The sequence below is a fragment of the Chryseobacterium proteolyticum genome, assembly GCF_046591535.1.
GTDB lineage: Bacteria > Bacteroidota > Bacteroidia > Flavobacteriales > Weeksellaceae > Chryseobacterium > Chryseobacterium proteolyticum.
In genome coordinates this window covers 115,344-173,014 of the sequence record NZ_JBJLWK010000003.1, presented here as the reverse complement: position 1 = coordinate 173,014, position 57,671 = coordinate 115,344, and the positions used below count along the sequence as shown (strand labels likewise).

Below are 57,671 nucleotides of genomic sequence, written 5' to 3'. Positions count from 1 at the left end.
ATCATGGTGGTAATGTACTCGGCCTATTGTGCTTTCCTGGGGAAACCAAGGCAAATAATGTTCAAATAATATATGAATAAAGAAAAACAAATAAGCGGGGTTGCAATAAAACAGGTTTTCCTGTTGGCTATAATTTTGGTATTGACAGGGCTGATTTGTTTTAATCTTGCGCTATTTATTCCATCCGTATTAGGGGCCATTACAATTTATGTCGTTTGCAGAAAATATAATTTTTACCTCCAGGAAGTAAAAAAGTGGAAACCCTGGCTAGCTTCATTTGTACTGATGCTGGCAAGCCTCATTATTCTGATTTTACCCATTTATTTTATTGCAGATCTTTTAATAGATAAGCTTGGGAACGCACAGGCTTATATGGCGAAATTTAATGTGTTTCTTGAGAAAATACATACTTATATTGATAAGAAATTTGGATTTGATATCCTGAGCAAGGAGAATATGGATAAAGTAAAAGGCTCTGTTGGAAAGGTTTCTACCATTGCCTTAAGCGGAACATTTAATACGCTTACGGTAATCATGTCCATGTATTTTATTCTTTATTTCCTTCTGGAAAAGCCCAGATTATTTGAAAAGATACTTACTTCATCGGCTCCTTTAAAAAGAGCTAATGTCTCTTTGATAGGAGAGAAAATGAGAAAACTCATCATAGCTAATGCAATAGGAATTCCTGTTGTGGCTATAGGTCAGGGGGTGGTTGCATTGATTGGTTATTTCGTGTTCGGAGCACCAAGCCCTGTTCTTCTTTTTGCATTAACTGCTGCGGGATCTATGATTCCTGTTGTAGGGGCTGCAATTGTGTATATTCCTGTTTGTATTTATATGATAGCTGTGGGAGATACAGGACCGGGCCTTGGATTGGCTGCGTACTGTCTTGTTGTGGTAGGCCTAACAGATAATTTACTTCGTTTTACTTTATTGAAAAAACTGGAAGATATCCATCCGCTGAACACCGTATTCGGAATTATTATGGGGATGAATCTTTTTGGCTTTATGGGTCTTATTTTTGGGCCTATCCTGATTTCTCTTACCCTTCTACTTATTCAGGTATACAGGAATGAATTTTCAGATAACGAAACACATCCCGACCTGCAATTACCGGATAAAGATGATGATGTGGACAATGTGGACTTAATACTTTAATATTATAATTGTGGAAGGAATAAATTCGGAAATACTAAAGGAAATTTGTATTGTAAAAATGCCTTTTGGAAAATATGAAGGGACAATACTTGCAGATTTACCGGTAAGTTACCTGGAGTGGTTTAACAGGCAGGGGATGCCCAAAGGAAAATTGGGAATGCAGCTCTCAACCATTTATGAAATAAAACTGAATGGGCTGATGGATTTGCTCACTCCGATCAGGCAATTATACGGATCGCCTAAAAATAAGACCTATAAATTTTAAACTATACGTATGGATTCTAAAAAACTGGTGGAAACATTAAAGTTGGAGCCACATCCGGAAGGAGGATATTATAAAGAAACATATAGGAGTGAACAAACATTAACCTTAAAAGAGGGGAGTGTAAGAAACGTAAGTACAGCTATTTATTATATGTTGGAAAATGAAAATAAGTCTGCATTTCACCGGATCAAGTCTGATGAGTTGTGGTTTTTCCACCAGGGTGAGCCTTTGGAAATTGTTTTTATTAAAGATGGGGAATTCCATACCATATTATTGGGGAATTCTTTAGAAAATGGGGAAGTCCCACAAGTAAGAATAGAAGCAGGTTTGTGGTTTGCAGCAAAAATATCAAGTGGTACAGGCTATTCATTAGTAAGCTGTACAGTTGCTCCGGGATTTGATTTTTTAGATTTTGAACTAGCAGAAAGAAGTGTATTACTTCAACAATATCCTGATTTAAAAGAAGTTATTGAAGAGTTTACACATTAATGATCGTGTAGGCAAATTCTCATTAACTATTTAGTTGGTTTGATAAATTACAGGAATTAGAAAGAGAACACAACCAATAAAAAAAGCAAAAGTTAATAAATGAATCCTGTAATCATTTATTCTTAAGAAAAGAAACTGATTGACTATTCTTAGAGCCCAAAATCCTGAATTCACGAATAGAAAATATTTACCAAAGTTTGTTTCTAAGATATCTTTATTAAAATAAAGACATATTAACCCTGTGGCAAAGAAAACAAAAATCATCTGGATATTTAAGATTTGCATTATTCCTTTGTTAATCTGAGAAAGTTTTGACAAATCCTTTTTCCAATTAAAAAACGTCCAGAAAAATAAATGAAACCCACCAAGTAATAAAGAATAAATTCCACAAATAATGATGATTGTTTCCATTGTTGTTCTCGATTAGTTTTTCAAACCTGCAATCTCATCTCTTAGTTTAGCCGCTTTTATGAAATCAAGATTTTTTGCTGCAGCTTCCATTTCCTTCTGCTTTTGCTCAATTATTTTCTCAATATCTCCGCTTGCATAATTTGCTTTGGTTTCAGCAACTTTCTGTAAAATTTCCTTGTGGGTATATTTTTCATCCGGGAAGTCCTTGCTTCGTCCTACTAGATTTTCAGAGATTTTTTTTATTTAAAGCAGTCGGAACCAGGCCATTTTCTTCGTTGTGCTTCATCTGCTTTGATCGGCGATATTCTGTTTCATCTAAAGTAGCCTGCATAGATTTCGTGATTTTATCGGCATACATAATTGCTTTACCATTGACATTCCTTGCGGCTCTTCCGACCGTCTGGATCATTGATCTTCTGCTTCTTAGCATTCCTTCTTTATCTGCATCCAATATGGCTACGAGTGAAACTTCAGGTAAATCCAGGCCTTCCCTTAAAAGGTTAACACCAATTAAAACATCGAAAACTCCCAATCGAAGGTCCTGCATAATCTGGATACGCTCCAATGTTTCAACGTCTGAGTGGATATATCGTGTTCTGATGCCAAATTTTGTAAAATACTTGGTCAGCTCTTCAGCCATTTTTTTGGTTAATGTAGTCACCAGTACTCTTTCGTCTGCTGCAGCGCGCTTATGAATTTCTTCCATCAGGTCATCGATCTGGTTAAGCGAAGGTCTCACTTCAATAACAGGATCTAAAAGCCCGGTAGGACGGATAATTTGTTCAATATAAGCTCCTCCCGTTTTTTCAAGTTCGTAATCTGCAGGCGTAGCAGACACATAGATCACCTGATTCTGCATGCTTTCAAATTCTTCGAATTTCAAGGGCCTGTTATCCATTGCTGCCGGCAGTCTGAAGCCATATTCTACCAGGGCTTCTTTTCTGCTTCTGTCTCCGCCATACATCGCGTGAACCTGAGGAACAGTAACGTGACTTTCATCAATGACCATCAGAAAATCCTTTGGAAAATAATCAATCAGGCAGAAAGGCCGGGAGCCGGGTAATCTACCATCCAGGTATCTTGAATAGTTTTCTATTCCTGAGCAGTAGCCAAGTTCTTTAATCATTTCAAGATCAAGTTCTGTTCTTTCCTGTAGCCTTTTTGCCTCCAGAGGTTTTTCAATTGAATTGAAGAAGTCTACCTGTTTGACCATATCATCCTGAATGTTTCTTATTGCTCCGTTTAAGGTCTCCTTTGAAGTTACAAATAGGTTGGCCGGATAAATCTGAATTTGCTCGAAATTGGAAGTTACATTTCCGGTAACAGGATCAAAACTTTGGATTTTTTCAATCTCGTCTCCAAAAAACTGGATTCTTATCGCATCATCGGCATAAGCAGGAAAAACATCTATTACATCTCCTTTTACCCTAAAGGTCCCTCTTTGGAATTCATTCAGGGTTCTTGCGTAAAGAGCACTTACCAAAGAATGAAGAAGAGCTGTTCGGGTCACTTTTTCACCGATTCCGATAGAGATCAGTGATTTATGAAATTCAGTTGGATTCCCGATACCGTAAATGCACGAAACTGAAGCTACAATGAGAACGTCTCTTCTTCCGGATAATAAGCTTGCCGTTGCGGAAAGACGTAGTTTTTCTACTTCCTCATTAATGCTGAGGTCCTTTTCTATATAAGTTCCGGTAGTGGCAATATAAGCTTCGGGCTGATAATAGTCGTAATAACTCACAAAATATTCTACCGCATTTTCAGGAAAAAACTCTTTAAATTCCATGAATAGCTGAGCTGCTAAAGTTTTATTATGAGCTAAAACTAAAGTAGGCCGCTGAACATTATTCACGACATTAGCAATGGTAAATGTTTTTCCGGATCCTGTAACCCCTAATAAGGTTTGATATTTCTCGCCGATTTCAATGCCTTCGGTAAGCTTTTCAATGGCCTGAGGCTGATCGCCGGTAGGTTTATATTCTGAATGAAGATTAAAATTCATACATCAAATTTATAAAAAAAAAAGAGTCCTTTTCAGGACTCTCATAATTATTATCATTTTTTCTTATTTTCAAATATCATAGCTAATGGCAGCTTAAAAACCGTTGGTGCGGGTTTGCCATCTGCCAGTGCGGGTTTCCAGTTGATATTTTCTGTAGAGGCTTTAATGGCTCTCACGCTCTCGTCATTAAAAAGTTTGTTTTTTCCATCTGCCACTACTTTTTCTACTGTCCCTTCGGCATTTATTGAAATGAATACATTAGATTGGAGCCGGCCTTCATCTCCTTTAAATACACTACCGTTAAAATTTTTTGCCACCTTGTTTCGGAATTCATTAATTCCCTGAGGGAATTCTGCCTGGATAAAAGAAGTGCTCGCCGGAGGCGGAGGTGGTGGGATGTTCTGATCTCCACTCATATTTGCTTTCTTAGATCCATTTTTTTCTACTCGAGGAGGAGATGGAGGAGGAGGTGCGCTATTTTTATTGATTTTTGCCTTTTTTACATTCGCCTTTTTTGTGGGGCGGATGGTGTCTGTAATACTTTGGTGATCTTTCCTATTCTGCTTAGAAGATATTTCATGTAAAGTACTGAAGGATTTTACTGCATATTCTTCCATGGGTGTACCGTTACCTGAAACGTAATTGCTGGCATAGGTCTTTTGGACAAATAAGGCAAAGGCTGTTATGAGTATAGGGATGGTAATGGCTTTTTTTAAGCCTGCGAATTTGGTTTTTTTAGTGTTCATCATAATAAATCGTTTTTTGGTGTTGTTGAAATTAAATGAGTGTGTGAAATCAAATTTTTGAGAATCAATTATTTCATCGAGTATCAGATTTTGATAATCTTTGATATTGAAATTGTTTTTCAATACGTGGTCATCAGCTAAGAATTCATGATTGGTGATCATTGCTCTTCTGTAGAAAAAGAGGGCAGGATTAAACCATGTTATTACTTTTAAAATTTCGATCAGGAATAGATCCCAGCTATGCTTTTGATCCAGATGGCTTTTTTCATGCAAGAATATCCTTGGATCAATTTGGTTGTTAATAAGATAATTTTTCCCCAGGTAAATAGTTTTTCCAAAGGTGAATGGGGAGAGGTTATTCTCAGAGATGATTATTTTATATCCTTCCTGATATCTTACTTTTCCTTTTATATTCCGGATTTTTAAAATTGAGAGCAATGCCTTTACTAAAAGCATTAAAGTAATAGCTCCATATATAATCCAAAGAATATTGGTCCATTCAAAAGCTTTTTCCTTAGCCGGAAGGCTTAATATCTGTTGAGTGGTTTCTTCAAAAATTAGTTGTGGACTTTCTGTTGTAACGGGACCTTTTGCTGTGATTGAGATAAAAGGAACCGTATAGGCAAATGCGAGGGAAAAAAGCAGAAAGAACCTGTTAAAGTGGTGCGTTTTTTCTTTTTCCAATAACAAATGGTACACTCCAATAAAAAGTGAAGAACACAAAACAATTTTAAAAAAAAATGTAAAGCATCTTTATTCTTTTATTTTCTGATCAATTATTTCGCGCAGTTCAATCAATTGCTTCTGGGTTAGTTTTGTGTTGGATGTAAAAAATGAAGCAAACTGAGTCACGGAGCTGTTGAAAAAGCGGTCAATCATGGAAGTCATTTCTTCCCTGAAATATTCTCCTTTAGCTACTTTTGGGTAGTATTCACGGGAATTTCCATATAATGTGTATCCTATCAGATCTTTATTCTGCATTCTTTTAAGCAATGTAGCTACTGTAGTGGATGCAGGTTTGGGTTCCGGGTAAAGATCCAGAATATCTTTCATGAATACTTTCTGTTTATCCCAGATGATCTCCATGAGAACTTTTTCCGAATCTGTTAATTTTATTTCTTTCATATTCTACAATTTGAAATGTTGTTCTACAAATGTAGAATAAAATTTTAAATCAACAAATTTTATGGCACTATTTTTCCATTGTTTTTTTTTAACCAATAATCACAATGCTATGAAATTCAATAAGTTTTATGTACCAATCATTAGTCTTTTTTTTAGTTTTATCTTCATGTAAGAAAAATAACGTCAATGCTCAAAAGGTCAGCAGTGATGGAAGTGTGGAAACAGAAAAGCCTAATTCAGACTATAAACCTGCCTTTGCAGGACAAACCAGAATTAAGGCTGTAAAGACATCTACACCCTACAATGTTGAGGTTTTAAATAAAGATCTGGGCAGACCTTGGGGAATTATTAATTTACCAGACGGGAGATTTTTGATCACTGAAAAATCCGGGTTTATGAATGTTGTTTCTAAAGATGGGAAGCAGATTTCTAAGATATCAGGATTTCCTAAAGTCGATGCAAAAGGACAGGGAGGAATGCTGGATGTTGCACTGGATCCAGATTTTAAAAATAACAGTATTATTTACTTTAGTTTTTCTGAACCCTTTGGGAAGGGTAACCTGACCTCTGTAGCAAAAGGTAAACTTTCGGGAGATTTAAAAATGATATCAGATGTAAAAGTCATTTTCCGTGCTGAACCATCATATGACGGAGAGAAACATTACGGAAGCCGATTGGCCTTTGATAAAGATGGGAATTTGTTTGTAAGTACCGGAGAAAGATCAGATAAAGAAACCAGGGTATATGCCCAGAAAACGGATAATTATTTAGGTAAAATCCTTAAAATAACAAAAGAAGGAAAACCAGCTCCGGGAAATCCATTCATCGGAAAGGCCGGATTTAAACCTGAGATTTATGCCTATGGTATAAGAAATCCGCAAGGCTTGGCAATAGATCCCAACGGGTCCTTATGGGATGTGGAAATGGGGCCAAGGGGAGGTGATGAAATCAACTTAATTCAAGCGGGTAAAAATTATGGATGGGGTGACGTAACCTATGGTATTGAATACTCCGGAGCGAAAGTGGGAGAGGGAATTACTCAGGGAGAGGGTACGGAGCAACCTGTTTATTACTGGGATCCGGTAATCTCTCCAAGTGGTGTTACTTTTTATACAGGAAATATAGATGAGTGGAAAGGTAATTTGTTTATTGGCTGCTTAAGTGGTGAACACATCAACCGGATTGTGATGAAAGATAATAAAGTGGTTGGAGAAGAACGTTTGCTTGCTGATCAGAAAGAAAGATTCAGGGATGTGTTGGATGGAATAGACGGAAACATCTATGCTGTTACCGACAGTGGGAAATTGTATAAAATTTCTAAGAAATAAAAAAAAAGGCTCCGGATTTATCGGAGCCTTTTTTATTTAAAATCTGAAATTAAATCTTGCAAAAGCCTGTCTTCCGGAAAAGCCCATCTGAACAGGATCGAAAATACCACCGGATTCTGTATTTCCTGCAGAAACAGCCTCTCTTTGTAAAGTTGGATATCTGTTGAATAAATTCTTACTTCCAATAGTTAAACTAATATTTTTTGAAAAATCATACCCGAAAGATAGATCAGTGGTTACTTTAGCGTTGTAGGTCTGATAATCATCAGGGCCATTGTAGCCAATTAACGTGAGTTTATCAAATCTAACCAACTGTATATTAGCATTGAACTTGTTAATTTTATAGTTAACATTTAAATTAATTTTAGTCTTCGGAGCTGAAGCGAGGATAAAAGCACGTTCACGCGCACTTAAATATATATCTTCTTTTCCTTTTAATTTTTCTGAAACGTTTACAGATGTGATCTCCATTTCGTTGTAGTTTCCTGCTAAAGTTGTGGTTAATCTTCCGTTTCCAAGTGTTTCATTGTAGCTTAATATAACATCTACACCCTTTGTTCTTGTGTCTATGGCATTGGAAAAAAATTGTGCCTGATCAATATAAGGATAATCTGCCTGAACATCAGGTGGAAGGTCTGTTCTGGCAAAGTTACCTGTCAATACAATTCGGTTTTTTACATTAATGTAGTACCCATCAACAGTTGCAGTAAACTTTCCCGTGTTGAATGTAAACCCTACACTCCCGTTAAGAGATGTTTCTTGTTTTAATTGAGATATCCCGGATTTTACAGCTAAATCACTGTCATTTGATGCTAATTGGATCGTTACAAGATTACCTCCCTGAAAATTCGTGAATTGAAGCGCATAATATTTTTGAGCTAACGAAGGAGCTCTGAACCCTGTTGAAACTGAACCTCGAAGTGCAAATTGAGGAGTTATCGCATATCTTGTTGCAAATTTCCCATTAATGGTACTTCCAAAATCACTGTAGTTTTCAAATCTACCTGCTGCACTAACCATCCATTTTTTGGTAATGTCAAGCTCGGTATCGATATAGGCTGCAAAATTATTTCTACTTTTATTAACTTCCTGAGAATATCCGGGAAAGCCCTGGGAGCCTCCAGGTCTGATGTTGCCTGTTAAAGGATTTATTACTAAAAGACTAGGATCTGTATTTGAAGTTACAATGTTCCCGTTGACATCATACATTGCATAAGATGCTTCTTGCCCCCTTATAACATTAAATTTTTCGTACCTAAACTCAGATCCGAAAGCGATATTTAGTCCTTCTAACACTCCAAATTGTTTCGTTGCATTAAATCCTGTTGTATTTTGAAGTAACGAGTGCCCTCCTGCGTTAAAACTTGTAGGAGATTTTATACCTAATGTAGCATTAATTGTATTGTCTATCTGGTACGTAAATCTATTATTGCCAAAGGCATTATAAACATCGGCATCCCAACCTGCAACTTTAAACTTTAAACCATTATCAAATGTAAAATCTGTGATGCTTGTATCCTGAATAGGGTTAAATCCATTTGGATAAACCTGCGGGATGTTTCCATCTGCATCTGCTTTTCTGGTCCATGCATTAGCATCTGTATTTCTATGGGAAAACCCGGGATGAGAATAAAATTTTATATTATCTGATAATGGAACTTCAATATTTCCAAAGAAATATACATTTTGTGATTTTGCATCTCCAAAACGTTGTCTTGGGGCATCATAAACCGTAGGATTAGCATTTCTGATTGCATATTCTTTATTGATGAATTCTGCGGTAAAATTTGCAAATCCTCCTTGTGATCCTATTTTTGTTCCATAATTTCCGTTAAAATCAAAAGTAAGCCCGTCAATTTTATGATCTGATACAACATCTTTATCTCCGGGACTTTTAAAAAGGTTCATCCCGTAAAATGCATTTCCTTCAAAACCTTTATCTCGGTCATTTAGGATGACGTTGATAACGCCTGCAATAGCATCGGAACCGTATTGAGCGGAAGCTCCATCGCGAAGGACTTCAATCCTTTTAATAGCTCCGATCGGAATGGTGTTCATGTCATATCCGGTGTTTCCTCTTCCCTTAGTTCCGAAAAGGTTGATCAGTGAAGACTGATGGTATCTTTTGCCGTTTAATAAAAGTAAAGTCTGGTCTGGTCCCAATCCTCTGAGAGTGGCTGGATCGACAGCATCTGCACCATCTGACCCCGATTGTTTATTGGAATTAAATGAAGGTGCCGAAAACTGCAGGAGCTGGTTCACTTCAACTTGCCCTGTAGATTGACTTACCTGTTTGATGTCAATAACATCGATGGGAACAGGAGTGTCTATTACTGTTCTTTTTTTGTTTCGGCTCCCCGTAATAGCTACTTCTTCAATTTTTGCTTCTTTAGAAATGGTGTCATTGATTTGCTGCGAATATAAAGCCGCAGTGCTGCCCAGAAATAAAGCGCTTAGATATTTAATTTTCATATATATTGAGTTTCTGAGATTGGTAATTCAATCAAAAGTATTGATTTTTGTTTTTAAATCATCAGAAAAAATCACTATTATTGAAAAGTGTTATGAAAAATGGATGCGATGCATAATTATATGAAAATTTTTAATCAAATAGTAAAAATTAGCTAAAATCGTAAAATACATAAATGATATGTTGTGTATTTTTCCTTATTGCGATTTTTTTTAACAATTTATTCTCGTATGTGGATATAAAATAAAAAACCGGAATTACTCCGGTTTTAATTTTTATGCTTTTTCTAATTGAACAGTAAAATGTCTTAAAAGATCTGGCTCCCATGTTATCTTATATCCTTTTGCGATTTCATCACGGCGTTCATAAACGTTTTTGATCGCTGCAGCAATATAATCCATATGATTATTCGTATAGGTTCTCCTAGGAATTGCTAATCGAACCAGCTCCAATTTCGGATAACGGTTTTGTCTTGTCTCCGGATCTCTGTCTGCTAGCAAGGTGCCGATTTCAACCGTTCGGATGCCAGCTTCTTTGTAGATTTCAAGACCTAAAGTCTGTGCCGGATATTCTTCCCTTGATACTTTTGGAAGGAAATGTAAAGAATCAATAAAACGGCATGTCCTCCGATAGGCTTTTGCACAGGAATTCCGTATTCAATCAGCTTATTTCCAAGATATTCAACCTGGGAGATCCTGCTTTCCAGATAAGCAAATTCCGTAGCTTCATCCAGTCCAACGGCTAATGCTGCCATATCTCTTCCGGCCATACCTCCGTAGGTTATGAAGCCTTCATAGATAATTGTAAAATTGGAAGCCTTTCTGAAAACCTCCTCGTTATTCAATGCGATGAAACCACCGATGTTTACCAATCCATCTTTTTTGGAGCTCATGGTCATTCCATCACCATATGAGAAGATCTCTTTGCAGATTTCTTTAATGCTTCTGTTTTCCTGGCTTTTTTCTCTTTTTTTAATGAAATAAGCGTTTTCAGCAAATCTTGCAGAGTCGAAAAAAACAGGAATTCCGTATTGATTGGAAAGTTCTCTTACTGCTTTCATATTTTCCAGAGAAACCGGCTGACCTCCTGAAGAATTACAGGTGATGGTAATTAAACAAAAAGGGATTTTTTCTTTTGGATAGCTTTTGTAAATCTCTTCCAGCTTTTCAAGATTAATATTTCCCTTAAACGGATGTAGATCATTAATATCAAATGCTTCATCAATTGTGCAGTCTACTGCATGTGCTTTGCGAAACTCAATATGTCCTTTTGTAGTATCGAAATGGGAATTTCCGGGAACTACATCTCCTTCTTTTACCAGAACAGAAAACAGCACGTTTTCCGCTGCTCTTCCCTGGTGAGTGGGCAAAAGATATTGGAATCCGGTTATATTTTTTACAGTATTGTGAAGTTGGTCGAAAGAACGGGAACCGGCATAGCTTTCGTCACCGGTCATTAATGCTCCCCACTGTCTGTCCGACATGGCTCCGGTTCCGGAATCGGTTAGTAAATCGATAAAAACCTGTGATGATTTTAAGTTGAATAAGTTGTAATTGGCTTCTTTAAGCCACTGCTCTCTTTCTTCTCTTGTTGATTGACGGATTTCTTCAATCATTTTAATGCGGAAAGGTTCCGCGTACGGTAAATTCATGAGTTAAGTATTTTATTGTTTTGTAAAGAAAATTTGTTTGAAAATAATTTCAATTCATCAGTATATATTTAAAGGAGCAGGAGAATGCTACTCAGGAGCTTTAAATATATTTTCATCGGAGTGGAAACCGGCTACACCACCACTCACTGCAAATTTCATTGCAGAAGCAGCAGACATTCCCACTACAGGTTTGATGTTTTTTTCTTCCGTAACAATTACCCATCCGGAAATAGCATAGGAGTGAGGAAGATAAACAGCAACATAATTATGTTTATCCACATCTGCCATTTCTTTCTGGGTTAAAAAACCAATTCTCCAGATCTCAGGATGCTCATTGGTTTTTACCCATACAGGATCATTAAATTTTTTCTTGTCACCAACAAATGATGACATTACATCTTTAGTTGGCGTATAAATATGTTTTACCCCGGGTGTTCTTTCCAACAGGCTGTCCATTGTGTCGAAAAAAAAATCTTCCCACAACGAATTTATTACCCAGGTAGCCCAAAAGTGCGGTGATTAAAATAGTTGATACAAAAACCAAACCCGGTATTTCTTTTGCCACAGATGGAATTATATTATCAATAGACGTGACCACATACCATATGACAAATATCGTTAGCCCGATAGGTCCGATAATAACAAGTCCCTGAAAGAAATTTTTCAGGAAAAAATTGGCGATATTTTCGAAAGTCAGTTTTTTCAACGTATTCAGTTACTAATTTTGTTTAGCCATGTATGCTTTCCTTATTGCCGTATGACTTAATAATTTTAGCTTCATATTCCAGCCACTCCTCCCAGCGTTTGTTTACTTTTTCGGGATCTCCAAGCTGTCTTGCAAAACTAATGAAAGTTGTATAATGGTTAGCCTCCGAAATCATTAAGTCCCTGTAAAAATTTTTAAGCTCTTCATCTTTGATATTTTCTGTAAGGACTTTAAATCTCTCGCAGCTTCTTGCTTCTATCATAGCGGCAAATAACATTTTATCAACGATAAGATCTTCTCTGCTGCCCTGGATAATGAACTTCATCAATTCATTTACATAATCATCTTTCCTGGCTCTTCCGAACTTGTATCCCCTGCTTTTGATGATCTCATGAACCTGATTGAAATGATCCAGTTCTTCCTGTGCAATAGCAAGAAGTTCTGTTACAATTTCAGGGTGTTCCGGAAGCATCGTAATCAATCCGATAGCGTTTGTAGCGGCTTTTTGTTCGCACCAGGCATGATCGGTTAAAATTTCTTCAATGTTTCCTTCCGCAATATTTGCCCACCTTGGATCCGTGGGAAGTTTCAACTTAAACATGTTTTAAAATTTCTGTAAATTTAAAGTAAATTACAATAACAAATCTTGTTTTATTCCAGTTATTTAAGAAGCGGTCTTTCTTCGTAAAAATTCTAAAATATTCCAGCCTAAACGATCTACTTTTATTAAAAATCCTGCAATCGATGTTGCGAGGATAATATTCGTGATATAGATTAAAATCATTAATATCCACCACGGTACATCTTGCTTGAAATGAACGACTAAAAAATAAACAAGAGAAGAACTTATTCCCTGTGCAAAATAAAAGAATATTGCATTCTTTCCGATATAAGTAATAAAATTTTCTTTTGTGATCTTTAATCTGTTATAAAAAACAAATAACGTAACCAGTGAAAACAGGGTCCATATGATATAGGGAGTTTTAGGAGGGAACTTATTTTTATTGATCTTGTAAAATATTTCGCTTCCATAATACCAGAACATCCAGATTAGCAGAATTCCAACCGCTGCATAAAGTGCGGGGATAATGCAGGAAGGGATTTTCTTTCCCCTCATTCTATTGGCAATTAAGAAAACCGCAAGATAAAAAGCAACATATCCCACCTGGCCTGTTGGATAAAACCATGGAAATAAATTAAATATTAGTGTCAAAGCAATACACAGTCCTATAAACCAATTAATATGTTTAGGGAAGAATCTTAAAATCAATACACCGAAAACAGCTAATATAAAGTATACTTTTAAATACCAGAAGCTTCCCATTACTACGGGAAATGTATCGGCATTGGTGTATTGATGGAGGTACCAGTTTCCTAAATTTTGCCATTGAGGTTCCGTAGATATATTTGTTGTCGCGTATTTTGAGCCGAATGTAGAGTAAAAGTTTTGCAACCATTCTATAGAAAAAAAGCTTAACCCGAAAACTTTAAAAAAGTAATCCAGGAAAAACAGGAATGTTACAAAAATCATGTAGGTGATCTGTAGTTTGAGCAGGCGGTAGAAAGTTTTCTCAATATTGGCTCCGGATGTAATTCCACTTAATGCATAAAACAAAGCTACATCAAATACTAAAGAAAAGACCCTGACTTCCGCCGGGATATAAAACTGTCCCGACCAGAATGCTGTGTGGATGAATATAATGGAAAGCGTTGCTAATCCTTTTGCAAAATCAATGTAGAGATCCCTGTTCATTATGGTAATTGATAAAGCTCAAAAATAGATAAAGTTTGGAAATAATTTTAAAAATAAAAAAGAGGTAAAGCGAACTTTACCTCCTTTCCTAAATATGTTAATAATGAATGTTTAAAGTTTTCTAAACTCTTCTGCAGAAATTTCTCCGGTTTGGATTTTTCTTAACTCGTCCATATATTGGCTCATATAAGCGTCAATTTCAGGATTTCTTGAATTTTTCCCCATTTTATAGGTTCCGTTAAGGACTCCTTGATAGTAATAAAAGAAGTTATAGTCGAAATCAGCCGCAGATAAACTGTACTGTCCAAGCAGGAAGCCTAAACGAACAGCAGATCTTCTTTGAGGAGGAGTTCCGTGATGGTTATAACTTGAGGTCTGATAATCTCCGATGCTTTGTGCAAATTCATAGGCTGCTGCAATTTCAGAGAATTGAGTTTTGTTATACCCGTTCGGTCTTCTTAAATAATACCCTGCAAAACCATCGGCTTCAAGCTCATTAGGTCTTGCTGTAGATTCATTTACAGAAGGCAGGTTAAAAGCATATTGTAGTTGGTGGCCATATTCATGTGCCAGGATCATAGCATTCACGATATCTCCGCCTTTATTTTTTGCATCAGCGTAGATCGCATAACCATAATAGATTTTTCCTGTAGAGTAGGAAATAGCATTATAGGTGGAGTTGAAATTGGAAGGATCGTTTACAAATCGCAATGTTGGGTTACTTCTTCCCCACATACTGGCAATTTTTGTCATTTGCCCGTTCATGAAGTTGGTGTCGGCGCTCGTTTGTAAGCCGGTTAAAAGGACTGCTGTAGAACTCCAGTTTTGATCAACATAAGAGCAGCTTCTCTGAAGGTCTCCGGGTTGTTCAATTTTAGCATTTTCGGTGGATGAATTTGGTAAGACATTGTCTTCCATTTTGTCGTCGTTACATGCTGATAAAGATAATACAGCAATAGCTCCTGCTAAAAAGCAGAATTTAAAGTTTCTTTTCATAAAATATTTTTTTGGTGAAAACGAAGGTATAAATTATTTTTTAGATAATTAATATATAAATAGTTAAAATTATTCCTTCGTTGGTGAAAAAGCATTTGTGTTGAAAAATATTGTTTTGATTGTAAGCAGTTTATAAAATAATTTGTATATTTGCACCTCGAAATAACTAAAAATTTATAAACAATGTTTGCAATTGTAGAAATAGCAGGGCTTCAATACAAAGTTGAGCAAGACCAGAAGTTGTTTGTACACCGTTTAAAAGGAGATAAAGGAGGAAAAGTTTCTTTCGATAAAGTTCTTCTTACTGTAAACGGTACAATCACTGTAGGCGCCCCAGCTGTAAGCGGGATCACTGTAGAAGCAGAGATCTTAGACCATGTTAAAGCTGATAAAGTAATCGTTTTCAAAAAGAAAAGAAGAAAAGGTTATGAAGTGAAAAACGGTCACAGACAATCTTTAACTCAAATTCAAATTACAGGAATCACTGGATTTGAAGGTGGTTCAAAGAAAGCAGCTAAAAAAGAAACAGTAAAGGCTGAAGTTCTTTCAGACAACGCAACTGTTAACTTTGGTGAAGATCATGAGTTGAACTATCACTTAAAGAAACACAACTTGTCTCAGTCTAAAGAAAACAGAGAAACTTTAATTACTTTAGGAAAAGCTGTTAAAGTTGAATTAGAGAAAAAAGTTCTTACTCACGAAGAAGTAGATGCTGCTATCGTTAAGAACATTGATCAATTTAAAGCTCTTAATAAATAATAATAATCTACAAATAAAATGGCACACAAGAAAGGAGTCGGTAGTTCCAAAAACGGTAGAGAATCTCACTCTAAAAGATTAGGTGTAAAGATTTTCGGTGGACAAGAAGCTATTGCCGGTAATATTATTATCAGACAGAGAGGTACTCAACACCACCCAGGTGAAAACGTGGGAATGGGTAAAGACCATACTTTGTTTGCATTAGTAGACGGTAAAGTAGTTTTCAGAAAGAAAGCAAATAACAGATCTTTTGTATCTGTAGAACCAAACGCTTAATCTAAGCGTTCTATAAAATAAAAGCCTCAACATTGTTGAGGCTTTTTTATGTTTAAATGGTCTGGAATTTTTTCAATATCCTAATTTTGTCTTGAAAATCCGGGAAAGCCTACATAAAAGGATCTGAAAAAAATGATGTTGCTGATCTTGAGCTGTAATGATCTCCTCTAGTGTTTCTGGCTGTTCTAAACCGGCTTAGCTGTAGTAGCCTATATTGCCTTTAATCTATTTTGATAACGGAATAATGCTCGATATTCTTGTATGTTTTTACTGCTTATCAGATGGAAATTATTTGTCTTTCTAAAGTATTTTTAAAAGCCTACCTGAAATCCTGCTTTTACGCCAAATGTAGAAATGTCAGGCCTGTTGAGGTAGTTGCCTCTCCAGTTGAAATCTACCCTGAAGATCCTCAGGTTTCCAAATCCAATATTTTCAATTCCGAAACCGTATTCATAATAAATATGATCGCTAGGAGCAGAATACTTGAAGCCTTCAACGTTAATCTTTTTAGATGCATCGCTCAGTGTTCCGTATGCACTTCTGATAAATGCTATTTCTCTTAATTTGAGTTTCTTGATTAGTGGAATATAGGAAAGGATTTTACCATTGAAATGATGTTCCAGATGCAACGTCGTATATGTATCTGCAACGAACTCATAATAATTAAGTTGTGCAAATGTATTTCCTACCAAACTATAAGATTGGTTTCCGGGAATTATATTTTGTAAGGCTAGAGGAACTGTATTGAAGTTTTTTCCTGCTTCAAAATTGATTAATGTTTTTCCCCAGCTTCCGATTAATACCGGTTTGTAAAATAAGAATTGTAGTTTATTATAATTAAAATCAGCATTAAACAGGCCTTCCAATCCTCTTGTGTACTTTAAAACAATAGTAGGAGCCAAGGTTCCATGTTCGTGTCTGTCAACTCCGGTTTGTGAAAATTTAGCACTAGGTCTTGCTATTAAGCTAAGGGTTACATGGGAGTCATTAACGGTTTTTCTTAATTCTCCGTTTCTGTAATACATAAGGTTGAAGCCGTCAGGATTTGCTGATTTGATGCTTTGCATAGTTCCATCTACCCGTATTTGAAAGTTCTTCCATGGCTCAATAGAAGCAAATACATTAGTTTGATTCAGGGAGCTTAAAGAGGCATTGTCTCCCCTCGCGAAAACTGTGGACGAGGCAAATGTACGAGACATGATTCCGTCATCAGTTGTTAGCTGAACACCGAGCTGCATAACATCTCTTCTGGTGCCTGCTCCGATCATAAACCGGTTGACTTTATTAAACATGTATTTTGCTTCAACACCATATTTGAACTGCTGATCTTTAAATCCATATGCTGTATAAAACTGGATTCTCCAGGGATCATTCATGGAAAAATAACTTCTCGCTCCCAGTCTTATTCTGTCTCCCTCTACTTCGTTTACTCCATAAACTGAAAAAATAGGACCCAAATCTATTCCTTTTGTTATGTTATAGTAACCCGATCCAAGGGTTTCATATAACTTTACAATCCGGTTGAATTTCGGGACCTTCTGAAGCTTATCAAGCATATCATAGACTCCCTGTTCAGATTTGGATAGCGTATCAGGTCTCGCTTTAGCCCAGTAAGCGTCATCCTTATCAACAAACTTATTGTCATACTCTTCCTCCTTTCGGGTGAAAACCGATGGAGCAAGTGGCTTGTTAAACTCATATTCCGAATAGTCTACAGTTCTTTTAGCGATGATACTTTTAGATGTTTTCTTTTTTTGAGAAAGGGGTCAGCTCTACTACGGTTACAAATTTTCTAGGCAGGAAAGTATTTTCGTCGGGGTTGTCGTATTCCAGCTCTGTGGAAATCCCATTGACGAAATTTACATTCATTTTTTGTGTTGATTTTAACGTCGCTCCTAAAACTGCATAAGTGTCGGTATCAATATAAAGATAGCCCTGAAATGCTAAAATTTCTGTTCTTTTAGGCTGATACCTGATTTTATAAGCATTCTCACCATGTATAGCAATCGTATCAATCAGATTGTAGTCATAGGTGCTAAAACCATCAGTTCCTACAGGACTTGGAAAACCAATATCAAAATAATTCAGGGTATTGTCATAGATATTGATGTCCCTGTAGAGATTTTTCGCCGTTAAAGTTACAATTTGATTATCCTGAAAACCAGATGTTTTTTGAGCTATTAAAAGCTTTTTGGTTTTCTTGCCGGGCTTATTTTCTCCGTAATTTTCATAAATTGATTCATTCAGGAAGATGGGCAGAGCCATTTTTCCACTTGCCGTTGAGTCGGCATAATCAAAGATGAAATCCAGCTTGTTGAAGATCTTTCTCTTCATAAAGGCGCTGTCCAGATTATTAGCGTCAAACTGTATTTTTTCGTATTCCTTATAAGTGTAGGTATCGAATTTACTTAAACCATTATTTCTTTTTCTTTTCCATACTTCCTGCATAATGGCATAAGCGGGATTTTCCTTCTTGTTTTTATATTTCGTTTTCTCGTTATGGATCACAACTTCTTCAATGTTTTCCACCTTTTCTTTGGAAAGCTTTACGAAGATATTATTGGCATTATCTGGGGTAACGTCTATACTTTGTAAGGCATAGCTTTTTCTTAAGAATTTTAATTTGTAAATAATACTGTCTGATTGAACGCTGAAGGCTCCCGTAGTTGTTGTTAAAAAAGGTTGATTACTATCATTGATAAATACATCCACCCCGGTAACTTCTTTATTGGTTTTGGCATCAACAATTTTGCCACTTGCAGCATTTTGTGCGCACACAATACCGGAAAATAAAAGAAAAAGGTAGAGATAGTGGTATTTAGAGTTATTAATTAACATTAGGTATTTCTTCAAGCATTTAGCATAAACAAAAAGTATGCTGTTTATTTAAAACGGATAAGATTTAAAAAAAATTTCGTGTGTATTTATAAAAATGCAAATGTAACAAAAATAACAGGACTAATCCGATTAATTATGAGCTATGATTTTAAAAGACAATAGGATAGAACAGAATTTATTCCGAATGAAAAAAAAAAAGACCTACATTTCTGTAAGTCTTTTTGCTCCTCCTGCTGGGCTCGAACCAGCGACCCTCTGATTAACAGTCAGATGCTCTAACCAACTGAGCTAAGGAGGAATTTTCCTTTGTTTTAAGTGGTGCAAATATAATATGAATATTTATATCAAGCAAGTTTTACGTTCAATTATCAATAATTTTAAAGTAAATAGGTTGAAATTCAATAAGAAATATTTTGATTTTTTTAATTCGATTCTCAATATTTTCAAATAAATCATAGAAATAAAATTGGGGATTTTGTGGAAAGGCATTGCCGGGGTGGTGGAGATTTATATTCCGGGATTATTTTAATTTGCCTGTGATGATCGTTGGCTTTTGTAAGAAAAATTAATCAGACAGTTTTTTCTCTAATAATCTGTATGGAGTAATAGTGTTGTCATCAAAAAAACGCTCCTTGTATTTAATTTTTAACTTATCAAGCAATCGCAGCATATTGAAGCCTGTGGAATAAAAATAGCGGATAGAATTACTGTTGTACATCCAGGGTTTATCTTCTAATTTAAATGTTTTCAAAGCTAAAGGATCATACTGTTTATCAATATTCATAAGTTCCTCGTTGGTTGGTATCGTTTTAAAAACAAGGTATAGTTGATATTCAATATATCTTGCGCTTCCTTCCATTTTTTCCAGAAATTCTTCCTGATGAGTAAGGTCAAGTTTTTCAATCTGGGAGAATCTTGATAGTCTCCGAGTTCTTTGCATTTTATAGATCTTAAAGAGAGCCTTTGTCTTTTGTATGTTTTTACTGGCCAAGCATTCTAATAAAATTTGATTTTCTTTGTCTATGCTTTCTTTGAACCATGAATAATTATCATAATAAGATTGCAGTCGCTTTATGCTGATAGTTATTGAATCATTAGCATATCGGATGAACTCCGGATGGCGAAACTGAAAGCCATGAAAATACTCATGTAAGATGATTGTCGCCCAGGTTTGGGTATTGGGAACATCTTCAATATACTTACGGGTTGTATCATAATCACTACAAAGAATGACGGGATAGTGATACCATAGTTTGCTGCTGTCCATGCTTTCATAAGCTGTAAACATATGGAATACAAGTGTGTCAAGACGTTCTGTTTCTTCAATCAAAATATTCCCCCTTCTATAAGTTTTTATTGGATTTTTTTTTTAATGTTTCTGAAATGGGTCTGCCTGTTATGAAGGTTTTTGTAGGGGTAAAATAAGCAATATCAGCAGTGTATTCAGGAGATCCGAATGTTGGCCATACTTTATTCAAAAGCTTTTTTAAGGCATGGAGATATTGTATACGCTCTATATCGAGATTATTATTTTGTGCTTGAAGATTTAGAGAAGAAATAATCACGCAACAAAAGATAAGCTTTCCGAATAATATTCTTTTCATGCTGATTTTATTGCTAATATAATGAATATTTAATGACAAGATAATTAATAGGGGGGGGTAACCTATACAACAAGACCTACATTTCTGTAAGCCTTGTTTTTTTATTTCTTTAAATCTTTAAGGATTTCCTGTACCGCTCTTTCCAGTTGCGGATCATTATCTTGCTGTCGGTCTATGAATGTGTTTTTAATATAGATGTCCGGTTTTACACCTGTTTTTTCCAGGTTCTGGCCATCCAGAGTATACGTTCCCCATGCAGGAAGCCTATAATAAGAGCCATCTACAAGACTTTTTCCGGAAGTGAAGATAATCCATCGATAGGTGTCCTGGCCAATGATTTTTCCTAATTTCAGAGCCTTGAAACCGGCAGCGGTCATTTCGGCATCACTCAGCGAAGCTTCGTTGATCAAAAGAACAATAGGCTTTCCGGAAGGTGCGAAATTGGGCTGTGTGGTCATTTTTCCTTCCCGGTATTTCCATTGTAAATAAGGTTTTTGAGAAAGGAAATTTAATACTTTATCATGAACGTTTCCGCCCGTATTATAGCGTAAATCGAGAATAACAGCTTCTTTTTGAATTTCCTGCTCCACCATATCCAGAAGGAAGCGGTCCAGTTCATCAGTAGTCATATTTTTCATATATGAATAGGCAATGCGGCTGTTGCTCATCTGATTTACGCGTTGCCGATTATTGAATATCCATTCGTCATACAAAAGTGCTTTTAATTCTGTATTTGAAATCGGATGTACCTTGGTGGTGATGTCCTTGCCATTGCGTGTGAAAGTAAGAATAACTTCTTCCTGCTTTTTAGGACTTGTAAAATAAGATTCACGATTTTCGTGTACGTCAATATTTTTTCCATTTACAGCAATCAATTGATCTCCTGGTTTAATGTCAACCCCGGAACGGAAAGCGGGTGATTTTCTTACAATACCTTCGACACTATAAGGCTGGTCCTTTTTAAAGATAATCCCTGTTTCATTGGTAAAATAATTCAGATATCTAGTTTCTTCCTTTCCTGTTGAAGAAAATCCCGTATGTGAAGAATTGAGTTCTCCCAACAGGTCATTCAATAAAATTCGCAGATCATTTCTGTTATTGATATACGGAAGATATTTAGAATACTGCTCCTTTTTTGCTTTCCAGTTGATGCCATGGAATTTTTCATCATAGAAATTTTCTTCAACCCCAGTCCATGTTTCATCATACATCTGGGTAAATTCAGAAGCGAGATTTTTGTTAAAAGTATACTGGATATTTATCTTTTCTGGCTTTAATGTTGCTATGGCCATTTTATAAATGTTACCCTCTATTAATGTAAAAAAAGACTTGTCATTTTTGATGATATAGCTGGCTTCTTTATCGAAAACCTTTTCTGATTTAGCGGTTTCAAAATCCGTGAAAACCTTTTTGAAAAGTTGTTTCTTTCCATTATCCTGATTGGAATTAAAGAATAAAATTTCCTTTTTGTCGTCCATGAAAACGGTAGGATCTTCCTGGTATCCATACCTGTCTGTAACCAGCTCAATCCTTTCCAAAGTGTTTTCAGGATTAATTTTCAATTCTTTTACAACAATTTCTTTTTCTTCCTTTTTTTCTTTGTCTTCTTCTTTTTTATCCTTGTTTTCCTTTGTCGTTTCAGGTTTCTTTACCTCCTCAGTAAATAGCTTATCGAATCTTTCAGATTTGTAAGGCTCATCAAACCAATCCAGCGCCATTCTGTAAATATTAGATTTCTGCATACCTAGCGGATAAGAAGGGTTCGTTCGGTCACTTGTAAAATAAATATACTTACCATTGGGTGACCAAAAAGGATCTTCCTCTGAAACGCCGGTGTTGGTAAGATTTATGATTTTGCCTTTTCCGATATGATAAACAAAGATGTCCAGTTCAAAATTTCTTTTTGCAGAGAACAGTACATATTCGTTATTGGGAGAAAAAGAAGGTTTTGAATTTTGAAAAGCCCAGATTTCATCTTTTACGATAGTTGTAGAGTGTAAACTCTTTAAGTCCATTAATCTTACTTCATCACGACCACTTAAATACACTGCTTTTGAAAGGTCGTTATTCAGGGTTATATTGCGGTTGTTACGCAAATCAGTAGTTAATTGTTTTACCTGGCCTTTTCCGTCTGCAGCAATACTAAACCAGTTTTGATATCCCTGGTAAGTCTGGTTAAAAAGTAATGTGCGATTGTCCTTCAGCCATTTTACTTCCATTACACGTTCCTTTCCGTCAGATATCTGTTGTGTAAACTTTCCTTCAATATCAGAAACAAAAAGAACACCACGGCTCACAAAAGCTATTTTCTTACCATCTGATGAAATATCATAATAAGAAATATTATTTTCTATATTAAAATTTTGTTCTTTCTCCAGTGTTTTATTTGTGTTAAGGCTTATATTAAGAGCTTTTATATCTTTTGTAGCTACGTCATAGGTGTAAAGCTGATAATCTTTTTCAAATATTACTTTGGATCCGTTAGCTGAAACAAATGGCTTTTTAATAGAGGTTTCAAATTGTGTTAAAGGTGCCTTTTTGCCATTTTTAAGTTCATAAAGATTATATTCATTGTTATTTTCATCAGAAATAAAATAAATAGTCCCATTTTTATCTACGCTCGGATTAAAATCTTTTCCTGCATAGTTCGTATATTGTTTAAAGGAATTGTTCTTGGGATTATAACCTAAAATATCAGGATTGTTTTCTCCTTTATAGTGTTTGCGATGTACCTGATTGGCGCTTTCTGATGAACTTGTGAAAAGATATTCACCCGCAGGAGTTTCTGCCAGGCCGTTTGTATTATTAAAGTAATTGTTGAAAAGCTTTTGTGGTGTTTTGTCTTCAATAGTAGTTTTAAAACTTCCAAAGTTATTATTCCTGTTTGAGGTAAAATAAATAGTTTTACTGTCCCATCCCCAGTTTTCTATTTCATCTTTTCCTGTGTGAAATGTTAACTGTTTAATGCTTCCTCCTTCAGCAGGCATCACATACACGTCATAATTTCCGTATTGATTGGAACTGAATGCAAGCCATTTTCCGTCTGGAGAAATGCGTGGATTAATTTCCTCTCCCTCCAGGGCTGTGATTCTGGAAGCGTTTCCGCCATTGGAGTCCACTTTCCAGATGTCTCCATCATAAGCAAAATAAGCGGTTTTCCCATCCGGGCTTAATGAAGGACTTGATAAAAAATAAGATTTTTCCTGTGCTGAAACTTGAATGCTAGCAAAGGCTGCTAATAACGAAATAAAGATTCTTTTCATGAGATAATTAGATATTCCTTGGGATATGTTGTCATACTTTGCGCTGCAAAATATTTCCTCTTATAATTATTTAATAAGTTGCAAATATCTAATTTTTTAAGAATATCAGGATCTTTTGCATTATTAATTTGTGATATGCAAAAAAAAAAAGACTTACAGAAATGTAAGTCTTTTTGCTCCTCCTGCTGGGCTCGAACCAGCGACCCTCTGATTAACAGTCAGATGCTCTAACCAACTGAGCTAAGGAGGAATGTCCTTTGTTTTTAAGTGGTGCAAATATAGGACGAATATTTATACCAGGCAAATTTTTCTTTTGAAAATTTAAAAAATATTATAATTTTCCTGTGAATATTTTAAAGATATCGCTTCCGAAAATCAGTAACATTAAGCCTAACAGAAAGATAACACCAATCATTTGTGCATTTTCCAATACTTTTTGAGGAACTGGTTTTCCGAAAATAATTTCATACAATGTAAATAAAACGTGTCCCCCATCTAATCCTGGAATAGGAATAAGATTCAGGAAAGCCAGCCAGATCGAAAACATTGCTGTAAAGCTCCAGAATGCAGGCCAGTTAATCGCAAAGCTACCATCTGCTGCCTTATTTACGGGCATAGATTTTACAATTGCAATAGGTCCACCTACATTTTTGTATCCTTGAATTTTAGAGTTGAACATAATTTTGAACTGCTTTACCTGCATGGTTAAAGCTTCAATGGTTCTTTCAAAACCTCTTGGAATAGATTCTCCGAAAGAGTATTTTTTGTCAGTAACTACACTTGCAAGACTTTTTTGGTCAACAGCAATTCCTAATTTACCATTTTTATCTACTGGTGCGGAGATAGTTTGCTTTTCAGTACCACGATTAACCTCAATGCTTACTGTTTTTCCTTTATTTTCAGCTAATGTCGAACTTACCTCGTCGAAGAAAGGAGTTGGTTTCCCATTGATGGCTACAATTCTATCGCCTTTCGCCAACCCTGATGCTTTTGAAGAAGGAGTCGCTAAAGAATCAATGATCATCGGAATTCTGGGAGTGATATAAAGCTTTGCTTCTCTTTGTCTGATAACATCAGCTACACCATCTTCATTCACTTTGAATGTAATTTCCTTACCCCCTCTAAGAACAGTAACATGATCACTAAAAAGTATATTAATAGCTGAATTTTCCAATCTTTCTGCTGGTTTTCCATCGATAGAGACAATTTTATCACCATTTTGGAATCCCATTTTTTTACCGGCATCTGTTACGCCGATACCATTGTCAAATTTTGTAAGATCTGTATACATTTCTCCATTAAAAAGAGAAAGACAGCTATAAATTAACCACGCAAGGAAAAAGTTTACCGTAACTCCTCCCAACATAATGATAAGTCTCTGCCAAGCCGGTTTTGCACGGAATTCCCATGGTTGTGCCGGTTGTTTTAATTGTTCGGTATCCATGCTTTCATCCACCATTCCGGCAATTTTCACGTAGCCTCCAAAAGGAAGCCATCCGATACCGTATTCCGTTTCACCGATTTTTTTCTTTGCGATAGAAAACCAAGGATCGAAAAATAAATAAAACTTTTCTACTTTGGTTTTGAACCATTTGGCGGGCAAAAAATGCCCCAGTTCATGAAGAACGACTAAGATAGAAATGCTTAATATGAATTGAAAAATTTTAATTGCTAATTCCATTAATAAATTTTAGATTTTAATTTGCAAAGGTAACAATTATCAAAACTATGCCAAATAAAAAAGCTCCTCATATAGAGAAGCTTTGTCATATATTAAGACTGTTTTTACAAATTAAGGGAAACCCCCAGGCTGCCATTGTTTCCAACTTCTGCAAATACCCCGATTCTCTCAGTGAAAAAGTAACGGGCACCAATATGGGCGCCGATTCCAAAATCTTTTCCGAGAACCCCAAGATCAACTCCGGGATAAATGTCCAGCTTTTCAGGGAGCTGTAATGCTTCTTTTAAATGAAAATTAAGCCTTCCAAAGATGAAGACCTTGTTGTCGTTGTCATTATTTTTATATCCGCTAAAGTAGCCGTTCAGCCCGGCACCAACTGATATAAGTTTATTGAGCCCGTAATCATAAGTCCCTGTAATTCCTGTTCCATATCCCCATGCACTGAATCCCAATTGCACTTTCTGATCACCCTTTCCTGTCCAAGCCTGGGCATTTACGGCAACTCCAAAGAAGAAGACCGCTAAAATAAAAACCAATTTCTTCATAAATATTACACTTTAGTTCTATTAATTAAGAATAATCAGCTACAAAAATAGAACCGAAACCGATTAAAAATCCTATTTTTATACAAGATTTTGAACGACTTTTATGAAAATTAAAGGATTAAATTTAGATATTATCTGGAAAGATAAGGAAAGTAACTTTCGTTTAATAGAAGAGGAATTAAATAATCAGGATGCTGATATTTTTCTTTTACCCGAAATGTTCTCAACAGGTTTTTGTATGGATGCTTCTGAGGTTTCAGACCGTAATGAGGAAGCTTTAAGTTTCTTACACAAGATGTCAAAAGAGAAAGGATCCGCTTTTTGTGGAAGTGCTCCTGTAGAACAAGATGGGAAATTTTACAACAGGATGTATTTCGTAAAGCCTGATTCGTCAGTTGTTTTTTATGATAAAAGACATTTGTTCTCTTTCTCTGGAGAGGATAAGGTGTATACCCCAGGAAAAGAAAGAGTTATTGTTGAATATAAAGGATTCCGCATTTTGCTTCAGGTTTGCTACGATCTTCGTTTTCCTGTTTTTGCAAGAAATAATGATGATTATGATGCAATCTTCTATGTAGCCAATTGGCCGGAGAAGCGAGTGGGAGCCTGGGAGCACTTGCTGAAAGCCAGGGCTATTGAAAATTTATCATACGTTTTTGGATTGAACAGGATAGGAACAGATGGAAATAATTTATTCTATCAGGAAAGCTCACATTGTTTTTTTGCTGATGGAAGAGACATTGCCCAAAAAGAAAAGAATATTGTGTCTGCAGAATTGAATATGAATGAGCTTTTGGATTTCAGAAAGCATTTCCAGTTTTTGAATGACCGGGATCAATTTTCAATTCAGATGTAATTATCGAAATAAAAAAGCTGTGAAATTTCACAGCTTTATTCATATTGTTTCAGCAATTGTGTTAAAGTATTGACGTCATGTACGCCACTTTCTTTCCACAAAAGTTCTCCGTGTTTAAATATAGCCAAAGTAGGGACACCACGAACTCCATATTGTGAAGCAATAGCCGGATACTGGTCTACGTCTACTTTAATAATTCTTGCTCCTTCACCTACATTTTCTTTAACTGTTGTGAGTACTGACGACTGAACCTTACACGGTTGACACCAGGTCGCAAAAAAGTCAATTAAAACAGGTCTTTCGGAATTAATTAATTCTTTAAATTTTTCTGACATGATTTTTGGTGTTTTTATTATTTGGAGCTATCAGCCTCTTTCTGGATTGCCTTTACATTTTTCCAGCTTGTCCCATCATAGGCTTCCACTCCGTTTTTCTTTAAAATCTCTACCGCCTGGTCCGCCTGGATTCCTTTGTTGCAAAAAACCACTACTTTTTTGCCTTTTAAGGACTCAATATTATTTTGAATCTCGGCAAGCGGGATGTTGATTGCATCTTTTGCTGTTCCTTCCTTATATTGCTCAGGGATTCTAACGTCTATCAAAGTAACATCACTACTGTTTACTATTTGTTTAATATCAGCTGGGGCATTATTCTTCGATATGCTTGAAGTTTTACATGCACTTAACGTTACAGATACAGCAAAAATAAATCCGCAAACCTTATTTCTCATTCGTTAATTTACAATGTTTTCGACTGGCAGACAAAATCCGATGTGGGTAGTTTTTCCGTTTTTTTTAATTCCGTTAAAACCGCCTTCGATTTCAGTGAAATTTCTGATCCCGTGTGAGTTAAGAATGCTTGCGGCAATCATGCTTCTATATCCTCCTGCGCAATGAAGGAAGAAATGTTCCGAGTCATCAATTGAACTGATCCAGTCGCTGATAGAGTCTAACGGTTTATTAAATGCGTTATCAATATGTTCAGCTGCATACTCAGTCAGTTTTCTGACATCAATAACCGTAGACTGATCATTGAATTCTTCTACAAATTCTGAAGGAGAAATCCTTTTAATCTCATCAGTTTCTTTATTGGCATTCTGCCATGACTGAAAACCTCCATTCAAATACCCTAAAACGTTATCAAATCCAACTCTGCTTAACCGGGTAATCACTTCTTCTTCGGTTCCTTCATCTGAAACCAATAACAATGGATGTTTTACGTCTACGATCAATGTTCCTACCCAAGGAGCAAAATCTCCTTTCAGTCCGATATTAATAGAATTAGGAATAAAGCCTTTATGGAAATCGGCAGCGCTTCTGGTATCTAAAATAAGTGCTCCGGAATCTTCAGCGATGATCTCAAAATCTTCTACAGAAATTGGATTAAGACCTTTATCCATTACGGTGTCTATGCTTTCATAGCCTCCTTTATTTAAAGCTACATTCATTCCAAAATATTTCGGTGGGGCAGTAAGGCCGTCCAAAACTTCTTTTATAAAAGATTCTTTATCGGGTTGGTTTAAAGCGTAGTTGGTTCGTTTTTGGTTCCCAAGGGTGTCAACTGTTTCTTTCTGCATGTTTTTTCCACAAGCAGAACCTGCTCCATGTGCAGGATAAACAGTGATGGTATCTGCTAAAGGTATAATCTTGCTATGAAGACTCTCATATAATATTCCCGCAAGGTCCTCCTGCGTGAGATTAGTTGCTTTCTGAGCGAGATCCGGACGGCCAACATCTCCTAAAAATAAAGTATCACCCGTGAAAATTGCTGTTTCAACACCATTTTCATCTATTAAAAGATAGGTGGTGCTTTCCATGGTATGGCCCGGAGTATGCAGAACCTTTATTTTTACTTTTCCAATTTCAAAGATTTGATAATCTTCAGCAATTGTTGCTTCAAATTCCGGCTTAGCAGTAGGTCCGTAAATAATAGGAGCACCTGTCTTTTTACTTAAATCCAGGTGTCCGGAAACAAAATCGGCATGGAAATGTGTTTCAAAAATATATTTTAAAGTTACATGGTCTTTCTCAAGACGATCCAGATATGGTTTTACCTCTCTTAGAGGATCTATAATTGCAGCTTCGTTTTCTGAGACAATATAATAGGCTCCCTGAGCTAGACAGCCCGTATATATTTGTTCAACTTTCATTTGCTTAGTTTTAAATTAAATTTCAGTTAAAGATACAAAGTATTAGATGAATTGTAAACGAAATGTTAAATCTGAATGATAGTTTCTTTCAATTTAAATGGTTTTGCCGGGTTTTAGGAATCGAAAGTTATTTATTTTCAACAAGAAAGGGCAGATTATTAAAATACTAAATTGGTAGACTGTTTTTTGTCATGCTTAAAAAACAAAAATAATTGCGTACAGGAAATGGGTCTGTTTAAAAGAAATACGAAATAATTAATCAGAGAACTTCGCAAGAATACAAGTTTGTTGACTTAATATTTTGTAAAAAATTTTATATTTATAAGTTAAAAAAAAATCAAATGGCAGATAAAAAACAATTTATTGATGAATTAAGTGCTAGATATACTCCGAAAGGAGATCATATTATATTAGGAAAAGGTATGTTTGATGGGGAGGTAGTTACCGAAGTGAATGTAACCATTCCTTTAAAAACAATCAACAGGCATGGTCTTATTGCGGGAGCCACCGGAACAGGAAAAACAAAAACTCTTCAGGTATTTGCGGAACAGTTATCACATGCTGGGATTCCGTCTTTAGTTTTAGATATTAAAGGAGATTTCTCAGGAATTGCAGAAGCAGGTGAAATGAATCCCATTATAGAAGAAAGATATGCAAAAACCCAGCTTCCATATAATCCACAAGCCTTTCCGGTTGAATTAATGAGTATTTCCGGTGGTAAGGGTGTGAAATTGAGAGCTACCGTCACAGAATTCGGTCCGGTTTTATTGAGCAAGATTTTACAGTTGAATGATACCCAGCAGAGTATTATGTCAATTGTTTTTAAATATTGTGATGATAAAGGGCTTCCTTTAATCGACCTAAATGACCTGAAAAAAGTCCTGCAATATGTGACGGATAATGCAGAAGGCAAAGCAGAATTATCTTCCAATTACGGATCAATAGCATCTGCTTCTTTAGGGACTATTCTAAGATCGATAGTCGCTTTAGAACAACAGGGAGCAGCTGATTTTTTCGGTGAGCTTAGCTTTGATGTTCAGGATTTACTTGAGACAAGGGATGGAAAAGGAGTTGTAAATATCTTAAGGGTTGCCGATATACAAAATAAACCACAGCTGTTTTCAACATTTATGCTTTCTCTCTTTGCGGAAATTTATATGACATTTCCTGAAGAAGGAGATAGCGGAAAACCTAAATTAGTTTTATTTATTGATGAAGCGCATTTGATTTTTAATGAGGCCTCTAAGGCATTGCTTTCACAAATTGAAACAATGGTTAAATTAATCCGTTCAAAAGGGGTGGGTATTTATTTTATTACACAGATTCCCGGAGATGTTCCTGAGAATGTTCTTTCTCAGTTAGGATTAAAAATTCAACATGCTTTGAGAGGATTTACTGCAAAAGATAAAAAAGAGATTTCAAAAGCAGTGGAAAACTATCCTACAACAGAATTTTATAATGCTTCTAATCTGATTCAGAATCTTGGAATTGGAGAAGCTTTTGTAACGGCGTTGGATGAAAAAGGAATTCCTACTCCTTTGGTTCAGACTTACCTGATTTCTCCGGAATCGAGAATGGATGTCTTGAATGATGCTGAGGTTTCGGAATTAACAGGAAATTCTGCTTTGGTTGCTAAATATGAAGAAGCGATAGATAAAGAATCGGCTTATGAGATATTAACGGCAAGAATGGAGCAGGCGGCACAGAATCCGGCTCCTACACAAAGAGCAAAGCCAGTAAAGGAAGAGCCAGGGATGTTTGAACAGGTATTACAGAGCAAAGCAGGAAGAACTTTTACCAGCACATTGATGCGTGAAGGAGCAAAAGCAGTTTTGGGAATGTTCGGTCTGGGAGGGAGAAGGAGATAATAAAAACATTAGTGCAATTCTTATCTAATAACCATGAAAAATGTATCATATTTTTATTGTATCGGATTAGCTTCGGTTAATCTCATAATGGATACCATTCATAACCACTTTGGAATATTTGATATAATTTTTGTTATTTTAGCGGGATTGCCTTTACTGCTCAATAAAAAACGGATGTATGAATTGTTTGGAGGCACTATGGGCCTTATCAGTTTATATATTATTTTTGCCATTTTTGTGTCCATGGTTAAAGACGGTCAAAATGCGATGATGCAGCCTCTTTGGACGTATGGCATGGGTTATGTACTTAGTTTTTTAACGCTAATTTTCGGACTTTTAATGACAAAAATTATTAAAATCCGCAACAGAAGAAATATTATAACATAAGGTTAAATGTATTCAATTATAGATATAGAAAGTAATGGTGCAGGTTATAGACATGAATGCATTATAGATATTGCCATTTATCGGTATGACGGGCAGAAAATTGTTGACCAGTTCATTTCTTTGGTGAATCCGGAAAGTGATATTACTCCATTTGTACAAAAGCTGACAGGGATTACTCCTAAAATGGTTAAAACGGCTCCAAAATTTCATGAAATTGCAAAAAGGGTCATTGAAATTACCCAAAATACTACTTTAGTTGGGCATAATATTGATTTTGATTACAGGATGCTACGGCAATCTTTTAAAAGCCTTGGTTATGATTTTAAAATCAATACTTTAGATACTATTCCGTTAGCTAAAAAGCTCATTCCTGATGAAGCAAGCTACTCGCTGGGTAAACTCGTAAAATCTCTTGGAATTCCTTTAACCAATCATCACAGGGCAGACGGAGACGCGAGGGCTACTTTGGAGTTGTTCAGGCTGCTGGTTTCAAAGGATACTGAGAATGAGATTATACAAAAACATCACGATGAATCCAATGCCAAGACTTATATCAACAAAATCAAGCTGTTAACGCAGGATTTACCTAATGAAAGAGGGTTTGTGTATTTTCAGAATGCAGCTGGAAAAATCATTCTTTCAGAGTATGTTCAGGATATCAATAAGTTTTCAAAAAAAGTATTTAATTCGAAATCCAAAAAATGGGAAACGATACAGAATGAGGTAGAACAGATTAGTTTCGAACTTACTGGAAATGATATTATTGCCAGATTGATACTCAATTCAAAAAATATCAAGAGGAGAGAAATTTTACCTTTTGGCCTTTATCACAGAAACGATAAATATATTGTTGAGAAAAATAAACTGAACAAAGAAGATAAACCTATTCTGAAGTTCAGGTCTTTTACACAAGGATCAAAAGCAATCCAGTTTATTGGCGGCCAGAGAGAATATGATGATATCAGTATTTTTAAAAGAAAGATTGATTTTAAAAACCGTAATGAGCTATGGCTTGGCTCGGGAAGGAAATTGGGTGAGAAATTATTTTTAATTATTGAAAATGGTAAAGTTGTTTCATACGGTTTTTATGAACTGTTTACACAGATTCAGACTCTGAGCAGGCTCTCCAAGCTGAAAATCGACCTGCCTTTACCTGCTTCTGACCTGATTAATGATTTACAGTTAGCACTGCTTCGCGGTGATTTTGAGACACTCCCGTTGCCTAAATGATAAAAAGGAAGGTGGAGGCTTTTCAAATCAATTTGGATAGAATAAAAAAATAAATAGTATTTTTGCAAAAATAAAAATAAGCAATGCAATATTTTAAGCAAATTAAAACTGGAAAAAAGGGAGCTATAAAGTTCTCTAAGGTTTGGAATATTTAAAAGAGTTGTCTTGCATAAAAAATAGTTAATGTGGCGGACTCTTGAGGAAAGAATCTGCTTTTTTTTATGTTAAAATGAAATTATGAATTCAAAAGAATTATTAAAGATTGCCAATGAGTTTGGCACCCCGGTGTATGTTTATGATGCTGAATCTATCAAAACTCAATATGAAAAACTTACATCTTCTTTTTTAAAACACACAAAGTTCTTTTATGCCGCAAAGGCATTGACTAACATCAACATTCTAAAGTATGTCAAGAACCTGGGTGCTTCTTTGGATTGTGTTTCTATTAACGAAGTAAAGCTTGGTTTAAAGGCAGGATTTACTAAAGAAAAAATATTGTTTACCCCAAATTGTGTGGATCTTGCTGAAATTGAAGAAGCAATGCAATATGGAGTGCACATTAATATTGATAATATCTCTATTCTTGAGCAATTTGGAAATAAATACGGAGATACTTATCCGATTCTCGTAAGAATCAATCCTCATATTTTTGCCGGAGGAAATTATAAAATATCCACAGGTCATATCGATAGCAAGTTCGGTATTTCTATTCACCAGGTTCGTCATATCGAAAGGGTAATGAAGAGTACCAACCTTAATGTTGAAGGTCTTCACATGCATACAGGAAGTGAGATCAAAGATCCCGATGTTTTTTTACAGGCATTGGATATTATGTTAGAGCTTTCTGAGCATTTTCCTAATCTGAAATACCTTGATATGGGAAGCGGTTTCAAAATTCCTTATCAGGAAAGTGAGATGGAGACAGACGTGAAAACACTGGGTAAAAAAGTTGAGAAAGTAATTGCCGATTTTTCTAAAAATACAGGTAAAAAATTTGAATTATGGTTTGAGCCCGGAAAATTCCTTGTTGGGAAAAGTGGATATCTTTTGGTAAAAGCTAATGTTATCAAGCAAACTACAGCAACGGTTTTTGTAGGGGTTAATTCAGGATTCAATCACCTGATCCGTCCTATGTTTTATGATTCTTACCATACTATTGAGAATTTATCGAACCAAAAAGGTCCTGAAAGGATTTATACTGTGGTCGGAAATATCTGTGAAACGGACACATTTGCCTGGGATAGAAAATTAAATGAAGTAAAAGAAGGAGATATTCTGGCCTTCCATACTGCAGGAGCCTATGGTTTTGAAATGAGTTCGAACTTCAACTCCAGACTGAAGCCAGCAGAAGTACTTTTCTTAGATGGAAAGGCTCATCTTATTCGTAAGAGAGACGAGTTTGAAGATCTTTTGAGAAATCAGATTGAAGTAATTTAAATTAAAATATGATAAGCTCCGCAAGAAATTGCGGAGCTTTTTTTTTAGATGTTAATTAAGGTAAATTAACAGACTATACCGATGGGGTTCCTAAAATAAATCATTAAATTTGATAGGGATATAGATTTTCAAACCCGAAAAATCTCAATCATCTATTTCCCTTTTTCTTTATTTCCAAAAATAATAAGTACCAAAAAATATTAATTATGGCAAAAAATATAGCAGAACAAATTGTTGAAATGCTTGAGAACGCAAATGTGAAAAGAATTTATGCAGTAACAGGTGATAGTCTTAATCATTTAAATATAGCGGTTAAAAAGAGCAGCATTGAATGGATTCATGTGAGACATGAAGAAGTTGGAGCATATGCCGCCGCCGCAGAAGCGGAACTTGATGGTTTTGCCGTTTGTGCCGGAAGCTGTGGCCCCGGACATGTACATCTTATTAATGGCGTTTACGAGGCGCACCGGTCCCATGTACCTATGTTGGTAATTGCATCTACGATTCCGAGTGAGGAAATGGGGATGGATTATTTTCAGGAAACGAATACGATAAAGTTATTTGACGATTGCAGCTATTACAATCAGATGATTACCAGACCTGAACAGGTTCAAAGAACAGTGCAGACCGCGATTCAGCATGCTATTTCCAAAAAAGGAGTTGCCGTAATTGGCCTTCCGGGAGATGTTTCTGAACTGGATGCAGAAGAGGCGACAACTTCCGCTCAGATATTTAGAACGAATCCGGTTATTCGTCCATCGGACGAGGAATTGAATAACCTGGCAAAACTTATTAACGAAAGCGAAAAGGTGACCATCTATTGTGGGATTGGAGCTGAAAAGGCGAATGCTGAAGTTATAGGATTATCACAATATTTAAAAGCTCCTGTAGGCTATTCTTTCAGAGGAAAAATGGCGATTCAGCCTAATAATCCCAATGAAGTAGGACTCACGGGTCTGCTTGGTTTTCCTTCTGCTTATCATGCCATGCATGATGCGGACCTGGTTCTTCTTTTGGGAACAGATTTCCCTTATGAGAAGTTTATGCCTGTAAAAAATAAGATTGTCCAAGTCGATGAAAGCCCTGAAAGATTAGGACGAAGAGCTAAACTGGAATTGGGTCTTGCAGGAGATGTAAAAGAGACTATTAAAGCATTAATGCCCCTTTTAAAAGAAAAAACAGATGTTCATTTTCTGAATCAGCAACTTGAGTTTTATGAAAAAGTAAAAGAAAATCAACTTACTTATGTAAAAGATTCAGGAAAAGAAGATGCCATACAACCGGAATACGTTGCGCATACTTTAGACAGGATTGCGAAAAATGATGCAATTTTTACGGTGGATACCGGGATGTGCTGTGTTTGGGGAGCAAGATTTATAACGGGTACAGGAGAGCGTAAAATGCTGGGCTCTTTTAACCATGGATCCATGGCAAATGCGATGCCGATGGCTATCGGAGCATCATTGGCATACCCGGGCAGACAGGTGATTGCCATGTGTGGAGATGGCGGACTGTCGATGTTACTGGGAGATATGGCTACAATTTTCCAATATAAGCTTCCGGTTAAGCTGATCGTTTTTAACAACAGGGCTTTGGGCATGGTAAAGCTGGAAATGGAAGTAGGAGGAATGCCGGATAACGAAACGGATATGATCAATCCTGATTTTGCAATGGTTGCGCAGGCAATGGGCTATCCTGGAAAAAATGTTCATAAACCGGAAGAGGTTGAGAGTGCTATTGAAGAATGTCTGAACTATAACGGACCTTATCTTTTAAATATCTTTACGAATCCTAATGCCCTGGCATTGCCGCCAAAAATAGATTTTGATCAGGTGGTAGGGATGACCAAGTCTATGGCTCAGCTGATGTTGGGTGGTAAAATGGAAGAAGTTCTTGAAACCGTAAAGAGTAATTATAAGCACATTAAAGGATTATTGTAATGGATAATTCTTTAAAGAAACTGTATGTTGTTGCTTGGATATTTGGACTTGTATTTTATTTTTTAGACTATGTGATCAGATCTGCTCCGGCAGTAATGATTCCACAGCTGATCAATAATTTCAATACAACGGAATTGAAGCTGATCAGCATGGTAGGCACCTATTACTATACTTATTCCACCTGTAGTCTGATTGCCGGAATCGCTCTAGATAAATTCGGAGGAAAAAAATCCCTTTTTACCGGAGCGTTGATATTAGGGATAGGATGTTTATTGTTCCTGTTGTCTTCTCAAATTGCCGGAATTTCAGGAAGATTAATGCAGGGAGCAGGTTGTGCTTTTGCCTTTCCTGGATGTGTTTATCTTGCAAGTAAGGGGTTTTCGTCAAAATCCTTGGCAACGGCAATCGGAGTTACCCAATGCGTAGGAATGTTGGGTGGAACTGCCGGACAGTTTGTGGTAGGGCCCTGGGTGGAAGAAGGAGTGAATATTGATAGCTTTTGGTTATGGTCGGGAATTATAACAGTGATTACAGCATTAGGATTATTCTTTGTTATTCCTAAAGAAAAAAGATCTGAACAATCATCGGGAGTGTCAAAGCCGGTAGGTTATTTAGAACCGTATAAAATCGTATTTACAAATCCCCAATCCTGGTTATGTGGAGCGATTTCAGGATTGCTATTTGCACCGACAACCATATTTGCCATGACCTGGGCAGTAGCATTTTTCCAAAAAGATAAAGGGTTTATTTTTCATGAAGCCGCTATCACAAGTGCTATGGTTGCCTTTGGATGGGTTTTTGGATGTCCTCTTTTGGGATTTATAACCGATAGGCTAGGAAAAAGAAAGCCTGTACTTGTTGGCGGAGCCGCTTTGATGATCTTAAGTTTGCTTCAATTAATTTACTTACCGGACCTGTACTCGGCAAAAGTGAGTATGTTTATTTTTGGATTAGGTTCAGGAGCGGCAATGATTCCTTATTCTGTCATTAAAGAGGCTAATCCTGATTATGTTAAAGGAAGTGCTACGGGAGCTATTAATTTTATTACGTTTGGAGTAACTACCTTATTAAGTCCCCTATTTAGCCGATGGTTTGGGAAGAATTTAGGTATAGCACCGGGAGAAGAACATTTTCATAATTCTGTGTTGTTTTGGATAGGTGGAATTGTTCTGGCAATTTTTATTTCAGTATTGCTTAAAGAAACCGGAAGTAAGGCTAAAGAAGATCTTGTGATGCAATAATAAAACGTTTGTGTTAATTTTATTTAGATTTATAAATCTGGCCATATGAAGGATTTGGTTTTATTTTTATCGCTTTTAATATCTGTTTTTTTATTTGGGCAACAGGATGTTGAAGATCGGGATGATTCTTTTATTACGGAAACCAATAAAAATATTTTAAAAATTGATATTAAGGAACCCTTATTACAGATTGCAATTAAAAACTGTATAGACTTTAAACCGGCAGCCTATGAAGGAGGGGCATCAGTTTACAAAGAAACGCTGCGAAAGTATATGTACAATTATCTTAATTCTGACTTTTATGTACTGAACGGGGATTTCAATTTTACCATAACCATCAATGAAACTGGCAAGGTTGTAGGGATAGATGGTTCTCCAAAGGTTGCGAACAGCGAAATATTTTTTGATGATATGAAATATATTGTAAGGAGAATCAAAAAGAACTGGATACCTGCTACCTGTAATAATAGACCAATAACTTCTCAGATAAAGATAAAAATGAATTTATCATCTATGGCTACAGATTTATAGTCCCTTTATAAAGGTTATTTTTGTGCAGAATCATTGTGTATCTATTGTTTAAGGACAATTGAAATATTTATATAATCCAATTGATTGGCTGTATCTTGAAGCCCTTCTTTTTAGAAAAGATAATCCTGCCATTCTGTCACAATATTTTGTATCTTTGCAAATTGATTATAAAAGTTTAGCATTCTAAAGTTGAAGGGAGTGCTTTAACTTTGTGATTTAAAACTTAAATTGATTATTGTGCAGGAAAAATATATAGACGAAACGAAACAGGGAGAAGCTTTTGCTATTGCTGAAAAAGTTGGGAATTCTAAAAAATTATTTTTAGAAAGCTACGGCTGTCAGATGAATTTCTCTGATTCTGAAATTGTTGCTTCTATCCTTAATGAACAGGGATATAATACCACCCTTAAAGTAGAAGAAGCAGACCTCATTCTTTTAAATACTTGTTCTATACGTGAGAAGGCTGAACAGACCGTAAGGATGCGTCTTTCTCAGTTTAAAAACCTCAAGAAAGAACGACCAAATATGACGGTGGGTGTTCTTGGATGCATGGCGGAGAGATTAAAAACTAAGTTTCTCGAAGAAGAACAGCTTGTTGATCTTGTTGTGGGGCCTGATGCCTACAGGGATCTGCCTAATTTATTAAAGGAAACAGAAGATGGCAGGGACGCGATCAATGTTATTTTGTCCAAAGAAGAAACCTATGCAGATATAAATCCTGTCCGTCTGGGTGGAAATGGAGTAACCGCGTTTGTAACTATTACAAGGGGGTGTGATAATATGTGTACCTTCTGTGTTGTTCCTTTTACAAGAGGAAGAGAAAGAAGCCGTGATCCACATTCAATTCTTGAAGAATGTAAAGATCTTTGGAATAGCGGATATAAAGAAATTACCCTTTTGGGGCAGAATGTAGATTCTTACCTTTGGTATGGAGGGGGCCCGAAAAAAGATTTTGCAAAAGCTTCTGAAATGCAGAAAGCTACGGCCGTTGATTTTGCTCAGCTGCTTGGTTTAGTTGCTCAAGCGGTTCCGGAAATGAGAATAAGATTCTCTACTTCCAACCCTCAGGATATGAGTCTTGATGTATTCAGGGTCATGGCTAAGCATGAGAACATTTGTAAATATGTGCATCTTCCGGTACAAAGTGGAAGTAATAATATGCTGGCTGCAATGAACAGACAGCACACCAGAGAAGAATATCTGGAGCTTATCAGAAAAGCTAAGGAAATTGTTCCTGATATCTCTTTTTCCCAGGATATGATCATTGGTTTTTGTAATGAAACTGAAGAGGATCACCAGGATACCCTAAGCCTGATGAGAGAGGTAGAGTATGACTATGGATATATGTTTGCTTACTCTGAAAGGCCTGGTACTCCGGCCCATAAAAAGATGGAAGATAATATTCCTGCAGATGTTAAACAGAGACGTTTAGCGGAGGTTATCGCTTTACAGGGAGAGCTTTCTAAAAAACGGATGAAATCCTATGTAGGAAGAGTGCATCAGATTCTCATTGAAGGAGTTTCCAAAAAGAATAAAAATCAATGGAAGGGAAGAAATTCCCAGAATGCTGTTTGTGTATTCGATATGCTGGAAGGTCAAAAGATAGGTGACATTGTGGATATTTTTGTATTTGACAATACACAAGGCACGCTTTTAGGGGAAACAGTTAAAAACTAATCTACTTTTTACAGGAGTAAATTATAAACTATAAATTATTATCAATAACCATAAAATAGACAATGGAAAAGCTTCATAAATATTGCCTGAGTGTTTTATTGGTAATAATCTGCAGTAATATTTCAGCACAAAACACAACCTGTTCTGCTGAAAATACCACCATTCATAGGCTTTATGATGTCTATCATAAGTTTTTAAATTCTCAGGATTGTGAAGGATCTCATCTTTCCGAGAGAAAGCATAAAATTCACTACACCGCTATCAGCCAAAAGCAAAACGCCGGAGATCTAAGTTCAAATAGAGATCATAATCCGGGTTTTAATGAGCATGGAGGTAGAGGTGAAGCTGGAAAATATGATGAGATTCTAAGGAATTTTGAGAAAAAAGCGGCCGGATATGCATCTGCTAAAGCTTTCAACTTTAAAAGTAAAGTTTCCAAAATCAGAAACAAAGATTATTTGGATATAATAAGTTAAAATTAAAATTTAAACTTTTTTTATTTAAACAAATTAATGATGCTTACTAAAACAAAATTGAAGGTAGGCGAAATTTAAGAACAATAATCTAATTTACTATGAGTAACGACTTACAAAATATAAAAAACCGTTTTGGAATAATTGGTAATTTTCCTGCATTAAACCGTGCCTTGGAAAAATCTATTCAGGTGGCACCAACAGACATTTCCGTTCTGGTCATTGGGGAAAGTGGTGTAGGAAAAGAATTTATCCCTAAGATTATTCATTCAGAATCCAGAAGAAAACATCAGCCTTACATCGTTGTCAATTGCGGTGCTATTCCGGAAGGAACCATTGATTCCGAATTATTTGGACATGAAAAAGGAGCATTTACCGGAGCTACAGCAACTAGAAAAGGTTATTTTGAAGTGGCAGATGGCGGAACAATATTCCTGGATGAGGTGGGTGAACTTCCTTTGCAAACACAAGTCCGCCTTTTAAGGGTTTTAGAAAGTGGAGAATTTATGAAGGTTGGATCTTCTCAGGTACAAAAGACCAATGTGAGGATTGTTGCTGCAACCAATGTAAATATGATGAAGGCGATCCAGGACGGACGGTTCCGTGAAGATTTATTTTATCGTTTGAATACCGTGCAGATCGATATGCCGCCTTTGAGAGATAGAAAAGGAGATATTCATCTGCTTTTCAGAAAGTTTGCAATCGATTTTGCTGAGAAGTACAGAATGCCTGAGTTGGTTTTAGAGCCAAGTGCAGTTCATTATATAGAAAATTATAGCTTTCCCGGGAATGTACGTCAGTTAAGAAACTTAGTTGAGCAGATGACCGTGGTGGAAAGAGAAAGAAATATAAGCGTTGAAAAACTGGCGGAGTACATACCGACCGAAAGCCATTTGCCAATGGTTGTTAATACGCCTAACGCTCAGAAGCAGAGTGACTTCGGAAACGAAAGAGAGATTATGTATAAAATCCTGTTTGATATGAGGAATGATATCAATGATCTGAGATCTCTGACTTCTGAATTAATAAAAAACAGAGGAGCAGGCGATCTAAGTTCTCAGGAAAAAACTTTGATCAACAGACTTTACACTTCGGATTCACAGCAAAATACTAATGCTAATTCCCTACTTTATTTTGAAGATAATCATCCTGTAGTCCAGACTCCAACTATTATTTCGACTCCCGATGATAGTTATGAAGATATTCAGGATATAGAGATTGAAGAAAATAAGCCGGAATCGCTTTCGCTTCAAAATAATGAAAAAGATTTGATTATTAAAGCATTAGAGAAGCATAAGGGACGTAGGAATAAAGCAGCTGATGAGTTGGGCATTTCACAAAGAACACTATACAGAAAGATAAAACAATATAATCTAGAAGACTAAGTATGATGAATAATAAGGCAAAGCCTGTCGAATTTAAACTAAACGAATACCTGAGCAAAGGCCTGGAACTTTTAAAGAAAGATTTTGGGAATTTTATAGTAGCTTACATTTTGTGTATGATAATGTCAATTATACCTTTTTGTGGACTACTGGCAATGGGTAATTTTTACAAATATTGCCGTAAAGTCAATAAAGGAGAACAAGCAAGTGTAGGTGAAATTTTTAATTTCGATGATTTTTTACCTTATTTTATCGTACAGCTGATCATTATAGGTGGAGTTTTCGCTCTTTATATTCCAATGTTTATTTTTATTCCTTTTACTTCTGTAGTGGATGGAGATGCTGTTCCGCCCGCATTCGGATTATTTATGGTCCTTTATATATTCCTCATTGTAATTGCTGTTTTTATTGTAGCTTTACTTGGGTTTTATATTCCGGGGCTCATATCTCTTAAAAAGGTTAATGATATAAAAACAGCATGGATCATGTCGAGGATTATGACTAGGAATAATCTCTTGACTATCTTTTTATTTGCGATTATTGTTTGGTTTCTGTCCCAGATAGGAATACTTCTTTGTGGTATTGGTATTTTTATCACAATGCCTTATTTTTATACAACCCATTACTTTGCGTTTGAGGATGCAATCCAGCAGATAGAATATGATGAAATAAAAGAAATCGGAACGAAAAATGAATTTTAACATTAAGAATATCAGTATAATGCGCCTGAAAATTGTTGGGTTTTTGTTACTTTGCTTAAGTACCCTAAACTCGTGTTATAGTTTTACCGGATCGTCTTTAAAAGACGAGAAAACGATTCAGATTAATGAATTTCCCAATAATGCGGCTTTAGTAAATCCTACTTTATCTCAGCAGTTTTCTACCGATATTCAAAATCGTTTTCTACAAAGAACGACACTAAAAGGAACAAAAGAGAATGCGGACATCTTAGTGGAAGGAGAAATTACAGACTATTCTATTACTCCTACTACTATTAGCTCCAATACTCAGACAACGGCTACGGGAGGAGTTATACAAGAATCTCAAAATAAGCTAACGATCACTGTAAAAGTGCATTATGAGAATAAACTTCATCCTGACCTGAGTTTTGACCGTACATATTCAGATGAAGCTGTATTCAACAGCAGCTTGTCTCAAAGTGCGATAGAAACCTCGCAGGTTAAAATTGTAAACGAAAGAATCATTAATAAGATATTTAACGATATTGTAGCTAACTGGTAAGATGAATAGCAGAGTTTTAGAATTATTAAAGAACCCCAAAAATATTCAATCGGAAGATCTTCATCTTTTGAAAGAAGAAATTAATTCTTTTCCCTACATTCAGAATATAAGAGCTTTACATTTATATGGTATCCATCTTTATGATCAGGAAAACTATCAGAAGGAATTGTCTACAACTGCAGCTTATACCACTGATAAGAAGATCCTTTATCAGCTTATAAATGGTAAAATTCAGGAAAAAACGAAACCTGCAGCTCCTGAAAATAAAGTGGTAACGGATAAAGAGAATGCTTCAAGGTATTTCCCTAAAAGCAAAAGCTTCCCAATCAAAAGCTTCCCAATCAAAAGGGAAGAGCTACCTGAGAAGATACAGACTAAAGAAGAAGCAACTAACAAGCTACCGACACCGCTTCCGGAAATTAAACATATTTATGTAAACGGTGAGAGAAACAGAATTTTGTTTGAAGGAGAGGAAAACTTCCTTGATGATAACAATATCGAAACAATTGACTTAGAATCTACGCTGGAATCAGGAACGATAGTTACACAAAAGCAAATACTCCCTGAAAATTTACCTTTAGAAAAAGAAATTACTGAGCAATTAGCAGCTAAAGAAGATAAAGTAGAAGAGTCCCCAGAAATAAATGCAGAGGAAATAGAGACGGCGACTTCTTCTGAAGATGAAATTATTGAAGTTCGGGATACAGAAGAGACAGAGGTTACTCCGGATGAAAATCAGGATTTTACTGAACCTGAGTCACAAACTTACACCCCGGAAGAAATAATCAATGAGGATCAGATTACATCTCCTGTTGAAAAAGAAGGAGTAACCGATGATTCGGAATTGAGTTTCCATGGTACTGATTCCTTTATGCCAGAAGTGAAGATTGAATCTGGCAGCAACGATGAGCTTGCTGTTGCTGAAGTTGCGCAACAGGGATTCAATAAGCACGAAGAAGAAATGAGAAGGCTTATTGAAGAGGTAGAAAAGAAAATGAAGGCAACTAAGGCTGTCACTGAGGAAAAACGAGATCCGGAACCAGAAATTCTGAGTCGTGATATTAATTTTTCAGAAACGCAGAGTTTTCATCCTGAAGTTGAAAAAGGAATTGAAGCGGAAGAGATACAGAAAGCTGAACGGATGCACGAAGTGACTAATCCTTCAGAAGAGATCAAAGCTGAAGCTCACCAGGAAGAATCAGAACCTCGAATTGCCACAGAAGTGAAATCAGAATGGAAGCCTATGAGTTTCGAATCCCATACTCCAGATTCACTTATCAATAAACCGGCACCTGTTTCTCAACCAAAAGAAGAAATTGTATCGGCAGAACTTCCTGAAGAAGAACAAGCACCAAAAGAAGAGACAACGCACCAGATTGTTAAAGAGGATATAGAAGAGCAGGAACCCGTTCAGGAAGAATCAGAAATATCTCAGGCAGCTTCTGTAGAAGAAAATAAAGAAGAAGCCCCTGTGATGAATGTTTCTTTCTTCAGCTCAGATATTTCAAGCTGGACGATGGCTACTAAGAATGATGAAGAAAAGGATAACAATACGGAAGATCTTGCATCTGAGAAACCTCATGTGGAAGAGGCCACTGCGGATCCTGCTGACAGCAATGTTCCGGGATTTATCAATACATGGCAGAGTTGGTTAAAGATAGACCGTACTGAGAAAGATCCTGAAAAGGATAAAGCTGAGCTTAAAAATAAAGTGATTGAATCATTCATTGAGAATAATCCTAAAATAAGCCAGTTAAAAGATGAGAGCAACTTCGTTGTAAAAGAAAAAAAACGATGATATCTCACATTTAATGACGGAAACACTTGCACGATTATATATTGAACAAAAACTATATACAAAGGCAATAAAAGCTTTTGAAATATTAGCAGGTAAACATCCTGAAAAGAAATCGTATTTTGAAGATAAAATACAGGAAGTAAAAGATATAAGAGGGAAAAATTAAAATTTAAAAATGGATAAGAGAGTAATAGTACAGATTGTTAGATTTCTTGTTTTAGGATTCTTGCTTTCATTTTTATTTTATCCTCCAAAAGAGTTTTATAAAGGGCTGAAAATGTCTTATGCATCGGTTTTTTTCCCTTTTGCTTACGCCATTTATAAAACAGTTCGTTCGAATAAAAATACAGAAGGCTGAATTCTCATATTCAGCCTTCTGTATTTTTTATACTTTATCAATAGTCTGTTTACTGCGTTTTAATTTTCGCCAGGCCTTACGTCCCATAACAATTACCATAATTACTAAAATAACAGCCAGTATAGCCGCAATAACAGGAACGGCCATGGCCAGAACGGACATAATTCCTGCACCTGCTGTTTCAGTGGTCCCTACAATAGAATTGCCTAAGCCTCCTGTGGTGGCTGTGGAGGCAGCCCTGATTCCTGCAAATCCGGAACTGATTGTTGCGGCAGTTCCGCCTCCGGCAATAATAGCCAATGCCCATTGCGGAAATGTTCCAAAATCGGCAAACTGGCTTGCGAAAAGGATGGATCCTGCAATAGTTGCCAATGGAACAGACAGTGTATCCAGCAGATGATCAATAAATGGAATATAATAGGCTAAAATTTCCGCGATCGTAGCAATGCCTGTTGTAATAAGCGTTGGGAGCCCGGCAAGCCATTCAAATTGATCATTCATAGGGATCCAGTGTAAGTAGGATGCCAGGCTTACGGCAAACAGAGGAAGGAATACCCTGAAGCCTGTTGCTGCGGACAGGCCAATGCCAATGAATGCACTTAATACATAAGGGAGATAGGGAATATTGTCTAACATATTAATTTTCAAATTGGTTGTGTTCCCTAAAGTTACAAAAACTATTGTAAGCTTATCTGAAAATTACAGAAAATATGAGGAGTTTACTGTTTTTTCTGAGCCTGGCATAGTTTGATGAACTGGGCTTCTACATCCTGGAACTTTTGCGGAAGTTCAGGGGAGATCCAAAAAAGCATGGCCATCGTCTTTTCTCCAAAAGATTCTTTAAAAAGATCTTTATGTAAGCGATAGCATTCTCTCAATAATCTTTTGATGCGGTTTCTGTGAACTGCTTTTTTAAAATACCTTTTAGATACGGAAACCCCGAATTTAGAAACTTCAACAGGTAAATTAGGTTTGTCCTTAAGTAAAATAATTCTCAGATTCCCATTGGTTCTCCATTTACCTTTTTCGAAAAGCAAGGTGATGTCATTGGTCTTTTTGAGTTTTTCCTCCTTTGGGTATCTGAAATTCTGCATTAGCCTTTTTTTTACTAAATGATTAATAACTTCTGCCGCTGCATACAATCCAAAAATGGCAGGTATATAGCTGATAGTCCCATAAAAAGACCTTTTGTAATTTGTTCCATCTGTCATTTTCAAACTTTCCTCATTTTGAAGTTCATTAGAGAAAACACAACGGATGCCTTTATTTATTTTTTCCTTTTTAAGCCTTTTTCTAACCTGCTTGGCCAGATAACAGTTGTGGGTTTTGCTGATGTCTCTCACCATTACTTTGCTTGGATCTGTTTTTCCACCCGCTCCCATAGAGCTTACGATCTTAATTTTTCTTCTTCTTGCAGCAATTAACAATGTAAGCTTTGGAGTTACGCTATCAATACAATCGAGAATATAATCAAATTTATTTTCATCAAGGATCTGATCCATTCTTTCAGGATTTAAAAACTCATTGATAGTTATTAAATTAAGTTTTGGGTTAATATCTAAGAGTCTTTCAGCAACGATTTCAACCTTGTGCTTTCCGATAGTAGAATGTAATGCCGGTAATTGTCTGTTAATGTTTGTGATATCTACCGTATCGCCATCTACAATCGTCATATTTCCGACCCCGGATCTTGCTAAAAATTCAGCGGCAAACGAGCCTACTCCACCTAATCCTACTACAAGAACAGTCGCTTTATTCAACTTTTCGAGTCCTTCTTCCTTAATAAGAAGCTCTGTTCTTTCCAACCAATACTTATCCATTTTTTATCGTCTCTAAATTTTCTAAAATTTGTTTGTTTAAGTTTTCCCGAGAAATACCTTTTATTTCCGAAACTTTGCTGTACAATAATTCAATATTAAAATCATCGTTATCGGTTTCTAAAAAGATTTTATCTAAAGCAGTAATTTTCAAAATATTTTGCAAAGATAAATTATACAAAACAGCTTTTCCAAAACTCAAATAGAAATTATTCTTTAGCAGATCTTCAGCGATGCTTTGTTTTTTATTAAAACCATGAATAATCATAGGCTGTTCTGCCTTTTTTTTTTAATGAAATGACTTCGTAGAATTTTCGGACACAATGAATAACCATCGGCTTTTTTAATTCATTCGCCAATTTGATCTGTCTTAAAAATACGCTTTCCTGGATTTTCATATCAACCGGAACAAAGCTGTCAAGGCCACATTCTCCTATAGTAAGGCAATTGTTATGAATAACGGAATCCAGCCAGTTGAACTGCTCTTCAATCTTGTCCGGATCAATATCTTTTGGATGAATACCCGCAGAATAAAATGTACTGGGTATAGTATCTCCGATATCCAGATTATAGATACCGTCGCAGACATTTTTTTTTATGATGGTGAAAATCAAAAAATTCCATCATCAAAAATACTATAATTTGGAATTAATTTAAAATTCTTAAACAAACGTTTATAAATATGTTAAAAATTTCTTAACTTTACTCAAAAGCGACACTTTATGAAAAAAAAAATTTACCGAAAAACAGATCCATATTTTGGATATTGCGGAGGAGCTTATTGCGAAAAAAGGGTATGAAGGAACATCGGTAAGAGACATTTGCTCTAAAGCAAACATTAATGTAGCCATGATCTCTTATTATTTTGGGTCCAAGGAAAAAATGATGTCTTACCTCTATCAGTACAGAGTGCTAAAGACCAGAGAAAATTTTTCGGAATTTGCTGATACCATTAAAGACGGTAAACCAGAGATGCAGATGAAAGAAATTATAAAATATATTGTATCACAATTATTTAAATATAATTATTTTCATGGCTTTGTTACTCAGGAGCTTCGACATACGGATAACCTGAAAGTTGAATTGCTGGATTTTTATCAGCTTTTTGTAAAAAAACTGGATGAGGTGATCAAAAAAGGAGTTGCGTCCGGAGTTTTTACATTTACTCCGAAGCCAGAAGATATCCTTACAACGATTCTGGGATCCACATTATTTGTCATTAGAAATAAGAATTTCTATGAACTATATGTACCGAGTAAAAATGAGGAAGCTTATGCTAAAGAAGCGGAGAAAAAAATCAGAATGAACCTTTTATTGAGTGTTTTTGCAATATTAGGATACGCTGCAGACTAAAATTACGTTAAATAATCATAAAAAAAAAATCTATTGATAAAAAAGTTATATTTTTGCAAATTAATAGATTGGAATAATCCAATAACGGTTGAATTTTTTATGAAAAAATATATTTTAGGTCTTTTTGCCATAGCTGTAATTTCATCATGCGCGAGTCAGCAGGAAAAAGCATTGAAAAGTGCTGATAAAGCCTTCATCTTAAAAGCAGCTAATGAAAATTTTGCTAAAAAGAAATGGAAAAATGCTTTGGCTCTTTATGACAGGCTTGCTAACCTAGTTGCAGGGACTGATGACTTTCCGAATGTTGGATTTAATACGGCTTATGCAAACTACTATGATAAGAACTATAAGTTGGCAGGACACCAGTTCAAAAACTTTGCAGTAAGTTTTCCAAAAGACCCGAGAGCTGAGGAAGCAGCGTATATGTCTGCACTATGTTACTATGAAGGATCTATGGATTACAACCTGGATCAGTCGAGTACCGAGTTGGCAGTCAATGAATTACAAGACTTTCTTAACAACTATCCAAATTCTGAAAGATCTAAAAATATCAACCAGCTTATTGATGAGCTGACTTATAAACTGGAATTTAAATCCTACGAAAACGCAAGACAATACTATAAAATGGGTGATTATAAATCAGCCACTGTTGCCTTGGAAAACGTGTTGGAAGATTTTCCAAGTACAAAGCTTCGTCCGAAAATCTATGATTATATGATGAAGTCCCGTTATTTGCTTGCACAAAATTCAGTATACGGACTTAAAGAAGAACGTATTGAAAGCGCAATAGCATTTACAAGGCAGGTAGAAAAAGAGCTTCCGAACACAGAATATTCTAAAACAGCAATAGATCTTAGAGAGAAGCTGGATAAAGAAAAGCAAAACTTTGCAGTTGTTAAGAAGCAGACAGAAGCCAGATTGGCAACATTAACAGCAAGGCAAAAGAAAGAAGCTGAGAAGCTGGAAGCACGAACAAAGACCGATCAGCAGATCAAAGATCAGGTCGCTACAGAAAAGAAAGCATTACAGATTCAGAGGGATAGTGCTGCGTTACAAACACCTCCTCCGGCTGCCACTTTCAAAATCAAAAGATAATTCGTAAATTTGCCACCTTATAAATAAATAATTTTCTCAAAATGAGTGTAAAAGATACAAAAGCAGAAGTAAATACAATTACTTACGATAAAGACAAGATTGAAGATAAAGTAGGTTCAATCTATGAAGCTATTGTTATCATGGGAAAGAGAGCAGAGCAGATTAATGCAGAAATTCGTACTGAATTGCATAACAAATTAGATGAATTTGCTGTTCACAATTCTACATTGGAAGAGGTTTTCGAAAACAGAGAGCAGATTGAGATCTCCAAACATTACGAAAAACTTCCAAAACCAACTTCTATTGCAATTGAAGAATGGTTGAACGAAGACGTGTACTTCAGAAAAACTGAAGAAAGAAAATAAAAATCATTTGTATTTTTTATAAATGAAGGTCATAAGGGAATAATTTCTTTATGACCTTTGTCGTTTGTAAACCTGTTGTGGGAAAAAATAAGTAATTTAGTGTTTTAAAAAATTAAAACTAAATGAGTGTTTCCGGAAAAAAGATTCTTATTGCCGTTTCTGGAGGAATTGCTGCTTACAAAATTCACTTTTTGATAAGAGACTTTATAAAAAATGGTGCGGAAGTGCAGGTTATTATGACACCTGATGCCGAACATTTTGTTACCAAACTAAGCCTTTCTACATTATCCAGGAAGCCTGTATTTACTGATTTTTATAATGAAAATGGGAGCTGGAACAGCCATGTTGAATTGGGATTGTGGGCGGATGTAATGATCGTTGCTCCCTGCACTGCAAATACGTTGGCCAAAATGACCCATGGGATGTGTGATAATCTGGTGCTGGCTACATATATGTCTGCGAAATGCCCAGTTTTTATTGCCCCTGCAATGGATCTTGATATGTACGACCACCCAACTACAAAACAAAACTTGGAACTGGCTGAGGATTTCGGACACTTTGTTATTCCGGCAGAAAGCGGAGAGCTTGCAAGTGGTCTAGTGGGCCAGGGAAGAATGGCGGAACCTGACACTATTTTCAAAACCGTTGATAACTTTTTTGCTGCAGCCGGTGACAACACAATTTTCAAAGGAAAAACAGTTTTGATCACGGCAGGTCCTACCTATGAAGCTATTGATCCTGTCCGGTTTATAGGAAATCATTCTTCCGGTAAAATGGGGTTTTCATTGGCTGAAGAAGCCGCGAAGAGAGGTGCTAAAGTGATTCTTGTATCCGGTCCAAGTTCTCAGGTTATCCACTCTCCTAATATAGAGCTGCATAAAGTGGTTTCCGCGAAAGAAATGCTTGATAAAGTATTTGAATTTTATGAAAATGCAGACATTGCAATAGCAAGTGCTGCTGTAGCGGATTATGCCCCGAAAGAGGTCGCCAGGGAGAAAATCAAAAAGAACGATGAAAATCTTACAATAGAATTGGTGAAAAATCCGGATATCCTTAAAACGATGGGAGAGAAGAAAACTCGTCAGTTTTTGGTTGGGTTTGCTCTGGAAACTCAGAATGAAGAGGAAAATGCTAAAGGAAAACTGGAGAAGAAGAATCTTGACATGATTGTGCTCAATTCACTTCGTGATCCGGGGGCAGGGTTTAAAAATGACACCAATAAAATAAGGATATTTACCAAAACAGAGAGGAAAGAATTTGATTTGAAATCAAAAGAGGATGTAGCTAAAGATATTCTGAATTTCGTTGAGGATCAACTTTTAAAATAATTTTAATAAATTTCCGTTCTCAATTTTTAATAGATAATGAAAAAACTAATAGGTTTATTTTTACTGCTCTTCATATATAACGTCAGCTTTTCTCAGGAATTACTGTCTACCGTGCAGGTAAATTCCCAACAGTTGGGAGGAAGTAATCAGCAGGCGTTTAAAACGTTGGAAAAAAGTCTTAAAGATTTTATTAATAATACCAGCTGGACGGGAAAAAAGCTTCAGAATTTTGAAAAAATAAAATCCAATTTTGCGATTGTATTAACTTCCAAAGATGGAAACAAATATGGGGGAAATATTGTTGTTCAGGCAGTTCGTCCCGTTTACAATTCGAATTATGAATCTCCGCTCATCAACTTGCAGGATACCAATTTCGAATTTGAATATGTTGAAAATGAAAACCTGATATTCAACGAAAGGCAATTCTCGGGTAAAAATCTTATTGACGTCATCAGCTTCTATGTATACCTTGTTTTAGGTTATGATGCCGATAGCTTTCAATCAATGGGAGGGACACAGTGGTTTGCAAAAGCACAACAAATCGCGCAGAATGCACAAAACAGAGGATACAAAGGCTGGGCACAGATCGGAAGTGAGGGGCCAAGAACCAGAGGTGTTCTGATCAGTCAGCTAACAGGTCCTAACTTAAGTCAGTTGCGCTCCATATACTATACTTATCACAGAGCCGGATTAGATAACTTATACAACCAGGATCAGACACAGCCTAAGAAAATTATATACGATGCACTGATGCAATTGAAAACGTATGAAAATAGTTTCCAGCAGAATTATGCATTGAATCTTTTCCTTGAAGTAAAGAATGATGAAATTTTTAATATTTTCAACTCTAACAACAACGGAGGAATAGTTTTAAATGATCTTAAGCAGATGATGATCGTTTTTGCACCTAAGTTTAATGATAAATGGAATAAGTGGAAATAAATTTTAAGAACATAAATATCTTGAATTCTTAATTCTAAAATTTATATTTGCAGTACTAATCTGCTGGAAATTTATGCTTTCGAAAATCTTTATTAAAAACTTTGCTTTAATCGATACTCTTGAAGTTTCTTTGCACAACGGATTGCAGGTGATTACCGGTGAAACGGGTGCTGGGAAATCGATCATACTGGGTGCTTTGAGGCTTATTTTAGGAGAAAGAGCAGATCTGAAATCTATTTCTAAAACAGAAGAAAAAAGTATTGTAGAAACCGAATTTTCTCTGGATAACCAGTTTAAAAAATTCTTTATAGAGAACGATCTGGATTATGAGCATCAGACCATTATCAGAAGAGAAATCCTGCCATCCGGAAAGTCTAGGGCTTTCATTAATGATGTTCCTGTGACTTTGGATGTTTTAAAAGAACTTTCTTCCCAGCTGATTGATATTCATTCCCAATTTGAAACTTCCAATCTATTTACCTCGGAATATCAGTTTAAAATCATAGACGGACTTTCTGAAAACAAACAGCTGATTTCAGATTATCAATACGAGTTTTTAGAATTTCAAAGCTTAAAAGCGCAACTTAAAAAACTGCAAATTCAGCTTTCTGAAAACAACAAAGAAAGTGATTACAAATTATTTTTACTGAATGAGCTGGAAGATCTGAAACTGGATGATATTGATTATGAAGAATTACAAAGCCAGCTTTCGATTCAGGAAAATGCGGAAATGATTTCTGATAATCTTGTTCAGATTTTATCAAGATTTCATCAGGAAGAAATAGGGATTTTATCCTTTTTTAATGAAGCTAAAAATAAGCTTTCAAAAATTGCGGATATTTCGCATAGCTTTTCTGAACTCGATAGAAGGCTTGATGAATCATTCGTGGAAATTAAAGATATCATCTCGGAGCTTGAAAATGAATCTGAAAAAATTGAAATCAATCCTGAAAATCTGGCATTGCTTTCTGAACTTAACAATAAGCTGAATGCATTGCTTTTAAAGCACAATGTGGCAGATGTCAGCGAATTGAAAGAAATCAGGGATCAGCTTGCGGGTGAACAAAAAGGAGCATCCGAACTGGAAGGTCTGATCAGTGAAATTAAGGAAGATATCTTAAAGAAAGAAAAATCGCTTCTATCCCTTTCTGAAAAACTTTCCAAGAACAGGAAAAAAAGTATTCCTGTATTTATCAAAAAAGCAGAAGAGCTTTTAAAGAAATTAGGACTTGAAAAGGCAAAAGTAGATATAGAGCTAGAGACAGTGCCGGATTTTAATGCTTTTGGTAAAGAAAATATCCAGCTTTTATTTCAGGCTAATTCAGGATTTCCTTTACGTCCTATTCAGACGGCTATTTCCGGAGGGGAAAGATCAAGGGTAATGCTTGCTGTAAAAAAGATTATTGCGGAAAGTGATGATCTTCCTACGCTTATCCTAGACGAGATTGACACCGGAGTTTCTGGAAAAGTTGCTGAAGAGATAGGAAATCTGATGCGGGAAATGTCAAAAGACATGCAGCTCATTGTGATTTCTCATTTGGCACAAGTAGCGGCCAAAGGAAATAATAATTACAAAGTGGTAAAGCAGGATGTTGCAGGAAAGACACAATCTACGATTATCCCGTTAAATGAAGATGAAAAGTTAAATGAAATTGCCCAATTGCTTTCTGGAAGCAAAATCACCGAAGCGGCTTTAGCACAGGCCAAAGAGCTTATAGGCTGAGTTTTGTAACATTTTTTACATTATATTTACTAATGTAAAAAAAAGGTTATGTTTTTAAAATTCCTCAGGTTAGAAATCAAGAGTTTTTTTCGTGGTACTTCCGTTGGGATTAACATGGCAATGAAGGTCCTTCGTTTTATGGGGATTCTTTATTTTATGGCATGTTTAGCAGGTGGAGCATTTGCAGCTTTCTTTTATGTACAGGAAGAGCTTCATCAGGATCCCTTAAAAATAGTTTCAAGATTTTTAATTATAGGATGGATTATCGACCTTGCTGCCAAATACATCTGGCAGGAAATGCCTACTCAGAACATCAAGCCCTTTCTTACCCTGAATATTTCAAAGAAAACATTGGTTAATTATATGCTGGTTAAGACATTTCTGTCTGCATTCAGCTGGTTTAATTCTCTTTTCCTGATTACCTTTTCTTTGATCGCTTTATTCAATGGTTACGGGTTTTTAGAAATTTTTGGGTGGTTCATAGGGGTCTCTTCTCTTTTTTACCTAAATAATTTTATTAATATATTTTTCAACGATAAAGAAAAGATTGCCATTGCAGTAGCGATTGTTTTTGGAGCTTTTGCTTTGTTGAACTATTACCAGATTATTCCTGTTTTATCTTATTCAGAAACGGTGTTTTATAGCTTTTATGAAAAACCGTATTATGCAGTAATCGCTTTTGTTTTATTTTTAGGATTGTGGTGGTTATGCTTTAATCATATCCGTAGAGAATTTTATCTTGATCAGGGACTTGAAGCTAAAAAAACGATCGGTAAAACAGAAAATATCGCCTTTTTGAATAAGTATGGCGCATTAGGAACTTTTATCAATAATGACGTAAAAATGCTCAGACGAAATAAGGTAACAAAAGGTATTTTATTGGGAAGTTTCTTTTTTGTTTTTTATGGTCTTCTGATGCTGGTCTCTCCGGTATATAAGACTCCGGCTATGATGATGTTCATGGGATTGTTTGTAACAGGTGGCTTTCAGTTTTTATTTGGACAGAGAGTTCCTGCATTCGACAGTTCTTATTATCCGTTGATGATGACCTTAAATGTGCCCTATAAAGAATATCTCAAAGCCAAATGGTGGCTCATGAATATTATAACCTCTCTGTCAATGGTGCTTGCAGTATTTTATGTTTATTTCGGATGGGAAATATATATCACCTTTTTAGCGGCGGGCTTATATAATATGGGAGTTAACTCACAGTTTACATTATGGTCAGGAGCGTTTAATAAAACGCAGATCGATCTTAATTCAAAGGAAAAAAGAATCGGCCAAAAAAATAGTTTTAATTTAAAAGCAATGTTATTGCTGATACCTAAAATGTTGTTGCCCATGGCTGTTTTTGCTATCTCTAAATATTCTTTCGGGATTACAGGAGGCGTAATCAGCATTGCAGTTTTAGGCGTGATTGGCTTCTTGTTCAGAGAAAAAATCTTCGATATCATTGTGAGGCACTATAAAAGAGAAAAATACAGTACACTAGAGGCATTTAAAAATAAAGATTAACAGAATGATCACAATACATAATTTATCCAAAACATACGGTACAGCTACTGTTCTAAACATTGAAAACCTTGAAATCCCTCAGGGAGAAACTTTTGGGCTGGTTGGAAATAATGGTGCAGGGAAAACGACACTCTTCAGTCTGATGCTGGATCTTATTCAGCCGACAACAGGCTTTGTGAGCATTGATGGTATCAAAGTAAACGAATCCGAAGCATGGAAAAGTAAAGTTTCTGCGTTTGTAGATGATACGTTTTTAATTGGCTATCTGACACCCGAAGAGTATTTCTATTTTATCGGTGAACTGCGCGGGCAGAACAAAGCCTCTGTAGATGAGTTTTTAAAACCGTTTTATGATTTGTTTAATGGAGAAATCCTTAACTCCGGTAAATATGTCCGGGATCTGTCAAAGGGTAATCAGAAAAAAGTGGGAATCGTGGGAGCGATTATCGGAAGTCCGGAGATCATTATTTTGGATGAACCATTTGCCAACCTGGATCCTTCAACCCAAATAAAGCTTAAAAACCTGATCAAAGAACTCTCCAAGCAAGAAGGAGTTACTTTTTTGATATCCAGTCACGATTTATCGCATACAACCGAAGTGTGCAACAGGATTGTGGTGGTTAATAAAGGAAAGATGGTTAAAGACATTCAGACTAATCCGGAGACGCTGCGTGATCTTGAGCAGTACTTTGCGGATCAGGTTTCCCTATAATTTTAATTTTAAAATAAAATACAAATGAATCAAGAGTCTCAGAACGTTACTGATTATCCTAACAGTAACACTATTTTTATGGTGTGGAAGCTACAAGAGGGTCCTCAATTGAAAAAAATATTTCAGCAACTATGCGCTTTGGTTTTAAATCTTAACAATTCTGTTTTCAACAGATTTCCGGATAGCAGAGCAAGCTGTATTATGGCGATTGGATATGAAGCATGGAAAAAACTGGATCTCCCAACACCACTTCCTAAAGAATTAGCCAATTTCGAAGAAATAAAAGGGGTAAAGCATACTGCTGTTGCTACTCCCGGCGACCTGCATTTTCACTTAAGGGCAGACAATAAAAGTATTTGCTTTGATATGGCCATTGAGATATCAAAATTATTAAGCTCCGTTGCTGAAAGTATATTGGAAATTCATGGATTTAAATATTGGGATGCCAGGTCAATTTTAGGATTTGTAGATGGAACCGAAAATCCGCACGGAGAAGACCGTGATTATTTTGCAAAAGTAGGAGACGAAGATTTAACCTATAAAGGGGGAAGCTATCTTTTTGTTCAGAAGTACCTTCACAATATGGATGCATGGAAAGGACTTTCGACTGACGAACAGGAAAAAGTGATCGGAAGGTCAAAGGAAAATGACATTGAGATGTCTGATTCCGTAAAACCATCTAATTCCCACATTGCTTTAGCCAATATTGAAGGTGAAAATGGTGAAGAATTAAAAATCGTTAGAGATAACATGCCATTTGGGAATCCATCAACCAATGAATTCGGAACTTATTTTATCGCATATGCAAGCACCTTTACAACAGTGAAAAAAATGCTTACCAACATGTTTATTGGCGATCCGGCAGGGAATTATGACAGGATTTTAGATTTTAGCACCGCTAAAACAGGGACATTATTCTTTGCTCCGACCCGAGATATGCTGGACGACTTTTCGGGATAAAATACGGATCAACTGTTATAATATTTATCGATTAAAATAAAAAAAATATTTTTTTGTGTAACCTTTTTGAAATCCTGTTGTCTTTAAAGTAGAAACTAATCTTAAATGAAACTTTTGTTTGGAAATAAAAAAGAGGATTTGCTTAGCCGCCTGAAAAAACAGGATGCGGCTGCCCAGAAATTCTTTTATGATCAAAATGTAAAAAAAATTTCTGAGTGTAAGTAAAAGCTACGTCAGTGATCTGTATCAGGCAGAAGATTGCCTTATCAGAGCATTTTGTAAGATTTTTCAACATATTGAAAGTTTCAGAGGAGATGGTAACCTTGAGGGATGGGCAAGAAGAATTGTTGTTAATGAATGTTTAAACTTTATCAAAAGCCGTAAAACCGTTTTTTACCTCGATGAAATCAACCAACCTTTCATGGATGAAAGCAATGAAGAGGAGCTAGTATTTGATTTTAATGCCCAGGAGCTCTTGGATCAGTTGCCGGATGCATATAAAATGGTTTTTAACCTTTATGTTTTGGAAGGATACTCTCATCAGGAGATTGCCGATACACTACAGATCTCCGTAGCCATGAGCAAGACGCAATTATTCAGAGCAAAAGAGAGATTAAGAAAAATTTACTTTCAACAACAAAAAACACTAAAAAATGAACACTATTAAAAATAATTTTGAAAATCAGATCAGAAAACAAATTGAAGAAAGGGAAATAAATCCTTCCAGAGATTTGTGGTCTGAAATTCAGAATCACACACAGAATAATCGTCCAAAATCAAAACTTAACTGGTTATTGGTTGCAGCGTGTCTTATCCTGCTTTTCAGTTTAGGCTCTGTTCTGGTATTTTACAATAAACAAAAGCCTTCAGAAGTTCAGATTACAGAAAGAAAAATACCTTCCGGTGCAAAGAAAGTGATAAGAGAAGTGGTAAAAGAATCTCCGGCAATGGTGCTACAGGATGTAAAAAAGAAGGATGAGACAAAGAATACTGAACCATCTGAGAATTTAGGGGCCCCTGAGGCAGTTGTATCCAGAGATAACAAAAAATTACCGGTCATTAAAGAAAACACTTCTGAGTTAGTACCTGTTATTATAGAAACACCTCCTGCCAAAATTATTGCACAGACGGATTCTGCAAAGGTACCGGCTGGCAGGAAAAGATATGTTGACCCCTCAACATTGCTTTTTTCGGTTGAACATAAAGATGCCATTGAAAAG

General features: G+C 36.0%; 54 protein-coding genes, 2 tRNA genes and 5 pseudogenes (2 of these 61 cut by a window edge). 34 read left to right on the top strand and 27 right to left on the bottom strand.

What is annotated here, in order from left to right; genetic code table 11:
- The 4 genes in view from ACJ5H0_RS11630 to ACJ5H0_RS11615 are tightly spaced (at most 19 nt apart) and all read left to right on the top strand, a layout consistent with a single transcriptional unit that may run on beyond the window.
- Positions 1-69: the final stretch of a beta-carotene 15,15'-monooxygenase gene (locus ACJ5H0_RS11630; RefSeq protein ID WP_172281452.1), read on the top strand. 666 nt of this gene lie to the left of the window's left edge; only the last 69 of its 735 coding nucleotides appear in the window; its start codon lies beyond the left edge, outside the window; the stop codon is at positions 67-69.
- Between the two features lie 3 nt (positions 70-72).
- On the top strand, positions 73-1,158 hold the full coding sequence (locus ACJ5H0_RS11625; RefSeq protein ID WP_172281451.1) for an AI-2E family transporter: 1,086 nt from the start codon (positions 73-75) through the stop codon (positions 1,156-1,158).
- Between the two features lie 19 nt (positions 1,159-1,177).
- Positions 1,178-1,423, top strand: a complete 246-nt coding sequence (locus ACJ5H0_RS11620; protein WP_172282414.1) for a DUF3820 family protein — start codon at positions 1,178-1,180, stop codon at positions 1,421-1,423.
- 9 nt (positions 1,424-1,432) lie between these two features.
- Positions 1,433-1,912, top strand: a complete 480-nt coding sequence (locus ACJ5H0_RS11615; protein ID WP_411249672.1) for a cupin domain-containing protein — start codon at positions 1,433-1,435, stop codon at positions 1,910-1,912.
- A 30-nt stretch (positions 1,913-1,942) separates the two neighbouring features.
- Here the strand turns inward: ACJ5H0_RS11615 and ACJ5H0_RS11610 are convergent, their stop codons facing one another.
- The 4 genes and pseudogenes from ACJ5H0_RS11610 to ACJ5H0_RS11595 form a co-directional block, all read right to left on the bottom strand.
- Positions 1,943-2,323 (bottom strand): hypothetical protein, encoded by a 381-nt coding sequence (locus ACJ5H0_RS11610; protein ID WP_273650170.1) that lies wholly within the window; start codon positions 2,321-2,323, stop codon positions 1,943-1,945.
- Between the two features lie 12 nt (positions 2,324-2,335).
- Positions 2,336-4,328 (bottom strand): annotated as a pseudogene (gene uvrB / locus ACJ5H0_RS11605) (excinuclease ABC subunit UvrB).
- A gap of 53 nt (positions 4,329-4,381) precedes the next feature.
- Positions 4,382-5,758, bottom strand: coding sequence for a M56 family metallopeptidase (locus ACJ5H0_RS11600; protein WP_411249671.1), 1,377 nt, complete (start codon positions 5,756-5,758; stop codon positions 4,382-4,384).
- Positions 5,759-5,827: 69 nt separating this feature from the next.
- The gene (locus ACJ5H0_RS11595) at positions 5,828-6,199 is read right to left on the bottom strand and encodes a BlaI/MecI/CopY family transcriptional regulator (protein ID WP_172281443.1); all 372 of its coding nucleotides are present in this window, start codon (positions 6,197-6,199) and stop codon (positions 5,828-5,830) included.
- A 128-nt stretch (positions 6,200-6,327) separates the two neighbouring features.
- Here ACJ5H0_RS11595 and ACJ5H0_RS11590 point away from each other — a divergent pair, with 128 nt between their 5' ends.
- Positions 6,328-7,527 (top strand): PQQ-dependent sugar dehydrogenase, encoded by a 1,200-nt coding sequence (locus ACJ5H0_RS11590; RefSeq protein WP_411249670.1) that lies wholly within the window; start codon positions 6,328-6,330, stop codon positions 7,525-7,527.
- A gap of 36 nt (positions 7,528-7,563) precedes the next feature.
- On the opposite strand, the gene ACJ5H0_RS11585 is transcribed toward ACJ5H0_RS11590, so the two are convergent.
- The 6 genes and pseudogenes from ACJ5H0_RS11585 to ACJ5H0_RS11560 form a co-directional block, all read right to left on the bottom strand.
- Positions 7,564-9,999: a TonB-dependent receptor plug domain-containing protein gene (locus ACJ5H0_RS11585; RefSeq protein WP_172281439.1), complete on the bottom strand. Its 2,436-nt coding sequence runs from the start codon at positions 9,997-9,999 to the stop codon at positions 7,564-7,566.
- Positions 10,000-10,272: 273 nt separating this feature from the next.
- Positions 10,273-11,648 (bottom strand): annotated as a pseudogene (locus ACJ5H0_RS11580) (tryptophanase).
- A gap of 87 nt (positions 11,649-11,735) precedes the next feature.
- Positions 11,736-12,354, bottom strand: a pseudogene (locus ACJ5H0_RS11575) (DUF502 domain-containing protein).
- Positions 12,355-12,376: 22 nt separating this feature from the next.
- Positions 12,377-12,955 carry a tRNA-(ms[2]io[6]A)-hydroxylase gene (miaE, locus tag ACJ5H0_RS11570; protein ID WP_273650162.1) on the bottom strand — a complete coding sequence of 193 codons (579 nt, stop codon included), beginning with the start codon at positions 12,953-12,955 and terminating at the stop codon, positions 12,377-12,379.
- 63 nt (positions 12,956-13,018) lie between these two features.
- On the bottom strand, positions 13,019-14,107 hold the full coding sequence (locus ACJ5H0_RS11565) for an acyltransferase family protein (protein ID WP_411249669.1): 1,089 nt from the start codon (positions 14,105-14,107) through the stop codon (positions 13,019-13,021).
- Positions 14,108-14,218: 111 nt separating this feature from the next.
- Complete coding sequence (locus ACJ5H0_RS11560) at positions 14,219-15,103, bottom strand: neutral zinc metallopeptidase (RefSeq protein WP_172281430.1); 885 nt, start codon at positions 15,101-15,103, stop codon at positions 14,219-14,221.
- 183 nt (positions 15,104-15,286) lie between these two features.
- Here ACJ5H0_RS11560 and rplU point away from each other — a divergent pair, with 183 nt between their 5' ends.
- Together rplU and rpmA are read left to right on the top strand one after the other, a co-directional pair.
- Positions 15,287-15,862, top strand: coding sequence for a 50S ribosomal protein L21 (gene rplU, locus ACJ5H0_RS11555; RefSeq protein ID WP_172281428.1), 576 nt, complete (start codon positions 15,287-15,289; stop codon positions 15,860-15,862).
- Positions 15,863-15,880: 18 nt separating this feature from the next.
- Complete coding sequence (rpmA, locus tag ACJ5H0_RS11550) at positions 15,881-16,138, top strand: 50S ribosomal protein L27 (protein WP_007842221.1); 258 nt, start codon at positions 15,881-15,883, stop codon at positions 16,136-16,138.
- 311 nt (positions 16,139-16,449) lie between these two features.
- Here the strand turns inward: rpmA and ACJ5H0_RS11545 are convergent, their stop codons facing one another.
- The 9 genes from ACJ5H0_RS11545 to ACJ5H0_RS11505 form a co-directional block, all read right to left on the bottom strand.
- Positions 16,450-17,868 (bottom strand): DUF5686 family protein, encoded by a 1,419-nt coding sequence (locus ACJ5H0_RS11545; protein ID WP_411250343.1) that lies wholly within the window; start codon positions 17,866-17,868, stop codon positions 16,450-16,452.
- 7 nt (positions 17,869-17,875) lie between these two features.
- Positions 17,876-18,976: a DUF5686 family protein gene (locus ACJ5H0_RS11540; RefSeq protein WP_411249668.1), complete on the bottom strand. Its 1,101-nt coding sequence runs from the start codon at positions 18,974-18,976 to the stop codon at positions 17,876-17,878.
- Positions 18,977-19,200: 224 nt separating this feature from the next.
- Positions 19,201-19,274: transfer RNA gene (locus ACJ5H0_RS11535), tRNA-Asn, on the bottom strand.
- A 267-nt stretch (positions 19,275-19,541) separates the two neighbouring features.
- A complete protein-coding gene (locus tag ACJ5H0_RS11530) occupies positions 19,542-20,306 on the bottom strand; it encodes a hypothetical protein (protein ID WP_411249667.1) in 765 nt (254 codons plus the stop codon).
- 13 nt (positions 20,307-20,319) lie between these two features.
- The gene (locus tag ACJ5H0_RS11525) at positions 20,320-20,580 is read right to left on the bottom strand and encodes a hypothetical protein (RefSeq protein ID WP_411249666.1); all 261 of its coding nucleotides are present in this window, start codon (positions 20,578-20,580) and stop codon (positions 20,320-20,322) included.
- 101 nt (positions 20,581-20,681) lie between these two features.
- Positions 20,682-23,843 (bottom strand): S41 family peptidase, encoded by a 3,162-nt coding sequence (locus ACJ5H0_RS11520; RefSeq protein WP_411249665.1) that lies wholly within the window; start codon positions 23,841-23,843, stop codon positions 20,682-20,684.
- Between the two features lie 176 nt (positions 23,844-24,019).
- Positions 24,020-24,093 (bottom strand) — tRNA-Asn (locus ACJ5H0_RS11515).
- Between the two features lie 81 nt (positions 24,094-24,174).
- Positions 24,175-25,524, bottom strand: coding sequence for an RIP metalloprotease RseP (gene rseP, locus ACJ5H0_RS11510; RefSeq protein ID WP_273650145.1), 1,350 nt, complete (start codon positions 25,522-25,524; stop codon positions 24,175-24,177).
- Positions 25,525-25,628: 104 nt separating this feature from the next.
- Positions 25,629-26,069: a DUF6646 family protein gene (locus ACJ5H0_RS11505; RefSeq protein ID WP_411249664.1), complete on the bottom strand. Its 441-nt coding sequence runs from the start codon at positions 26,067-26,069 to the stop codon at positions 25,629-25,631.
- Between the two features lie 103 nt (positions 26,070-26,172).
- Between ACJ5H0_RS11505 and ACJ5H0_RS11500 the strand changes: the two genes are divergently transcribed.
- A complete protein-coding gene (locus tag ACJ5H0_RS11500) occupies positions 26,173-26,925 on the top strand; it encodes a nitrilase-related carbon-nitrogen hydrolase (protein ID WP_172281418.1) in 753 nt (250 codons plus the stop codon).
- Positions 26,926-26,960: 35 nt separating this feature from the next.
- On the opposite strand, the gene ACJ5H0_RS11495 is transcribed toward ACJ5H0_RS11500, so the two are convergent.
- The 3 genes and pseudogenes from ACJ5H0_RS11495 to ACJ5H0_RS11485 all read right to left on the bottom strand — a co-directional run bounded on the left by ACJ5H0_RS11495 (position 26,961) and on the right by ACJ5H0_RS11485 (position 29,074).
- The gene (locus tag ACJ5H0_RS11495; RefSeq protein WP_172281416.1) at positions 26,961-27,260 is read right to left on the bottom strand and encodes a thioredoxin family protein; all 300 of its coding nucleotides are present in this window, start codon (positions 27,258-27,260) and stop codon (positions 26,961-26,963) included.
- Positions 27,261-27,277: 17 nt separating this feature from the next.
- On the bottom strand, positions 27,278-27,655 hold the full coding sequence (locus ACJ5H0_RS11490; protein ID WP_411249663.1) for a rhodanese-like domain-containing protein: 378 nt from the start codon (positions 27,653-27,655) through the stop codon (positions 27,278-27,280).
- 8 nt (positions 27,656-27,663) lie between these two features.
- Positions 27,664-29,074: pseudogene (locus ACJ5H0_RS11485) on the bottom strand (MBL fold metallo-hydrolase).
- A 341-nt stretch (positions 29,075-29,415) separates the two neighbouring features.
- Between ACJ5H0_RS11485 and ACJ5H0_RS11480 the strand changes: the two are divergent.
- The 15 genes from ACJ5H0_RS11480 (at position 29,416) to ACJ5H0_RS11410 (ending at position 44,641) form a co-directional block, all read left to right on the top strand.
- Complete coding sequence (locus ACJ5H0_RS11480; RefSeq protein ID WP_411249662.1) at positions 29,416-30,942, top strand: helicase HerA-like domain-containing protein; 1,527 nt, start codon at positions 29,416-29,418, stop codon at positions 30,940-30,942.
- Between the two features lie 33 nt (positions 30,943-30,975).
- On the top strand, positions 30,976-31,329 hold the full coding sequence (locus tag ACJ5H0_RS11475; protein ID WP_411249661.1) for a hypothetical protein: 354 nt from the start codon (positions 30,976-30,978) through the stop codon (positions 31,327-31,329).
- 6 nt (positions 31,330-31,335) lie between these two features.
- A complete protein-coding gene (locus ACJ5H0_RS11470; protein WP_273650136.1) occupies positions 31,336-32,559 on the top strand; it encodes a 3'-5' exonuclease in 1,224 nt (407 codons plus the stop codon).
- 237 nt (positions 32,560-32,796) lie between these two features.
- Positions 32,797-33,996, top strand: coding sequence for a diaminopimelate decarboxylase (gene lysA, locus ACJ5H0_RS11465; protein ID WP_172281404.1), 1,200 nt, complete (start codon positions 32,797-32,799; stop codon positions 33,994-33,996).
- A gap of 206 nt (positions 33,997-34,202) precedes the next feature.
- Positions 34,203-35,936, top strand: a complete 1,734-nt coding sequence (locus tag ACJ5H0_RS11460; RefSeq protein ID WP_273650133.1) for a thiamine pyrophosphate-dependent enzyme — start codon at positions 34,203-34,205, stop codon at positions 35,934-35,936.
- Entirely contained in the window at positions 35,936-37,177 is a 1,242-nt protein-coding gene (locus ACJ5H0_RS11455) for an MFS transporter (protein WP_411249660.1), read from the top strand. The genes ACJ5H0_RS11460 and ACJ5H0_RS11455 overlap by 1 nt, the downstream gene beginning before the upstream one ends.
- A 45-nt stretch (positions 37,178-37,222) precedes the next feature.
- A complete protein-coding gene (locus tag ACJ5H0_RS11450) occupies positions 37,223-37,708 on the top strand; it encodes a hypothetical protein (RefSeq protein WP_411249659.1) in 486 nt (161 codons plus the stop codon).
- A 237-nt stretch (positions 37,709-37,945) separates the two neighbouring features.
- Positions 37,946-39,385, top strand: coding sequence for a tRNA (N6-isopentenyl adenosine(37)-C2)-methylthiotransferase MiaB (gene miaB / locus ACJ5H0_RS11445; RefSeq protein WP_411249658.1), 1,440 nt, complete (start codon positions 37,946-37,948; stop codon positions 39,383-39,385).
- Between the two features lie 62 nt (positions 39,386-39,447).
- Positions 39,448-39,861, top strand: coding sequence for a hypothetical protein (locus ACJ5H0_RS11440; protein WP_411249657.1), 414 nt, complete (start codon positions 39,448-39,450; stop codon positions 39,859-39,861).
- Positions 39,862-39,959: 98 nt separating this feature from the next.
- Entirely contained in the window at positions 39,960-41,243 is a 1,284-nt protein-coding gene (locus ACJ5H0_RS11435) for a sigma-54 interaction domain-containing protein (RefSeq protein ID WP_172281392.1), read from the top strand.
- A 2-nt stretch (positions 41,244-41,245) separates the two neighbouring features.
- Positions 41,246-41,944 (top strand): hypothetical protein, encoded by a 699-nt coding sequence (locus tag ACJ5H0_RS11430; protein ID WP_411249656.1) that lies wholly within the window; start codon positions 41,246-41,248, stop codon positions 41,942-41,944.
- The gene (locus ACJ5H0_RS11425; RefSeq protein WP_172281388.1) at positions 41,934-42,485 is read left to right on the top strand and encodes an LptE family protein; all 552 of its coding nucleotides are present in this window, start codon (positions 41,934-41,936) and stop codon (positions 42,483-42,485) included. Before ACJ5H0_RS11430 ends, ACJ5H0_RS11425 begins: the two co-directional genes overlap by 11 nt.
- 1 nt (position 42,486) lies before the next feature.
- Complete coding sequence (locus ACJ5H0_RS11420) at positions 42,487-44,283, top strand: putative sodium/potassium/calcium exchanger (RefSeq protein ID WP_411249655.1); 1,797 nt, start codon at positions 42,487-42,489, stop codon at positions 44,281-44,283.
- A gap of 13 nt (positions 44,284-44,296) precedes the next feature.
- Positions 44,297-44,449: a hypothetical protein gene (locus ACJ5H0_RS11415; RefSeq protein WP_411249654.1), complete on the top strand. Its 153-nt coding sequence runs from the start codon at positions 44,297-44,299 to the stop codon at positions 44,447-44,449.
- A 9-nt stretch (positions 44,450-44,458) separates the two neighbouring features.
- Positions 44,459-44,641: a hypothetical protein gene (locus ACJ5H0_RS11410; protein WP_411249653.1), complete on the top strand. Its 183-nt coding sequence runs from the start codon at positions 44,459-44,461 to the stop codon at positions 44,639-44,641.
- A gap of 27 nt (positions 44,642-44,668) precedes the next feature.
- Here ACJ5H0_RS11410 and ACJ5H0_RS11405 read toward each other — a convergent pair whose 3' ends face one another.
- The 5 genes and pseudogenes from ACJ5H0_RS11405 to ACJ5H0_RS11385 all read right to left on the bottom strand — a co-directional run bounded on the left by ACJ5H0_RS11405 (position 44,669) and on the right by ACJ5H0_RS11385 (position 47,072).
- A complete protein-coding gene (locus ACJ5H0_RS11405; RefSeq protein ID WP_273650117.1) occupies positions 44,669-45,277 on the bottom strand; it encodes a DUF4126 domain-containing protein in 609 nt (202 codons plus the stop codon).
- 83 nt (positions 45,278-45,360) lie between these two features.
- Positions 45,361-45,735 (bottom strand): ribonuclease P protein component, encoded by a 375-nt coding sequence (gene rnpA / locus ACJ5H0_RS11400; protein ID WP_411250341.1) that lies wholly within the window; start codon positions 45,733-45,735, stop codon positions 45,361-45,363.
- Positions 45,736-45,741: 6 nt separating this feature from the next.
- Positions 45,742-46,461, bottom strand: a pseudogene (locus ACJ5H0_RS11395) (tRNA threonylcarbamoyladenosine dehydratase); the annotation flags it as partial.
- Entirely contained in the window at positions 46,454-46,726 is a 273-nt protein-coding gene (locus tag ACJ5H0_RS11390; RefSeq protein WP_411249652.1) for a TatD family hydrolase, read from the bottom strand. The pseudogene ACJ5H0_RS11395 and the gene ACJ5H0_RS11390, both read right to left, overlap by 8 nt.
- Positions 46,707-47,072, bottom strand: a complete 366-nt coding sequence (locus ACJ5H0_RS11385) for a TatD family hydrolase (RefSeq protein ID WP_411249651.1) — start codon at positions 47,070-47,072, stop codon at positions 46,707-46,709. The genes ACJ5H0_RS11390 and ACJ5H0_RS11385 overlap by 20 nt, the downstream gene beginning before the upstream one ends.
- A 145-nt stretch (positions 47,073-47,217) precedes the next feature.
- Here ACJ5H0_RS11385 and ACJ5H0_RS11380 point away from each other — a divergent pair, with 145 nt between their 5' ends.
- From ACJ5H0_RS11380 to ACJ5H0_RS11330, 11 genes are all read left to right on the top strand, one after another.
- Complete coding sequence (locus ACJ5H0_RS11380) at positions 47,218-47,811, top strand: TetR/AcrR family transcriptional regulator (protein WP_411249650.1); 594 nt, start codon at positions 47,218-47,220, stop codon at positions 47,809-47,811.
- A gap of 99 nt (positions 47,812-47,910) precedes the next feature.
- Positions 47,911-48,906, top strand: a complete 996-nt coding sequence (locus ACJ5H0_RS11375; RefSeq protein ID WP_411249649.1) for an outer membrane protein assembly factor BamD — start codon at positions 47,911-47,913, stop codon at positions 48,904-48,906.
- 41 nt (positions 48,907-48,947) lie between these two features.
- Positions 48,948-49,271, top strand: a complete 324-nt coding sequence (locus ACJ5H0_RS11370) for a DNA-directed RNA polymerase subunit omega (protein WP_034681463.1) — start codon at positions 48,948-48,950, stop codon at positions 49,269-49,271.
- Between the two features lie 122 nt (positions 49,272-49,393).
- Positions 49,394-50,599, top strand: a complete 1,206-nt coding sequence (gene coaBC / locus ACJ5H0_RS11365; RefSeq protein ID WP_411249648.1) for a bifunctional phosphopantothenoylcysteine decarboxylase/phosphopantothenate--cysteine ligase CoaBC — start codon at positions 49,394-49,396, stop codon at positions 50,597-50,599.
- 36 nt (positions 50,600-50,635) lie between these two features.
- Entirely contained in the window at positions 50,636-51,541 is a 906-nt protein-coding gene (gene porD / locus ACJ5H0_RS11360; protein ID WP_411249647.1) for a type IX secretion system protein PorD, read from the top strand.
- A 73-nt stretch (positions 51,542-51,614) separates the two neighbouring features.
- Complete coding sequence (locus tag ACJ5H0_RS11355; protein WP_411249646.1) at positions 51,615-53,264, top strand: DNA repair protein RecN; 1,650 nt, start codon at positions 51,615-51,617, stop codon at positions 53,262-53,264.
- 48 nt (positions 53,265-53,312) lie between these two features.
- Complete coding sequence (locus tag ACJ5H0_RS11350) at positions 53,313-54,779, top strand: DUF5687 family protein (protein WP_411249645.1); 1,467 nt, start codon at positions 53,313-53,315, stop codon at positions 54,777-54,779.
- A 4-nt stretch (positions 54,780-54,783) separates the two neighbouring features.
- Positions 54,784-55,491 (top strand): ABC transporter ATP-binding protein, encoded by a 708-nt coding sequence (locus ACJ5H0_RS11345; protein ID WP_273650103.1) that lies wholly within the window; start codon positions 54,784-54,786, stop codon positions 55,489-55,491.
- Positions 55,492-55,515: 24 nt separating this feature from the next.
- Positions 55,516-56,451: a Dyp-type peroxidase gene (locus ACJ5H0_RS11340; protein WP_411249644.1), complete on the top strand. Its 936-nt coding sequence runs from the start codon at positions 55,516-55,518 to the stop codon at positions 56,449-56,451.
- Between the two features lie 211 nt (positions 56,452-56,662).
- On the top strand, positions 56,663-57,118 hold the full coding sequence (locus tag ACJ5H0_RS11335; protein ID WP_411250339.1) for an RNA polymerase sigma factor: 456 nt from the start codon (positions 56,663-56,665) through the stop codon (positions 57,116-57,118).
- A protein-coding gene (locus ACJ5H0_RS11330) for a hypothetical protein (protein ID WP_273650098.1) crosses the window boundary here: on the top strand, positions 57,105-57,671 show its 5' portion. The gene runs 48 nt beyond the window's last position; only the first 567 of its 615 coding nucleotides appear in the window; it begins with the start codon at positions 57,105-57,107; its stop codon lies beyond the right edge, outside the window. The genes ACJ5H0_RS11335 and ACJ5H0_RS11330 overlap by 14 nt, the downstream gene beginning before the upstream one ends.

Bases quoted from the DNA above. Each gene is read 5' to 3' on its own strand.
- ACJ5H0_RS11625 (WP_172281451.1), top strand. From the start codon at position 73: ATGAATAAAGAAAAACAAATAAGCGGGGTTGCAATAAAACAGGTTTTC.
- ACJ5H0_RS11615 (WP_411249672.1), top strand. From the start codon at position 1,433: ATGGATTCTAAAAAACTGGTGGAAACATTAAAGTTGGAGCCACATCCG.
- ACJ5H0_RS11610 (WP_273650170.1), bottom strand. From the start codon at position 2,323: ATGGAAACAATCATCATTATTTGTGGAATTTATTCTTTATTACTTGGT.
- ACJ5H0_RS11595 (WP_172281443.1), bottom strand. From the start codon at position 6,199: ATGAAAGAAATAAAATTAACAGATTCGGAAAAAGTTCTCATGGAGATC.
- ACJ5H0_RS11590 (WP_411249670.1), top strand. From the start codon at position 6,328: ATGTACCAATCATTAGTCTTTTTTTTAGTTTTATCTTCATGTAAGAAA.
- ACJ5H0_RS11585 (WP_172281439.1), bottom strand. From the start codon at position 9,999: ATGAAAATTAAATATCTAAGCGCTTTATTTCTGGGCAGCACTGCGGCT.
- miaE (WP_273650162.1), bottom strand. From the start codon at position 12,955: ATGTTTAAGTTGAAACTTCCCACGGATCCAAGGTGGGCAAATATTGCG.
- ACJ5H0_RS11565 (WP_411249669.1), bottom strand. From the start codon at position 14,107: ATGAACAGGGATCTCTACATTGATTTTGCAAAAGGATTAGCAACGCTT.
- ACJ5H0_RS11560 (WP_172281430.1), bottom strand. From the start codon at position 15,103: ATGAAAAGAAACTTTAAATTCTGCTTTTTAGCAGGAGCTATTGCTGTA.
- rplU (WP_172281428.1), top strand. From the start codon at position 15,287: ATGTTTGCAATTGTAGAAATAGCAGGGCTTCAATACAAAGTTGAGCAA.
- rpmA (WP_007842221.1), top strand. From the start codon at position 15,881: ATGGCACACAAGAAAGGAGTCGGTAGTTCCAAAAACGGTAGAGAATCT.
- ACJ5H0_RS11540 (WP_411249668.1), bottom strand. From the start codon at position 18,976: ATGTTAATTAATAACTCTAAATACCACTATCTCTACCTTTTTCTTTTA.
- ACJ5H0_RS11525 (WP_411249666.1), bottom strand. From the start codon at position 20,580: ATGAAAAGAATATTATTCGGAAAGCTTATCTTTTGTTGCGTGATTATT.
- ACJ5H0_RS11520 (WP_411249665.1), bottom strand. From the start codon at position 23,843: ATGAAAAGAATCTTTATTTCGTTATTAGCAGCCTTTGCTAGCATTCAA.
- rseP (WP_273650145.1), bottom strand. From the start codon at position 25,524: ATGGAATTAGCAATTAAAATTTTTCAATTCATATTAAGCATTTCTATC.
- ACJ5H0_RS11505 (WP_411249664.1), bottom strand. From the start codon at position 26,069: ATGAAGAAATTGGTTTTTATTTTAGCGGTCTTCTTCTTTGGAGTTGCC.
- ACJ5H0_RS11500 (WP_172281418.1), top strand. From the start codon at position 26,173: ATGAAAATTAAAGGATTAAATTTAGATATTATCTGGAAAGATAAGGAA.
- ACJ5H0_RS11495 (WP_172281416.1), bottom strand. From the start codon at position 27,260: ATGTCAGAAAAATTTAAAGAATTAATTAATTCCGAAAGACCTGTTTTA.
- ACJ5H0_RS11490 (WP_411249663.1), bottom strand. From the start codon at position 27,655: ATGAGAAATAAGGTTTGCGGATTTATTTTTGCTGTATCTGTAACGTTA.
- ACJ5H0_RS11480 (WP_411249662.1), top strand. From the start codon at position 29,416: ATGGCAGATAAAAAACAATTTATTGATGAATTAAGTGCTAGATATACT.
- ACJ5H0_RS11475 (WP_411249661.1), top strand. From the start codon at position 30,976: ATGAAAAATGTATCATATTTTTATTGTATCGGATTAGCTTCGGTTAAT.
- ACJ5H0_RS11470 (WP_273650136.1), top strand. From the start codon at position 31,336: ATGTATTCAATTATAGATATAGAAAGTAATGGTGCAGGTTATAGACAT.
- lysA (WP_172281404.1), top strand. From the start codon at position 32,797: ATGAATTCAAAAGAATTATTAAAGATTGCCAATGAGTTTGGCACCCCG.
- ACJ5H0_RS11460 (WP_273650133.1), top strand. From the start codon at position 34,203: ATGGCAAAAAATATAGCAGAACAAATTGTTGAAATGCTTGAGAACGCA.
- ACJ5H0_RS11455 (WP_411249660.1), top strand. From the start codon at position 35,936: ATGGATAATTCTTTAAAGAAACTGTATGTTGTTGCTTGGATATTTGGA.
- ACJ5H0_RS11450 (WP_411249659.1), top strand. From the start codon at position 37,223: ATGAAGGATTTGGTTTTATTTTTATCGCTTTTAATATCTGTTTTTTTA.
- ACJ5H0_RS11440 (WP_411249657.1), top strand. From the start codon at position 39,448: ATGGAAAAGCTTCATAAATATTGCCTGAGTGTTTTATTGGTAATAATC.
- ACJ5H0_RS11435 (WP_172281392.1), top strand. From the start codon at position 39,960: ATGAGTAACGACTTACAAAATATAAAAAACCGTTTTGGAATAATTGGT.
- ACJ5H0_RS11430 (WP_411249656.1), top strand. From the start codon at position 41,246: ATGATGAATAATAAGGCAAAGCCTGTCGAATTTAAACTAAACGAATAC.
- ACJ5H0_RS11425 (WP_172281388.1), top strand. From the start codon at position 41,934: ATGAATTTTAACATTAAGAATATCAGTATAATGCGCCTGAAAATTGTT.
- ACJ5H0_RS11420 (WP_411249655.1), top strand. From the start codon at position 42,487: ATGAATAGCAGAGTTTTAGAATTATTAAAGAACCCCAAAAATATTCAA.
- ACJ5H0_RS11415 (WP_411249654.1), top strand. From the start codon at position 44,297: ATGACGGAAACACTTGCACGATTATATATTGAACAAAAACTATATACA.
- ACJ5H0_RS11410 (WP_411249653.1), top strand. From the start codon at position 44,459: ATGGATAAGAGAGTAATAGTACAGATTGTTAGATTTCTTGTTTTAGGA.
- ACJ5H0_RS11405 (WP_273650117.1), bottom strand. From the start codon at position 45,277: ATGTTAGACAATATTCCCTATCTCCCTTATGTATTAAGTGCATTCATT.
- rnpA (WP_411250341.1), bottom strand. From the start codon at position 45,735: ATGCAGAATTTCAGATACCCAAAGGAGGAAAAACTCAAAAAGACCAAT.
- ACJ5H0_RS11390 (WP_411249652.1), bottom strand. From the start codon at position 46,726: ATGATTATTCATGGTTTTAATAAAAAACAAAGCATCGCTGAAGATCTG.
- ACJ5H0_RS11375 (WP_411249649.1), top strand. From the start codon at position 47,911: ATGAAAAAATATATTTTAGGTCTTTTTGCCATAGCTGTAATTTCATCA.
- ACJ5H0_RS11370 (WP_034681463.1), top strand. From the start codon at position 48,948: ATGAGTGTAAAAGATACAAAAGCAGAAGTAAATACAATTACTTACGAT.
- coaBC (WP_411249648.1), top strand. From the start codon at position 49,394: ATGAGTGTTTCCGGAAAAAAGATTCTTATTGCCGTTTCTGGAGGAATT.
- porD (WP_411249647.1), top strand. From the start codon at position 50,636: ATGAAAAAACTAATAGGTTTATTTTTACTGCTCTTCATATATAACGTC.
- ACJ5H0_RS11355 (WP_411249646.1), top strand. From the start codon at position 51,615: ATGCTTTCGAAAATCTTTATTAAAAACTTTGCTTTAATCGATACTCTT.
- ACJ5H0_RS11350 (WP_411249645.1), top strand. From the start codon at position 53,313: ATGTTTTTAAAATTCCTCAGGTTAGAAATCAAGAGTTTTTTTCGTGGT.
- ACJ5H0_RS11345 (WP_273650103.1), top strand. From the start codon at position 54,784: ATGATCACAATACATAATTTATCCAAAACATACGGTACAGCTACTGTT.
- ACJ5H0_RS11340 (WP_411249644.1), top strand. From the start codon at position 55,516: ATGAATCAAGAGTCTCAGAACGTTACTGATTATCCTAACAGTAACACT.